Source organism: Paenibacillus prosopidis (assembly GCF_003337375.1).
Classification (GTDB): Bacteria; Bacillota; Bacilli; order Paenibacillales; family Paenibacillaceae; genus Pristimantibacillus; species Pristimantibacillus prosopidis.
Genome location: NZ_QPJD01000008.1, coordinates 1 through 57,671 on the forward strand (window position 1 = coordinate 1; position 57,671 = coordinate 57,671).

Annotated in this window: 48 protein-coding genes and 2 riboswitches (1 of these 50 running past the window's edge); of the genes, 31 read left to right on the forward strand and 17 right to left on the reverse strand. The window is 47.8% G+C overall.

Translation table 11 applies throughout. The features are described 5' to 3' along the window. Positions 1–209: 209 nt before the first annotated feature. Genes DFP97_RS13660 through DFP97_RS13675 form a run of 4 tightly spaced genes read left to right on the forward strand, consistent with a single transcriptional unit; the run spans position 210 to position 6,280 of the window. Complete coding sequence (locus tag DFP97_RS13660) at positions 210–806, forward strand: PadR family transcriptional regulator (RefSeq protein WP_114380655.1); 597 nt, start codon at positions 210–212, stop codon at positions 804–806. Further along, positions 807–2,645: an ABC transporter ATP-binding protein gene (locus DFP97_RS13665; protein ID WP_245976213.1), complete on the forward strand. Its 1,839-nt coding sequence runs from the start codon at positions 807–809 to the stop codon at positions 2,643–2,645. It begins immediately after the preceding gene. Between the two features lie 28 nt (positions 2,646–2,673). After that, complete coding sequence (locus DFP97_RS13670) at positions 2,674–4,437, forward strand: ABC transporter ATP-binding protein (protein WP_114380657.1); 1,764 nt, start codon at positions 2,674–2,676, stop codon at positions 4,435–4,437. Further along, positions 4,412–6,280 carry an ABC transporter ATP-binding protein gene (locus tag DFP97_RS13675; protein ID WP_114380659.1) on the forward strand — a complete coding sequence of 623 codons (1,869 nt, stop codon included), beginning with the start codon at positions 4,412–4,414 and terminating at the stop codon, positions 6,278–6,280. Before DFP97_RS13670 ends, DFP97_RS13675 begins: the two co-directional genes overlap by 26 nt. A gap of 152 nt (positions 6,281–6,432) precedes the next feature. On the opposite strand, the gene DFP97_RS13680 is transcribed toward DFP97_RS13675, so the two are convergent. Further along, the gene (locus tag DFP97_RS13680; RefSeq protein WP_114380661.1) at positions 6,433–6,930 is read right to left on the reverse strand and encodes a DinB family protein; all 498 of its coding nucleotides are present in this window, start codon (positions 6,928–6,930) and stop codon (positions 6,433–6,435) included. Positions 6,931–7,159: 229 nt separating this feature from the next. Between DFP97_RS13680 and DFP97_RS13685 the strand changes: the two genes are divergently transcribed. Both DFP97_RS13685 and DFP97_RS13690 read left to right on the forward strand, forming a co-directional pair. After that, the gene (locus DFP97_RS13685; RefSeq protein ID WP_114380663.1) at positions 7,160–7,999 is read left to right on the forward strand and encodes a dienelactone hydrolase family protein; all 840 of its coding nucleotides are present in this window, start codon (positions 7,160–7,162) and stop codon (positions 7,997–7,999) included. A gap of 426 nt (positions 8,000–8,425) precedes the next feature. Further along, positions 8,426–9,358, forward strand: a complete 933-nt coding sequence (locus DFP97_RS13690) for an AEC family transporter (RefSeq protein ID WP_114380665.1) — start codon at positions 8,426–8,428, stop codon at positions 9,356–9,358. 107 nt (positions 9,359–9,465) lie between these two features. Here the strand turns inward: DFP97_RS13690 and DFP97_RS13695 are convergent, their stop codons facing one another. Beyond that, positions 9,466–10,356, reverse strand: a complete 891-nt coding sequence (locus tag DFP97_RS13695) for an AraC family transcriptional regulator (RefSeq protein WP_114380667.1) — start codon at positions 10,354–10,356, stop codon at positions 9,466–9,468. Between the two features lie 137 nt (positions 10,357–10,493). Between DFP97_RS13695 and DFP97_RS13700 the strand changes: the two genes are divergently transcribed. The 5 genes from DFP97_RS13700 (at position 10,494) to DFP97_RS13720 (ending at position 17,290) form a co-directional block, all read left to right on the forward strand. Then, positions 10,494–11,486, forward strand: coding sequence for an aldo/keto reductase (locus DFP97_RS13700; protein WP_114380669.1), 993 nt, complete (start codon positions 10,494–10,496; stop codon positions 11,484–11,486). A gap of 256 nt (positions 11,487–11,742) precedes the next feature. After that, the gene (locus DFP97_RS13705) at positions 11,743–12,435 is read left to right on the forward strand and encodes an ABC transporter ATP-binding protein (RefSeq protein ID WP_114380671.1); all 693 of its coding nucleotides are present in this window, start codon (positions 11,743–11,745) and stop codon (positions 12,433–12,435) included. Beyond that, on the forward strand, positions 12,419–13,444 hold the full coding sequence (locus tag DFP97_RS13710) for an efflux RND transporter periplasmic adaptor subunit (protein WP_181873512.1): 1,026 nt from the start codon (positions 12,419–12,421) through the stop codon (positions 13,442–13,444). The genes DFP97_RS13705 and DFP97_RS13710 overlap by 17 nt, the downstream gene beginning before the upstream one ends. Before the next feature lie 81 nt (positions 13,445–13,525). Beyond that, positions 13,526–16,408 (forward strand): ABC transporter permease, encoded by a 2,883-nt coding sequence (locus DFP97_RS13715; protein WP_245976215.1) that lies wholly within the window; start codon positions 13,526–13,528, stop codon positions 16,406–16,408. A 3-nt stretch (positions 16,409–16,411) separates the two neighbouring features. Beyond that, positions 16,412–17,290 carry an ABC transporter ATP-binding protein gene (locus tag DFP97_RS13720; protein WP_114380675.1) on the forward strand — a complete coding sequence of 293 codons (879 nt, stop codon included), beginning with the start codon at positions 16,412–16,414 and terminating at the stop codon, positions 17,288–17,290. 377 nt (positions 17,291–17,667) lie between these two features. On the opposite strand, the gene DFP97_RS13725 is transcribed toward DFP97_RS13720, so the two are convergent. After that, the gene (locus DFP97_RS13725) at positions 17,668–18,600 is read right to left on the reverse strand and encodes an ArsR/SmtB family transcription factor (RefSeq protein WP_114380677.1); all 933 of its coding nucleotides are present in this window, start codon (positions 18,598–18,600) and stop codon (positions 17,668–17,670) included. A gap of 291 nt (positions 18,601–18,891) precedes the next feature. Here DFP97_RS13725 and DFP97_RS13730 point away from each other — a divergent pair, with 291 nt between their 5' ends. The 9 genes from DFP97_RS13730 (at position 18,892) to DFP97_RS13770 (ending at position 29,077) form a co-directional block, all read left to right on the forward strand. After that, entirely contained in the window at positions 18,892–19,653 is a 762-nt protein-coding gene (locus DFP97_RS13730; RefSeq protein WP_114380678.1) for an SDR family NAD(P)-dependent oxidoreductase, read from the forward strand. Between the two features lie 16 nt (positions 19,654–19,669). Beyond that, positions 19,670–21,547 carry a sensor histidine kinase gene (locus tag DFP97_RS13735; protein ID WP_245976217.1) on the forward strand — a complete coding sequence of 626 codons (1,878 nt, stop codon included), beginning with the start codon at positions 19,670–19,672 and terminating at the stop codon, positions 21,545–21,547. Further along, positions 21,544–22,833, forward strand: coding sequence for an ABC transporter substrate-binding protein (locus DFP97_RS13740; protein WP_114380679.1), 1,290 nt, complete (start codon positions 21,544–21,546; stop codon positions 22,831–22,833). The genes DFP97_RS13735 and DFP97_RS13740 overlap by 4 nt, the downstream gene beginning before the upstream one ends. 14 nt (positions 22,834–22,847) lie before the next feature. Beyond that, positions 22,848–23,930 (forward strand): LacI family DNA-binding transcriptional regulator, encoded by a 1,083-nt coding sequence (locus DFP97_RS13745; RefSeq protein WP_114380680.1) that lies wholly within the window; start codon positions 22,848–22,850, stop codon positions 23,928–23,930. A gap of 713 nt (positions 23,931–24,643) precedes the next feature. Continuing rightward, positions 24,644–25,117, forward strand: coding sequence for a hypothetical protein (locus DFP97_RS13750; protein ID WP_147275053.1), 474 nt, complete (start codon positions 24,644–24,646; stop codon positions 25,115–25,117). Further along, positions 25,104–26,285 carry a hypothetical protein gene (locus DFP97_RS13755; RefSeq protein WP_114380684.1) on the forward strand — a complete coding sequence of 394 codons (1,182 nt, stop codon included), beginning with the start codon at positions 25,104–25,106 and terminating at the stop codon, positions 26,283–26,285. Before DFP97_RS13750 ends, DFP97_RS13755 begins: the two co-directional genes overlap by 14 nt. Further along, entirely contained in the window at positions 26,282–27,448 is a 1,167-nt protein-coding gene (locus DFP97_RS13760; protein ID WP_114380686.1) for a pre-toxin TG domain-containing protein, read from the forward strand. The genes DFP97_RS13755 and DFP97_RS13760 overlap by 4 nt, the downstream gene beginning before the upstream one ends. Before the next feature lie 10 nt (positions 27,449–27,458). Further along, positions 27,459–27,890, forward strand: a complete 432-nt coding sequence (locus DFP97_RS13765) for a hypothetical protein (protein WP_147275054.1) — start codon at positions 27,459–27,461, stop codon at positions 27,888–27,890. A gap of 205 nt (positions 27,891–28,095) precedes the next feature. After that, positions 28,096–28,176: riboswitch (ZMP/ZTP riboswitch) on the forward strand. Positions 28,177–28,231: 55 nt separating this feature from the next. Next, positions 28,232–29,077: a bifunctional 5,10-methylenetetrahydrofolate dehydrogenase/5,10-methenyltetrahydrofolate cyclohydrolase gene (locus DFP97_RS13770; RefSeq protein WP_114380690.1), complete on the forward strand. Its 846-nt coding sequence runs from the start codon at positions 28,232–28,234 to the stop codon at positions 29,075–29,077. 62 nt (positions 29,078–29,139) lie between these two features. Here DFP97_RS13770 and DFP97_RS13775 read toward each other — a convergent pair whose 3' ends face one another. From DFP97_RS13775 to DFP97_RS13795, 5 genes are read right to left on the reverse strand one after another with little or no spacing between them, the layout of a single operon-like run. Beyond that, positions 29,140–29,391 (reverse strand): hypothetical protein, encoded by a 252-nt coding sequence (locus DFP97_RS13775; RefSeq protein WP_114380692.1) that lies wholly within the window; start codon positions 29,389–29,391, stop codon positions 29,140–29,142. Between the two features lie 17 nt (positions 29,392–29,408). After that, positions 29,409–30,644, reverse strand: coding sequence for a hypothetical protein (locus DFP97_RS13780; RefSeq protein WP_114380694.1), 1,236 nt, complete (start codon positions 30,642–30,644; stop codon positions 29,409–29,411). A gap of 11 nt (positions 30,645–30,655) precedes the next feature. After that, positions 30,656–31,489 (reverse strand): hypothetical protein, encoded by an 834-nt coding sequence (locus tag DFP97_RS13785; protein ID WP_114380696.1) that lies wholly within the window; start codon positions 31,487–31,489, stop codon positions 30,656–30,658. Beyond that, entirely contained in the window at positions 31,486–32,175 is a 690-nt protein-coding gene (locus tag DFP97_RS13790) for an ATP-binding cassette domain-containing protein (RefSeq protein ID WP_114380698.1), read from the reverse strand. The genes DFP97_RS13785 and DFP97_RS13790 overlap by 4 nt, the downstream gene beginning before the upstream one ends. After that, a complete protein-coding gene (locus DFP97_RS13795; protein ID WP_114380700.1) occupies positions 32,168–32,569 on the reverse strand; it encodes a GntR family transcriptional regulator in 402 nt (133 codons plus the stop codon). The genes DFP97_RS13790 and DFP97_RS13795 overlap by 8 nt, the downstream gene beginning before the upstream one ends. 266 nt (positions 32,570–32,835) lie before the next feature. Here DFP97_RS13795 and DFP97_RS13800 point away from each other — a divergent pair, with 266 nt between their 5' ends. Together DFP97_RS13800 and DFP97_RS13810 are read left to right on the forward strand one after the other, a co-directional pair. After that, positions 32,836–34,182, forward strand: coding sequence for a PepSY1/2 domain-containing protein (locus DFP97_RS13800; RefSeq protein ID WP_181873513.1), 1,347 nt, complete (start codon positions 32,836–32,838; stop codon positions 34,180–34,182). 1,250 nt (positions 34,183–35,432) lie between these two features. Continuing rightward, a complete protein-coding gene (locus DFP97_RS13810; RefSeq protein ID WP_181873514.1) occupies positions 35,433–37,523 on the forward strand; it encodes an RICIN domain-containing protein in 2,091 nt (696 codons plus the stop codon). Positions 37,524–37,611: 88 nt separating this feature from the next. On the opposite strand, the gene DFP97_RS13815 is transcribed toward DFP97_RS13810, so the two are convergent. Both DFP97_RS13815 and DFP97_RS31920 read right to left on the reverse strand, forming a co-directional pair. After that, positions 37,612–37,800: a hypothetical protein gene (locus DFP97_RS13815; RefSeq protein ID WP_114380708.1), complete on the reverse strand. Its 189-nt coding sequence runs from the start codon at positions 37,798–37,800 to the stop codon at positions 37,612–37,614. Between the two features lie 49 nt (positions 37,801–37,849). Then, the gene (locus DFP97_RS31920; protein WP_220271159.1) at positions 37,850–38,488 is read right to left on the reverse strand and encodes a cell wall hydrolase; all 639 of its coding nucleotides are present in this window, start codon (positions 38,486–38,488) and stop codon (positions 37,850–37,852) included. 580 nt (positions 38,489–39,068) lie between these two features. Continuing rightward, positions 39,069–39,148: riboswitch (ZMP/ZTP riboswitch) on the forward strand. Between the two features lie 59 nt (positions 39,149–39,207). On the opposite strand from DFP97_RS31920, the gene DFP97_RS13825 reads away from it, so the two are divergent. From DFP97_RS13825 to DFP97_RS13835, 3 genes are all read left to right on the forward strand, one after another. After that, the gene (locus tag DFP97_RS13825) at positions 39,208–39,801 is read left to right on the forward strand and encodes a DJ-1/PfpI family protein (protein WP_114380712.1); all 594 of its coding nucleotides are present in this window, start codon (positions 39,208–39,210) and stop codon (positions 39,799–39,801) included. 476 nt (positions 39,802–40,277) lie between these two features. After that, on the forward strand, positions 40,278–40,607 hold the full coding sequence (locus tag DFP97_RS13830; RefSeq protein WP_114380714.1) for an ArsR/SmtB family transcription factor: 330 nt from the start codon (positions 40,278–40,280) through the stop codon (positions 40,605–40,607). 21 nt (positions 40,608–40,628) lie between these two features. Next, positions 40,629–41,138 carry an SRPBCC domain-containing protein gene (locus DFP97_RS13835; RefSeq protein ID WP_114380715.1) on the forward strand — a complete coding sequence of 170 codons (510 nt, stop codon included), beginning with the start codon at positions 40,629–40,631 and terminating at the stop codon, positions 41,136–41,138. A gap of 53 nt (positions 41,139–41,191) precedes the next feature. Here DFP97_RS13835 and DFP97_RS13840 read toward each other — a convergent pair whose 3' ends face one another. The 3 genes from DFP97_RS13840 to DFP97_RS13850 are packed head-to-tail and all read right to left on the reverse strand — an operon-like array spanning position 41,192 to position 44,555. Beyond that, complete coding sequence (locus DFP97_RS13840; protein WP_181873515.1) at positions 41,192–42,364, reverse strand: glycoside hydrolase family 130 protein; 1,173 nt, start codon at positions 42,362–42,364, stop codon at positions 41,192–41,194. 14 nt (positions 42,365–42,378) lie between these two features. Next, positions 42,379–43,590 (reverse strand): AGE family epimerase/isomerase, encoded by a 1,212-nt coding sequence (locus DFP97_RS13845; RefSeq protein WP_114380717.1) that lies wholly within the window; start codon positions 43,588–43,590, stop codon positions 42,379–42,381. After that, entirely contained in the window at positions 43,587–44,555 is a 969-nt protein-coding gene (locus DFP97_RS13850) for a glycoside hydrolase family 113 (RefSeq protein ID WP_114380719.1), read from the reverse strand. Before DFP97_RS13850 ends, DFP97_RS13845 begins: the two co-directional genes overlap by 4 nt. Positions 44,556–44,806: 251 nt before the next feature. On the opposite strand from DFP97_RS13850, the gene DFP97_RS13855 reads away from it, so the two are divergent. The 5 genes from DFP97_RS13855 to DFP97_RS13875 all read left to right on the forward strand — a co-directional run bounded on the left by DFP97_RS13855 (position 44,807) and on the right by DFP97_RS13875 (position 50,730). After that, positions 44,807–46,129, forward strand: a complete 1,323-nt coding sequence (locus DFP97_RS13855) for an ABC transporter substrate-binding protein (RefSeq protein WP_114380721.1) — start codon at positions 44,807–44,809, stop codon at positions 46,127–46,129. Positions 46,130–46,222: 93 nt separating this feature from the next. Continuing rightward, entirely contained in the window at positions 46,223–47,113 is an 891-nt protein-coding gene (locus tag DFP97_RS13860) for a carbohydrate ABC transporter permease (protein ID WP_114380722.1), read from the forward strand. A 3-nt stretch (positions 47,114–47,116) separates the two neighbouring features. Further along, entirely contained in the window at positions 47,117–47,947 is an 831-nt protein-coding gene (locus tag DFP97_RS13865) for a carbohydrate ABC transporter permease (protein ID WP_114380724.1), read from the forward strand. A gap of 81 nt (positions 47,948–48,028) precedes the next feature. Next, positions 48,029–48,787, forward strand: coding sequence for a response regulator transcription factor (locus tag DFP97_RS13870; protein ID WP_114380726.1), 759 nt, complete (start codon positions 48,029–48,031; stop codon positions 48,785–48,787). A gap of 125 nt (positions 48,788–48,912) precedes the next feature. Further along, positions 48,913–50,730, forward strand: coding sequence for an ABC transporter ATP-binding protein (locus tag DFP97_RS13875; RefSeq protein WP_245976219.1), 1,818 nt, complete (start codon positions 48,913–48,915; stop codon positions 50,728–50,730). Positions 50,731–50,984: 254 nt separating this feature from the next. On the opposite strand, the gene DFP97_RS13880 is transcribed toward DFP97_RS13875, so the two are convergent. Continuing rightward, on the reverse strand, positions 50,985–51,824 hold the full coding sequence (locus DFP97_RS13880; RefSeq protein WP_114380728.1) for a M23 family metallopeptidase: 840 nt from the start codon (positions 51,822–51,824) through the stop codon (positions 50,985–50,987). A 227-nt stretch (positions 51,825–52,051) separates the two neighbouring features. Here DFP97_RS13880 and lacZ point away from each other — a divergent pair, with 227 nt between their 5' ends. Further along, positions 52,052–55,159, forward strand: a complete 3,108-nt coding sequence (gene lacZ, locus DFP97_RS13885; RefSeq protein WP_114380730.1) for a beta-galactosidase, LacZ type — start codon at positions 52,052–52,054, stop codon at positions 55,157–55,159. Between the two features lie 186 nt (positions 55,160–55,345). On the opposite strand, the gene DFP97_RS13890 is transcribed toward lacZ, so the two are convergent. From DFP97_RS13890 to DFP97_RS13900, 3 genes are all read right to left on the reverse strand, one after another. Continuing rightward, positions 55,346–56,512, reverse strand: a complete 1,167-nt coding sequence (locus DFP97_RS13890) for an MFS transporter (protein ID WP_114380732.1) — start codon at positions 56,510–56,512, stop codon at positions 55,346–55,348. Positions 56,513–56,772: 260 nt separating this feature from the next. After that, complete coding sequence (locus tag DFP97_RS13895) at positions 56,773–57,147, reverse strand: winged helix-turn-helix transcriptional regulator (RefSeq protein WP_114380734.1); 375 nt, start codon at positions 57,145–57,147, stop codon at positions 56,773–56,775. Positions 57,148–57,388: 241 nt separating this feature from the next. After that, on the reverse strand, positions 57,389–57,671 hold the 3' end of the coding sequence (locus tag DFP97_RS13900) for an aldose 1-epimerase (protein WP_114380736.1). 716 nt of this gene lie beyond the right edge of the window; only the last 283 of its 999 coding nucleotides appear in the window; its start codon lies beyond the right edge, outside the window — the gene reads right to left on this strand; its stop codon occupies positions 57,389–57,391.

The window sequence follows — 57,671 nt, forward strand, 5'->3', positions numbered from 1 at the left end:
GCCCTATCGTCACCATTTTTTGATTTGAAACATGATTTTCACTACAAGAGTGCTATCTAAGTAATAAGCTTACCTACTTTTGAGACAACCCCTTTTTTTGTGGTAAAAAACTGGCGGATCTACTATTTTTAACGAATGATTGCCAATTAACGATATATCGTATAGAATTTTAATCAATACGATATATCGTTAACGGAGGCGGACATAGAATGAAAGAGGATTGGCAGCTAGAGGAACAATTGTTTTTGAACCATGGAAATGAAAGGGAAACGAACGGCTCAGGAAGACGGTATTTCAGCCGCGGAGGAGTCAAATATGCTTTGTTGGAGCTGCTCGAGCAGGAAAGCATGCATGGCTACCAAATGATGAAGGCGCTGGAGGATCAATCAGGAGGCACCTACAAGCCGAGTGCGGGATCCATTTATCCTACCTTGCAAATGCTGCGGGACCAGGGATTCGTCGAAGCTTCGAAGCTGGATGGAAAGAAGGTATTCCATATTACGGACGCCGGCCGGACTTACCTGCTTGAAGAGAAAAATAACACCGAAAGCACCGACAATGGATACGACCGGCGGGAGCAGGGCGATGCCGAAGAAGAGAATGGTGCTTGCGACCGAACCAGAAGAAATCGAAGGCTGACACCGAAGGGCAAGGAGCTGCTGCATCTGTTGAAAGCGGCTGAGAGAGCAGCGATGAGCAACGGAGTCAAGGCTATTCAGCTGCGAACTATACTGGAAAATCTGCGTTTTTCGCTTCGTCAATTATCAGTGGAACCGGAGAACGGCAGTGAAGAGGGGGAGTCTTGATTGAGCGATAACTACAATTCGGCTCACACCTTCAGACCTGGCGGCGGCATGGGCGGCATGAGAAGGTTCGGAACCGGCGAGAAGGCAAAGCCTGCAAGCATATACAGCATGTTTGTACGGATTTATACGCATGCCCGGCTGGAATGGCCGTCGTTAATTGCTGCGGTCGTTTGCGTTATTGCGGTTTCTTTACTCGAATTTGTTGTTCCTCAATTAACGCGATTCACCATCGATCACCTTATTCCAAATAAACGTTTCGACCGGCTGTTTCTCATCGGTGGAGGAGTTCTTGGTGCGGCGATAGCGCTGGGCGGACTTCGTTTTATAAGCACCTCTCTCATGGCCTCAATCGGACAAAAAGTGCTCTACAACCTTCGCAACGATTTGTACCGTCACATGCAAAGCTTGGATGTCTCCTTCTTTGACCGCAACCGTACCGGCGACCTGATGTCGCGCGTTACCAATGACGTGAGTATTCTCCAGCAAATGATTTCGTCCAGCATGATGCAATTATTTACCGATTTCTTTACGTTTACGGCCATTGCGATTTATATGCTGTGGATTGATTGGAGGCTCACGCTGCTTCTGCTCGCAACCTTCCCATTTATGATATTGACGACGAGGGTGTTCGGCAAAAGAATGCGATCCTCGTTTCGAACGGTGCAGGAGTCGGTTGCGGATGTCAGCGACCATTTGCAAAACTCGTTGACCGGCATCCGGCTGATCAAATCGTTTACTGCCGAGTCCTATGAGTCCGAACGGTTTTCCGAGCGAACCCGGAAGAACATGGATGCCAATATCCAGGTGGTCCGCTTGCGGGCCGCTTATGAGCCTATTATAGATTTTCTAAACTATATCGGTCTGGCTATCGTGCTCGTATTTGGCGCCTGGCTTGCGATGAAGGATCAAATGACCGTGGGCACGATCGTTGCTTTTATTGCCTATTTGCGGCTGCTGCAAAATCCGATTCGTCATTTTAGCCGAATCATTAATACGATCCAGCAATCGGCTGCTGCCTATGAACGAATTATGGAGGTTATAAATACGAAGGCAGAGATTATCGAGAAGAAAGGAGCGATCGCGCTGCCGCCGCTGCGCGGGCATATTGCATTCAGCAGCGTAAGCTTTGCCTATTCCAACGAATCGAAAGTTCTGGATGCGTTCAGCCTGGAGCTGGAAGCGGGAAAGGTTACGGCGCTGGTTGGATCATCCGGTTCAGGAAAAACAACGATTGCGCATCTAATTGCTAGATTTTATGATCCGCAGGACGGAGTAATTACGATAGACGGATATTCGCTGAAGGATGTTACGCTGGATTCCTTACGGGAGCAGATCGGAATTGTATCGCAGGATATTGTATTGTTTAACGGTACGATTGGCGAGAACATCAAATACGGCAAGCATGATTCGACAGAGGCTGAAGTGATTGCGGCAGCCAAAGCGGCCAATGCCAGCGGCTTTATTGAATCGTTTCCGCAAGGTTACGATACGCAAATCGGCGAACGGGGAGTGAAGCTTTCTGGTGGGCAGAAGCAGCGGCTATCCATTGCAAGAGCCATTTTGAAAAATCCGCGGGTCATTATTCTTGATGAAGCCACTTCGTCGCTCGATACCGAATCAGAACAGTATATTCAGGATGCTCTTGCGCAATTGCTGCGAGGACGCACTTGCCTGGTTATTGCGCATCGTCTTTCAACGATTCAGCAGGCGGATCAAATTTATGTTCTGGAGCAGGGCTGCATCGTCGAGAACGGGACGCATGATGAGCTGCTTCGCCGCCAAGGGCGGTATAGCCAGCTGTACGAATTGCAGTTTCCGCAAACGGATGCAGCGCAATAACACTACCGCAATTAGGAGGTGGTCATATTTGAAACCAAAAAGGATACTGGCAGATTTTTTTCGGAAGTCGTGGTATGTGTATCTGATCTCTATATTTCTACATTTGATATCCAACAGCATTAACGTTTTTTTTCCAAAGGTATTGGGCCAGTTTACGGATAAGCTGCAAATCGGGGGATTAACGCGGGATTTGATCGTCGATTACAGCTTGCTGCTGCTGGTCATAGGCGTCGGCCATGTGCTTTTTAACGGCTTAGCTATGTACTTAATTATGTATGTGGGCAGAAGGTTTGAATTTTTCGTCCGGAGAGGCTTATTCAAGCATTTTACGGAAATGAGCGAGCGGTTTTATTCGAGGAACGGTGTCGGCAAGCTGCTCAGCTACTTTATGAACGATGTGACCGCGGTTCGGGAGTCGATCTCCATGGGGATCAACCAGGCAGCGAATGCAACAATGCTGCTTGTTGCCGCCGTTACGATGATGCTGCTCATCGATATTCCTTATTATTTGATTTTGGCTTCCGTATTCCCGCTATTGCTTATTCCCGTCATTGTCGTCTATCTGGGACCGATCATTAGGCGGCGGTCGTTAAAGGTGCAGGAAGCGCTCGGAACGATGACGGAAACGGCTGAAGAGCAGTTCGGCGGCATTCGGGTAACGAAGAAGTTCGCAGTAGAGCCAATAATGAATGAGCGTTTTGGCAAAACGGTCGAGCAAATCCGGCATCATCAATTGCGCTTGGTACGAGTCTCATCTTTCTTTCAAGCTTTGATTCCATTTCTAGGGGCAATCGCTTTGGTCGTCGCGCTTGCCTTCGGCGGCTACTTGACAATTTCGAAGCAAATTACGCTTGGCAATTTCGTTGCTTTAACGCTCTATATAAGGATGCTGATGAATCCGCTTCAACAAATCGGAAATGTTATTAATTCGATCCAGCGCTCCCGCGCTTCTCTCGAACGATTAAATGAGCTGCTGTCGCAAAAGTCGGATATCATGGAGCTGGAAAACGCGAAGGCCGTGGATCTGAGCGATGCGGGCATTCGCATTCAAAACTTATCATTTTCATATGAAAAGACTTCCAATAAGGTGCTTAGAGACATTAACCTCAATATTAGACCAGGCTCGACGCTTGGCATCATCGGTCGAACGGGCAGCGGCAAGACAACGTTGATGAAGCTTTTGCTGCGTACCTATGATCCGCCGCCGGGAACCGTATGGTTCGGCAATACGGATGTGAGAGAGATGACGCTTGAAAGCTTGCGGAGTCAGATAGCCTACGTTCCGCAGGACGGCTTTTTATTCAGTACGACAATAAGAGAAAATATTGCTTTCTATGAGCGCGATACGGAAATGGAATATGTCGAGGCTGCCGCGCGGCATGCCCAAATTTATGACAATATCGTCGATTTGCCAAATCAGTTCGAAACAAGGCTTGGAGAGCGCGGACTTACTTTGTCCGGCGGCCAGCGGCAGCGTACCAGCTTAGCCCGTGGGCTAATCAAGAACGCTCCGGTCATGATTCTCGATGATAGCGTCAGCGCGGTGGATGCCGTGACGGAAAAGGATATTATCGAGTCGATACAAAAAGAAAGAAGCGATAAAACAACCATTATTATCGCTCACCGAATCAGCGCGATTAAGCACGCTGATGAAATCATAGTGCTCGATGACGGCGTGATTGTGCAGCGCGGCACTCACATGGAGCTGCTCGCGATGCAGGGACTCTATGCGACACTTCATGCCATACAGGAGGAGGGGAGCCAACATGCGACCGGCACAAGCCATTCATAATTGGCAGACGGATCAGAAGGCGGATCCCAATCTGCCGGAACAGAAGCCGCAATATGTTTCGGCCTTTCGCGCGCTGTCAGGTTATGTTAGACCGCATATTTGGGCATTTATCGGCGTTTTTTGCTGTACGTTAATTGCCATTTTATCGGATTTGCTGCAGCCTTTTTTGATGAAGATCGCGATTGACGACAATTTGCTGGCGGGCAGGAATGATTATAAAGGTTTGTTGACCATTTGCGCCGTTTATTTGGGATTATCGTTGTCCAGCTTGTTGTTCACGTATTTGCAGAGCAATTTGCTCCAGCATATCGGCCAAAGCATCGTGGCGCGCGTTCGTAAGCAGCTGTTCGGCCATATCATGAAACAATCGATGCGGTATTTCGACCGCATGTCCAGCGGCAGTCTGATCACGCACGTATCCAGCGACACGGAGGCGCTGAACCAGTTTTTTAGTCAGGTGCTGCTGAGCTTGTTCAGAGACGGATTGACGCTGCTATTCATAATCGTCATGATGTTTCAGCTTGATACGACATTAGCTCTCTATTGTTTAATTTTATTGCCGATCATATCGCTCATCGCCATTGCCTTCCGCTCATTCATGAGAACGACCTATCAGCTCGCAAGAACGAGATTATCCCGTCTGGTGGCGTTTGTGGCAGAAAACTTGTCCGGCATGAATCTTGTACAGGTATTTCATCAGCAGAAGGAGCAGGAAAAGCAATTCAACGAGCGTAACGGCTTGTATTTTCAAGCGAATATCCGGGAAATACGGACAAATGTCGTTTTCGGCAGAACCTTTGACATATTGAGTAATTTATCGATTGCATTCGTGACATGGATCGGCGGAAACGCTGTTCTCGGTCAAAATCTTGAATTTGGCGTATTGTATGCCTTCATTACTTATATCAGGCAATTTTTTCAGCCGATCAATACGATTACCCAGCAATGGAATACGCTGCAATCGGCTACCGTCGCCATTACCCGGATTTGGTCGGTATTCGCGAACAAGCCGGACATTACGGATCGCAAGCCTGAACACGCGGAAACGCAATACTCGGAGGATGATTGGGAAGGCCCGCAAGCTAGCCTTAGCATTGATAGGGTAAAGGGCCGTATCGATTTTGATGATATTTCCTTCTCCTACGAAGAGGGCGTACCGATCATCCGCAATTTGGATTTGCATATTAATCCCGGAGAGCTTATAGGCGTGGTTGGAACGACCGGTGCCGGCAAAAGCTCGCTGATCAGCCTATTATGCCGTTTCTATGACGTAAGGGAAGGAAGCATCCAGATTGACGGTACGGATGTGAGAGATATCCCGCAGGCCACCTTGCATCGGTTGGTGGGGCTGGTGCAGCAGGAGCCCTATCTCTATTCGGGCAGCATTATTGATAATGTAAGAATGTTCGACGATACGATTTCCCGTGAGGAGGTTATTCAGGCTTGCGAGTTTGTAGGAGCCAATTCCATCATTCAGAAGCTTAAGGATGGTTATGATACGAAGCTTTCGGAGCGGGGCAGCGGATTGTCCGCCGGCGAGCGCCAGTTGATTTCGTTTGCGAGAATTATTGTGTTCAAGCCGAAGGTTCTTATTTTGGATGAGGCGAGCGCCAATCTGGATTCGCATACCGAGCAATTGATCCAAAACGCTCTACATGTGGTATCTCAAAATCGGACGACGATTGTCATTGCCCACCGGTTGTCGACCATCATGCAGGCTGACCGGATTATTGTCATGAGCCATGGAGAAATCGTGGAGCAGGGGAATCACCAACAGCTGCTGGAGCAAGAGGGACATTACCTTGAACTGTATCAGCACTCGCAGGGTAATATAGCGGTGTAGCGGTTATATAAGGGATGATGATTTTAAGGTTCCATTTATCACCGCTAGCTGCTTGCGGGACTACACGACGACAATAAAAACAGTCGCAGAGTACCGGCGGTCATGTCGGTGCCCTGCGACTGTTTGGCGCGTATCGGATCGAAAAACTTAGTTCATTGGGCTTCCTCGTCGGCCGAGGGACCGTAGATGCCAGGCACCGGAATATCGAGAAGCCGCAAGTATACCCCGAGCTGCGCCCGGTGGTGGATCATGTGGCTTAATCCGAAGGTGCGGAGCGCGATCGCCCGCGGCTCGCGGAGGATGATATGGTCGCCGTGGCGCAGCGTCCATTCCTCGCCGAGCGTTTTCTCGTCGCATTCGGCGAGCAACTTTTCAAACTTACCGACGTTCGCGTCGAACTCCTCCAGAACGTCAGCGGGTTTTTCCAAAGGCTCCCGCCGCAGCGGCACGGTCGAAAGATCGAACTCCGGATACTGAAAAATCGCGATTTGCCAGTTCAGCAGGTTGATCAGGTGTGTGGCCAGCCCGCCGAGCGCCATCGATTTCTCGTGCGGCTTCCATGACATATGCTCCTCGGGCAAGCGTTCCAGAATGCGGCGCGTAGTGGCAAGTTCATGCGCTACGTCGCCGACGATCAGTTGTTTGACCATAAATTCCTCTCCTCCCTTATGGTTTAGCATACTATAAATTCCAGTCGAGTGGAAAGCTCTCTGGTTAACCGAATATGATAACGAACGAACGGCTGCCTTTTCCACGTTAACGGGAAGGATTGTTATAATATTTAGTATAATATAAATGATGGTATCTCTATTAGAGTTGACAACTCTAGAATCAGGAAAGTTAGCGTAAATAGTTACATATCGACAAGGAGGCTGGCCGATGCAGTTATCAACGGAATGGATACGATACGGAGAACAAGGAAAGTACCGCGGTTATGCCGCAAGGCCGGCATTCGTGAGGGAGCCGCTGCCGGCCGTCATCGTTCTTCAGGAAATTTGGGGCGTGGACGAGCATATACAGGACGTGACGCGGCGTATTGCCGAAGCCGGATATGCCGCATTCGCGCCGGATTTGTTTGCCGAAGGCGGCAAAACAGAGGGGCCGCTCGCGCAGGAGAGAATCAGTGAGGCGAAGCAGTTCCTCAATACGATCTCTCCGGCACATTGGCGGGACAAGGAACAGCGGGCATTAGCACTCTCCGGGCTTCCGAAGGAGATGAGGGAAGCAATCGACGAGACGCTCGACCGGTTGTTCGACCTCGGAGGCCGTTTTCCGGCCTTTGTACGGCAGGCGGCAGATACTGCGGCATGGCTTCGCGATAAGTACGAGCATACGACCGGGCAGCATGTCGCATCGGTCGGGTTCTGCCTTGGCGGCGCATTGTCGGCGGTGCTGGCCGCTAATGACCGGAATCTGCAGGGAGCGGTCATTTTTTATGGCAACGCTCCCTCGGAAGATCTTATCCCCGCAATCGGGTGCCCGCTGCTCGGACTATACGGAGAGCTGGATAAACGGATCACTGATCAGGTTCCGGCTTTCGCCAAAGCGTTAAGAGAGGCCGGCAAAACGTTCGAGTACCAGATCTACGACGGCGCTCAGCACGCGTTCTTCAACGATACGAGGCCGTCCTATCACGTCTGTTCGGCTCGGGACGCCTTTGTGCGCACGCTCGATTTCCTTCAGCGCGTTCTGACGCGTGACGTCACCGCCGTCGACTGAACAAAGAAGGGGAGGCACTATCCTAAATATAACAGGTTCATACGACATACATTTCGACGAAGTCAAATTGATCGTGATACAGTCAAAAATCGAGCCGGAAGCGAACTGATTCAAACGAGTGAAGGCTAAGTGATTATAAGGGCTATCTATTCAGCTAACGGGGCACTATAGCTCATGACCTTTAAAAAGGCTACCGCGAAAAACGCGAGAAAAAACTGTTATTCAAGCAGTTTTTTCTCGCGTTTTTAATTTAAGCAAAGTTGTGTCTTGTATTAAAACAGTTTTATGCTGATTTTTTGGTTGGCTGTCTATTACAAAACCGTAAGCTTGATTAATTAGCCTCTTACCTATTAGAATTAGTAAAGCGGTCTAGTAGAGGGACACCGGTGCATTCACAATAGATAATAGAAAGAAGCAGATGCTGCAATGAGTATTTTTATACATATTTTATTGACGAACGTCCTTCCGATGGGCGTTATGATTGCACTTGGCGTTATGATTCACCGGGCGTTCTCGCTCGATATTAAGACGTTATCGAAAATGAACTTTTATTTATTTTCACCGGCTATCATGTTCGATTTGTTGTACAATACAGCCATTTCGATATCATTAATCGGCAAAATCATGTTCTTTTTGGTTTTATTTATGGTCGCACAATATATCATTGTTGAAGTTGTCATACGAATAAGAGGGTATAGTCCCGGCATGAAAAGCGCGATGCGCAACAGTGTGCTGTTCTATAATAGCGCCAATTATGGTATACCTCTAAACCAGCTTGCTTTTGCAGGCAATGAGAAAACGCTGGCGATTCAAGTCATCATCATGATGATGCAATCGCTTGTACCGAATACGTACGGTATTTACAATGTGAATGCGCATAAAGCCGACATGCGTGCCATCAGACGTACGATTCTTTCCATGCCTGTTATTTACGTCATACCGCTTGCGTTATTGTTAAGAAACTTCCATATTGACATTCCGCAGTCGCTATCCACGCCGATCGACTATTTATCGAATGCTTTTATTGGAACGGCTCTTATAACGCTTGGCGTTCAGCTTGGAAGCATGGAGTGGAAAATAAAGCGCTCGCTCCTGATCGATGTAAGCCTGTCAGGTATGCTTAGACTCCTGGTTGGCCCTTTGCTGGCATGGCTTATCGTGTGGATGATGGGAATAGAAAAGCTAACAGCAGCGGCGCTGATCGTATCCTCAGCCGTACCTACTTCGCTCAGCAGCGTTCTGCTTGCGGTGGAGTTCGACAATGAAGCGGAGTTTGCTTCGCAGTCGGTTTTTGTTTCTACTCTATTAAGCATAATAACGGTTACGGCCGTCATTTTCTTTTTGCAGCTCGACGTATAATGCTTCATAGGAACTAGAGCCTTTTTCTCGATATAAAATCGAAAAAGGGCTTTTTTACTGTGTTGGCACAATTTTCAAAAACTTGGGTGCTCCGGCATTGGAGAAGCTTACTCCCTTGTACCTTCATGCGTGTTTCCTTTAAGCAGATCCATCTTGTCATATTCGTTGTTGCGATATTCACTTGGAGACATGCCAAATGTCTTCTTGAACATACGCGAGAACAATAGTTGATCATGATACCCTACAGAATAAGCGACTTCCCTGATGGACAAGGAAGCCTTCTTTAATAGTTCCCTTGCTTTGTTTAAACGGTATTGGAATACATATTGTTGAGGGGAAATTCCAACTGCCTCTTTAAAAAGACTAGACATATATTTTCGAGTTAATCCTAATTCATTGGCCAAATCCTCTATGCGAAGTGACCTCGAGTAATTCGTTTCCGTGTAGGCCAGAATACGAGAAACATAGACATCCTTCCCAGAATCGAATCGCTTGAACTGGACATTTGAACCCACCGAGTCCATGATTACCGCCAAAAAAGAACATAAAGCAGCGGTCAGCCTAAGATCGCGGCTGCTGGCATGGATCAACTGGCTCGCTTCATACATCTGGCGGATACAGCTGCGAATAACATCGTCCTGCTCGCATGTAAAAACAGGTTGTTCCACAGAAAGTATAGCATTTGCTGCACAGTATTCCGCAGAAGCACCCTGAAACGCAACCCATGAATAGGTCCAAGGATCAGCTTCATCTGCGGCATAAGAAGAAATCTGATCCGGGTAGATTAAAAACCCTTGTCCACTGCTTAGCGTGTAAGTTTGATTTATAGTACGAAATATCCCTTTACCGCTATGGATATAGTGAATTTTGTAATGATCCTTGAGCGCCGGCCCCCAAGAATGACCCGGAGGACATTGCTGTGTTCCTGAATAAAACAGCTTTAAGTCTATATTTGAGCTATTGCTATACGTCGATATTTTATAGTCGTTTCCAAGCATCGTCTGCCCTCCTGCATCCTCTACTCCTATGAGAATGGCGACATTATACCATATTATAAAGTCATACAGCTATACCAATTTCTCTCTTGTAAAGGGTACAATGACGAGGATACAATCCATATGGCGAGGTGTTAACGATGACTTACAAGGCGCAAGAAGACCGATATACAGGAATGACCTATAACCGCAGTGGAAACTCCGGATTAAAGCTGCCGGCCATTTCCCTCGGACTGTGGCATAATTTTGGCGGTGTAGACCGTTATGAGAATGGACGAACGATGATTCGCAGAGCCTTCGACTTGGGAATTACCCATTTTGACTTGGCTAATAATTATGGTCCGCCTGCCGGTTCGGCAGAGGAGACTTTCGGAAGGATATTGAAGGAAGATTTGCAAGGCTATCGGGATGAAATCATCGTATCTACAAAGGCTGGCTATTTGATGTGGCCAGGACCTTACGGGGAATGGGGCTCCAAAAAGCAATTAATTTCAAGCCTGGATCAAAGCCTGAAACGGATGCAGCTGAATTATGTCGATATCTTTTATCATCATCGTCCAGATCCAGAAACCCCGCTTGAAGAAACCATGGCAGCTTTAGACTTGATCGTCAGACAAGGTAAAGCGCTCTATGTCGGGCTCTCCAACTACTCTCCCGAACAAACGATAGCAGCAGTACGCATCTTGAATGATTTGGGAACTCCCTGCCTCATTCACCAGGTTAGGTACTCCATGCTGGAACGGCGAATCGAAGAAGGTTTGCTCGATGTGCTGCAGGAGAACAAGATCGGATGTATTGCCTTCTCTCCCCTTGCTAAGGGCATGCTGACCGATAGATACCTTCATGGAATCCCAGCCGATTCCCGCGCAAACAGCAATAGCAACTTTTTAAATCCGGAGGAATTGACAGATGTGGTTCTTGCCAAAGCTGCAAAGCTTCAATCTCTCGCACAGGAGCGCGGACAGAAGCTATCGCAAATGGCGTTATCCTGGGTGCTGCGGGGAGGACGAGTTACCTCTGCTTTAATCGGATCGAGTAAGGTTAGTCAGATTGAAGACGCCGCAGCCGCCGTTCATACTTGTGATTTCACAGAGGAAGAATTGCAGCAGATTGACGCTATTTTGAATGAATAAGTGAACAAAAAAGCATTCCAACCACGAGAAATTCGTAGAAGGGAATGGTGGAGGCTGTTTAGCTCACGAATGGGCTCACGGCCTAGATTGGAACCTGTACTCGTATTCTCATAACTTAAGATAATTAAATAAATTTGCACATAAATCTATTTTTTTACACTTGTACGTACAGGTTGCTAGAGGGTAAAATGGAAAAAGATATAAATGTAAACGGTTTACTGGTAGATATTTGCTAGAGACGGAGGTTTGTCATTTCATGCAATCATCAACGGGCGATATGATCCGTGCAAGCGCTTTAAAACGCACGTTCGGACGTGGCATCGGTGCGGTTACCGTACTCAAGGGTGTCGATTTGTCGATCCCGTCGGGTCGGCTTATTGCTTTTAAAGGAAGATCCGGTTCAGGGAAGACGACGCTGATCAATTTGCTCAGTGCGCTGGATCGTCCGACGGAAGGGCAAATTACATTCGCAGGACGCGACTTGACAGCGATGTCTAACCAAGAGCGTGATCTTGTGCGGCGCAAGGAAATGGGACTTATTTTTCAATCGTTTGCCCTTATTCCGCTTATGTCCGCTTATGAGAATGTAGAGTTTATATTAAGGGTGGCAGGCGTGCCGGCGGGCGGCCGTAAGGAAGCTGCTATTCACGCCCTGGAGCAGGTCGGCCTGAAGTCGCGCATGCATCACCGGCCGTTCGAGCTTTCGGGCGGAGAGCAGCAAAGAACGGCAATCGCAAGAGCAATTGCACACAAACCGAAGCTGCTTTTGGCTGATGAGCCTACGGCAGAGCTGGATAGCCGTACCGGTTTGCAAATTATGAAAGTTTTTCGCGACTTGGTAGAATCAGCAGGCATGACCATCATCATGACCACGCACGATCCTGCCATTATGGAAATTGTTGACCATGTATATGAATTGGAGGATGGACAAATTGTCGCAAAAGCTTAAACCGGTGCTTGGATTTACATTCGCGCTGCTGATCAGCGCTTCACTTACAGGGTGCTCCTTGCTGCCTGCGGAAGAGGATGCTTTGAAGCCGCCGCTCGTCAAGCCGGCAGAAGAAAACTATCGAACCGTTACCGTTGAGAAGGGGACAATCTCGCAAGAAATTAATGGCAGCGGCAGTCTTGAATCAACCCATACGGAAATCGCGCAATTTACCGGCCAGGGAGGACGAATTGCAAAGATGCTCGTCACGTCCGGAAGCCAAGTTAAGAAAGGCGACGTACTCGTTCAGCTTAACGTTGACGGGCTGGATATTCAGCTGAAGGAGCAGGAGCTGTCGCTTGCACGTGCTAAGCTCACACTTAAGCAGGCCAAAGCGGGCGGTGACAATGATGCGATCAACATCGCAAAGCTTCAAATGGATATTGAAACTTTAAAGCTTGAACGATTGCAAGCGACATTCAACAGTAAACAGCTTGTTGCCGGCATGAACGGTCAAGTGACGTTCGTAGAGGAATTGGACGAGGGGGATTTTGTCGAGCCCTATCAGACGCTCGTCATTATTTCCGATCCTTCGAAGCTTCGCGTAGCGCTTCGGGTTGAAACGGGCGCTGAGATTAGCAGCGTCGATGTAGGCTATCCGGCAAAGGTCAAATTCGGCACAGAGGAGATAGATGGCAAAGTAGTACAAACCCCTTCCTCGGCACCGGCTACCATGAACGAACAGCTGCAAGAGCGTTATTCTAAAACATTGTTTATAGAAGTGCCGAAAATTCCGGGCGACGCATCGATCGGAGCGTTTACGGATGTGAAAATCATTTTGCAGCAGCGTGACGATGTATTGAAAATTCCGCGCAGCGGCGTTCGCAGCTTCCTCGGCAGAACATTCGTCAGAACGCTCGAGGACGGCAATAAAATTCGTGAAATCGATGTAGAAACAGGCATTAAGGGCTCTACGGAAATTGAAATTACGAAGGGCTTGGAAGAAGGCGCGGTAGTCGTTTTGCAGTAATCTAAACAATGGCTTTCACTTAAAACATTATTTGCGCCGACTAAGGTTGGCGTCAGTTGTTTACGCTTGGGAGGTTTTCGTGTGGCTTTGTTTGTCATGATTATTCGCAAAATGGTTCAGAACAAGTGGCTGGTCGCCAGCTTGTTTATCGGCTTGGTGATGTCTGTCGCTCTGGTAAGCAGCATGCCAATCTATTCGGAAGCCGTCCTTTCCCGGATGCTGGTCAAAGATTTAGAGACGATGCAGACCAAGAAGAACGTTTATCCGGGCTCGCAATATTCCAAATTGTTTTTCACCAAAGAAACACCGGAGCAGATGAATAAGATTTTCACGAAAGTGGACCGTTATATTCATAATCAAGCATCGGCAAGCTTCCAAATTCCAGTACAGGAGCTCGTAACCGATTTTCAGTCGAAGACATTGAAGATTAGGCTGGAGAACGATACGGAGACGAATAGGAATAAAGCATTAAAGTCGGTATCGCTGCATTCATTCTCCGAGCTTGAGGAGCACATTCAATTGACGGACGGACGGATGCCTGCAGAGCAGCCGGTCGACGGGGTTTATGAGGTGCTTGTTACGGAAAGAGCCCTTATTCAATATAAAACGGTATTAGATGCCGTTTTTGTTATCGATGATACTAAAATTGCCGGGGAAATAAAGTTTAAGCCGGTCGGCGTATTCGGGAAGAAGCAGGATGATGATCCATACTTCAGAGATTCGGACTTAAGCGAGCTAAGCAACAGCTTTGTTATTAGCGATAAGCTGGCTAAGCAGCATCTTTTGCAGGAAAGTCGAATTCCGCTCGCTTCTGTCGGATGGTTCTTCGTGCTTGATTATTCGAAGCTGGAGCTGCGGTACGTGGATGATTTTATCCAGACGACGTATAAGATTCACAATAGCATGCTTAACAACGTAACGACGTATCAAGCGGTCTCGGAAACGCCGGCGCTCGAAACGATCGCGACCTATTTGGAACGTGCGGAGCAGCTCAGGACGTTAATGTGGTCGCTCAACGTACCGGTTCTCATTATGCTCGGGTTCTATATGTTTATGGTTTCTAATCTGATCGCCGACCGACAAAAGAATGAGATCGCCGTACTACGCAGCAGGGGAGCGGCACGATGGCAGGTTATTACCTCCTATGCGGTTGAAGGCATCCTCTTGTGTGGTATCGCTTGCGCCGTAGGACCGCTGCTTGGAGTCGTTTTGACGGAGGTGCTCGGCGCTTCGAACGGATTTCTTGAATTTGTGCAGCGCGTTCGTCTTCCTGTAAGGCTTACGTCGGAATCTTACCGTTACGGTGCGATTGCTGCGGTTGCCTGCTTTGTTATTATGCTCATCCCAATCATCATTGCTACCCGTGTTACGATCGTTGGGCATAAGCAGCAATTGGCAAGACTGCTGAAATCACCGCTGTGGCATAAAATGTTTCTCGATGTCATTGCCCTTGCGCTTGCCATTTACGGGCTGTACACGTTTAGAAAGCGGCTCGCCGATTTGCAAAGCCTGGGACTTAATGCCGATGATCTGAATATTGACCCGCTGCAGTTTGTTGTGCCGGCCTTGTTCATTATGGGGGCGGGATTGCTGCTGCTAAGGCTATACCCTTGGGTGCTTCGAATCGTTTATTGGATCGGAAAAAAATGGTGGCCGCCGTCGGTTTACGCAACATTAATCCAGGTTGGCCGCTCCAGTACGCAATATCAATTTTTAATGATATTTCTTATTATGACGATAGCAACCGGCGTGTTCAGCGCCTCGGCGGCAAGAACGATTAACAATAATACGGAAGACCGTATCCGTTACGGCAACGGCGCGGAGATCGTGCTGAGCTCGCAATGGGTAAACGATGCTCCGCCGCCGCCTCCGCCGGGAGCGCCTGTGCAGGAACAAACGACACCTACACAAACGGTCGTTCATTATCTGGAGCCTGCATTCGAGCCGTTCAAGACTTTGAAGGGCGTCCAGAATGCGGCCAAAGTTTTTACGAAGGAAGAAGCATCCTTCAGCGTTAATGATGGTAACGGAGCAGCTACCCTGATGGGGATTGATACGGATGAGTTTGGAGAAACCACCTGGTTCCGTGACAGCTTGCTGGATTATCCGATCAATGATTATTTGAACCTGCTCGCTTCCGACTCGCAAGCGGTTCTCATATCGAGAACGCTGGCCGACCAGCAGAAGGTTAAACCGGGCGATACGATTTGGGTAGGCTGGAGCGATGTGCCGCAGCAGCCGTTCAAGGTGTATGGTATCATCGATTATTTCCCTACGTTTAATCCAAATCCGGCTATTGGCAGCGTTGATGTGAGTGATGAGGAAACGGCTTCTAATGCGCCAATGCTCATCGTGGCACATTTGCCTCGAGTACAGGTGCAGCTCGCTCTGGAGCCGTATGATGTTTGGATCAAGCTGAAGCCTGAGGCGACGACGGCGGATTTTTATGAAGGAATCAAGGAATCGGAACTGCCGGTAACGAGCATTGTGAATACGAGAGAAGAGCTCGTGCAGGCGAAAAACGATCCGTTCCTAATGGCTTTAAACGGGATTTTGACGCTCGGCTTCGTTCTGTCGATTCTCGTCAGCTTTATCGGGTTTTTATTATACTGGGTGTTGTCGTTACGCGGACGGACGCTGCAAAATGGTATTTTACGCGCAATTGGTCTGTCGCTTAAGCAGCTCATCGGAATGCTTGCCGTGGAGCAGCTGCTTACATCCGGCGTTGCTGTGCTGATTGGTATCTTGGTCGGCAACGTTGCCAGCCTGCTGTATGTGCCTAATTTTCAAATCGCCTTTAATCCGAGCAGTCTTGTCCCGCCGTTTAAAGTCATGTTTGATTCCGGGGATTTGATGCGTATTTATGTATTGGTCGGATTCATGCTGACTTTCGGTCTTGGGATACTGGCCTATATGCTGTCGCGTCTGCGCATTCATCAAGCGATTAAGCTAGGGGAGGATTGACGGATGATTCATTGCGAAGGGCTTGTCAAAATTTACAAAACGGCCGATCTCGAAGTATTCGCCCTGCAGGGCCTCGATCTCCATATCGAAAGCGGCGAGCTTATGGCCATTATCGGTAACAGCGGAAGCGGAAAGTCGACGCTGCTCAATATGCTGGGCGGCTTGGACCGCCCGACAGCCGGCAAGCTGACGGTCGACGGCAAAGATATGCTGAAATTTAGCGAACGTGATTTTGTCCGCTATAAGCGGGAAAGCGTCGGCTTCGTCTGGCAAAACAATGCGCGAAATCTGATTCCGTATTTGACTGCGCTAGAGAATGTTGAGCTGCCTATATTGCTGACAGGCAGCCGCAAGCGCTGGCGGGCGAAGGAGCTGCTCGATGCAGTCGGACTTAGCCACCGGGCTTCGAACAAGCTGTACCAATTGTCCGGCGGTGAGCAGCAGCGGGTAGCTATCGCCATTGCTCTCGCGAATCATCCAAAGCTGCTGCTCGCGGACGAGCCGACAGGCTCCGTAGATTCTCGGATGGCCAATCAAATTTTGGATTTGTTTCGCGAGCTGAACCGGACAATCGGCATCACAGTCGTTATCGTTACGCATGATCCGGAGCTGGCGAAGAAGGTTGACCGCGTAGCGGCGATACGCGACGGCAAAATTTCGTCGGAAATGCTGCGTAGGCGTTCCTATGCCGAAGAGTTGGCGGAGCTTGAGGAAGCAGAGGAGGAAGGAACGCATGTTGAGTATGCGGTACTCGACAAAGCGGGCCGCCTGCAGGTTCCGTCCAATTATTTGGAATCCATTGGGGTAAAAAACTCGAACAAGCTGCGCGTTGAGCTTGGAGAGGGTAGAATCGTTCTTCTTCCTCCGGAGGAGAAAGAGTAGTTTTTTGGGGTGGGTTGGGGCTGTCCTGTTTGCTCGGTTGAGCATAAGGACAGCCTTTAATTTTTTTGCAGATCGAAAGATTGGCGTACCACTAGTGGTATAAGTAAGGATAACGGTAATTAGTGGCGCTATGTCCACTGATTCTGCTTTACCGAGAGAAATAGAGGAAAAATTTGGCGTTATTCTGCGGTTTTAGGTGAGAAATAGGTCATTTCAGGAGAGTAAGACCAAAAAATTCCCCTATTGTTCGTTTACTTCCACCAACTAGATGAATAAGACCAAAAATTTCCGCTATACTCGTATACTCACCTTGCGCTAAAACTAAAAAAAGAGGAGCCCGAATTTCGGGCTCCTCTTTATCGTAACCGTTAATATATCTATATTTGCGCCCGTTCCTCTTGAGCTAGCTTCGTATAATAGAGCTTAAAGATAAGATCTTGATTATAATTGCCAAAGCCGGAGCCGAATAACGTTACGCCGCCAATATGCTCGGCATCCTCTAGGATCGCGATGCGGAACGTCCAGTTGCTGTTGAGGATATCGATTTGATCCAGGCTTACATCGGAAAGCTTGAGGCCGTCCATATAAGTGCCTTCCTTCTTTATAATAAGCCGCTTCAGCAATCCGAATTGGTTGACATCATCAAACCACCAGGAGGGATTCAGCTTGCCCTTTCCTCCATAGTCGGCCGGACTCGTCCAGCTGCCAACATTTACGCCGTTAAAAAAGAATGTAAGATCAGACGGCCAGTTCATGTTGGTCAGCGGTGCTTCCGAAGAAATTTCCATCGAAATTTCGAGCTCCTCCGGGTTTTCGCTGCTTAATAGGAAGTTAGGAATTTTATATTCGATGTAGCCTTGTGAGAACCATAATATTTTGGCATTAACCCGGTCAGGGTCGAGGAAATATCTCGGGTCATCGAATATGCCGATTACTTTCTCAGTTGTACAAATGCCGCATGTCGGCACAATGTTTAGATCGGTATAGTGACCGATCGATACCTCGGTTCTCCGCGACTCACGATGGATAACGTCCTTGCGCGGGAAAGCGATCTCTAGTCCGTCCATTTGGAGCGAGCATACCTTCTGTGCAGCCCCGCCTTTGCCGGGCGTCATTTCGGAGCGGATGATTCCAGACTTTTCCAGCTTTTTTACGTGCATGGTCATGATGGCGCTGCTTAGACCTAATGCTTCAGCCAGCTCACGAATATTCATCGATTTTTTGGAGAGTAAATGAATGATTTGGATACGTACATTGCTCGATATGGCCTCAAATACAGGCAGGCTTTGCTCTGACAGCTCGATTTTCAATGGATAACCCCCGGATGAGACTTAATGTTAATACATATGTGAATGATTAGTATAGGTGTATAGTCTGTAATATACATGAAAATAGTCGAAATCACAAGGAATATTGCTGGAATAAGCAATCTATTAAGCCGAAAATGGTAACTAAATTATAAATTAATTCGTTCTGTCGTTTATATATTGGGCGTGTCGGTTTTTTTATAGTACCATTTATAAAACAGTTGACTTTTTGGTAGCATAATTAATAATAAAACATATAACAAATTCGTTCTTTCTAGAAAGGTGACCTATCAAATGAAAATTGACCTGTCGAATAAAACCGCGCTAATAACGGGAGCTACCGGCGATTTAGGGCGCGTCATGGCTCGTACGCTTGCAAGCTGCGGCGCTAACATCGTGCTTCATTACAATAATAACGAGACGAAGGCGAAAGAGCTTCAGCAGGAAATAACGGCTATGGGCAGACGGGCGATCATCGTGCAGGCTGATGTGACGAACGAGCAGCAAATATATGATATGAAGGACAAAGCCGTGCAAGAGCTTGGACATGTCGATATCGTTGTGGCAAATGCCGTTATACAATACCAGTGGACGAGCATTTTGGAGCAGCCTGTATCCGATTACGTAAGCCAGTTTGAATCATGCGTTATGCAAAGCGTATACTTGGCAAAAGCGTTCGTGCCGGCGATGATCGAACGTAATGGCGGAAGAATAATTGGGATTAATACGGAATGCTCCATGCAGAATTTTGCAGGCCAATCGGCGTATACGGCAGGTAAGCGAGGTATGGACGGCGTTTATCGCGTACTGGCCAAAGAAGCGGGCGGGCATCAAATTACCGTTAACCAGGTAGCGCCCGGATGGACAATCAGCGACCGCGACCGTGCGAAGCATACAGAGGAAAACAGCGGCTACTCACAAAACGTACCGCTTAAAAGAAGAGGCACGGATCAGGAAATTGCCAATACGGTTGCTTTTTTGGCATCGGATTTGGCCAGCTTCATTACGGGGGCCTATATTCCTGTAAACGGCGGAAACGTGATGCCGGCGATCTAGATGGGAGCGTAAGTAGATGAGTATGAGTCTAAAAAAACGATTGTGGCGTATATGGTCGGCTTTTGGCGGGATGAGAATGGAAAGAAAGCTGTTTGTCGTCTTCCTGCTTCTTATTACGGTGCCTTTATCGTTTATCGGCTACATCTCATATAACAATTACTCCCGATCTATTGAAGAAAAGACGATTGTTTACTCGACAAAAATGCTTGAAAACATGATGGTGCGGGTAGATGACTACATCGAGGATATGGTTCGTATTTCTTCGATTCCCGCTTATCAGGACGATATTAAACAAAACTTGATCCGTTCTAACAGCTATTATGAGCAGCGTCAATTAACCTCCGGCGACGGCAGCAATCCGCTGCCCGACGATTTTGATTTGCTGCTGTCCATTCAACGCGGTATCGAGGGCAATATTTCGTTCATCAATACGATAAAACGCGGTGCGAATTCGGTTTATATTTTCGATCAATATGGTAACGGTTACTATACGACAGCGGGCGGCGGCATTCGGCTCAATGTGAAGGAAAGCTATGAAAATTGGCTGGAGCGCGTCAAAACGTCCGGCGGGGAAGCGATGCTGTTCAGCACGCAGAAGTATACGAGCAATTTGCAGAGCGTGCGCTATGCATTTACGGTTGTCCGTAAAGTGATCGACAAATCATTAAAGCCTATCGGGATGATAGCGGTGGATGCGAATATTAGCGTTATCGAGGATCAGATGAGCGAGCTGGATAAAGTGACGAATGGCAAATCGGTTATTATTGACGAGCTTGGCAACGTTATTTACGACAGCGACAAGGAACGGATGGCGACGAATATTAAGGATGATCCCGTTGTTGTCCAGGCAGCAGGCGCCAAGGGCAGCTTCTATTTCGAGCGTGACGGTTTAAATCGGCTCTATATTTATACGACATCGCCAAATACCGATTGGAAGGTCATGACGTCTATTCCGGTCAGTGAGCTTACGAAGGATGCGGTCGTCATTCGTAATGTGACCTGGATTGCGACCCTTATTACGATATTAGTTGCTTTGCTTATTTCGACAGTCCTCTCCTTTGCCCTGACGAATCCGCTCCGTAAAATGATGCGCTTGATGAAAAGCGTTCAGGAGGGCGATTTTAACGTTCAGTTTCCGGTGAAATACCGCGATGAGGTTGGCCAGCTTGGCAACCAGTTTAATCGCATGATTGTGAGAATCGATCACCTTATCCGCGATATTTATGTGATGGAAACAAAAAAGAAGGAAGCGGAGCTGCATGCGCTGCAGAGCCAAATAAACCCTCATTTCATGTACAATACGCTGGAATCGATCCGGATGGCGGCAGAGCTGAATGACGATCAAATTGCTGCCGATATGATTGCGATTTTGGGCAAGCTGCTGCGCTACAGCATTAGTGATCTGCATGAGGAAGTGACGCTGGCGGATGAAGCAGGGCATATGCGAAACTACGTGGAAATGCTTAATTACCGCTACCCGAACCGGTTCCGGCTGGACAGTCAAATAGCAGATGGGCTGGGTAATTATCCGATTATTAAGCTCGTGCTGCAGCCGATTGTTGAAAATGCGATCTATCACGGCATGGACGATTCAAAGCCATCGATGCAAATTAAAATGAGCGGCGAGCGGACGCCGCAGGCCGTTCTGCTGCGCATTAAGGATGATGGACTAGGAATGGACGAAGAGACGCTGGATCGATTAAACCGTTCGCTTGCAGGTACAGAGGAAGCAGGCGCGAAGCGGAAATCAGGCGGAATCGGCTTGAAAAATGTGAATGAGCGCATTAAGCTCCATTACGGGAATAGCTACGGCTTGAAGGTATATAGTGAACGGGGAAAAGGAACCGAAGTTGTTTTACACCTTCCAATTGAAGCAGGGAGAGAAGCAGAATGAATAAAAACACTCTCGTGCTGGTGCTTGTTATTCTATTGTGCGGCATGACCGTGGCCGGCTGCAAACAGGAGCCATCCGGAAATGCAGTGGAAACCGCGCCTTCGGGCAAGGACGGGGAGGTCGCTCAGCAAGTAAAGCTTCATGTACTGACGAATCGTCTTGATCTGATTGAGAACGGTGTCTTTCAAAAGTATGCCGATCAGTTCGCACAGCTAAATCCCGGTGTTTCTGTCCAGTTTGAGGGTATACAGAACTACGCAAGCGATATTATGGTCCGTTTATCGACACGAAGTTTGGGCGATGTGCTGCTGCTGCCGAACAACATTAAAAACGAGGCTTTGCCTGATTATTTTGAGCCGCTGGCTGACAGCATGTTCGAAAATATACATTTTGCCGATTTTAAGGCGTATTCGGGCAGGCGGTATGGAATTGCCACGGGCGCCTCTACGACGGGCATTGTATATAATAAGGAAGCATTTAGGAAGGCTGGCATTACAGATATACCAACGACGTTGGATCAGTTTTATGCCGCTTGTGAGAAGCTAAAGCAGGCAGGCATCGTACCTGTCTACTTGAATTACGGCGCACAGTGGCCGCTTATGACGTGGGGAGAGGATTTAGTCAGCTATATGACTGGCGATCCCGGCTATCTGAACGAAATGGTGAATACGGACGAGCCGTGGACCATCGACAATCCATGGGGGCAAGCGATTACGATTGTCAAAACGTTGATTGCTCGCGGATATGTGGAGAAGCAGATGGTTTCCAATCAATGGGAAGTATCGAAGACGGAACTCGCACAAGGCCGAGCCGGTATGTATTTAATGGGGAACTGGGTCATCAATCAAATTATCGCAGCAGGCGCAAAGTCTGAGGATATCGGATTTTTTCCATATCCTTATGATAACAGCGAGAAGCGATATGCGCCCTTAAGCCCGGACTGGTTTGTCGGAGTAAGCAAGTTTAGCGAGAATAAGCCGCTGGCGGAAGCCTGGGTGAAGTTTTTCGTTAATGATTCCGGTTATGTGGATGATTCGGGATTTCTGCCTGTTGATCATAAGAAGCAGCCGTCTTTGCCGCAGATCCAACAGTTTTTATCCTTTAACAGCATTTTTTTGGAGAAGAGCGTTCCAAGCGATTTACTTCTGGAAATAGCGGGCACCGCGCAGATCGCATTCTGGTCGGGCGACTACATTCAAGAATGGATTGCCGCGCCTGACCTGCAGGAAGTGTTTAATCAATACAATCAGCGCTGGAAAGAGGCGCGTACTATTACCGAAAGTTAAGGTGAAATACTCCAATGTCAAAGAAGGTCACGATGCAGCAAATCGCCGACTATTTGGGCGTTTCCAAGTTTGTCGTCTCGAAGGCGCTCTCCGGTAAGGGAGGCGTCAGCGAGGCGACGCAGGAGCGGGTCATTCAAGCGGCGTCGCAGCTCGGTTATTTTTCGCAAAAAAACGCTTATGTGAAAACGATGAAGCTGGAGCAGCTGCCGAAGGTACCCGCCGGAAACAAGCAATCCGTACTCGTGCTTATGCCCAATATTCGTTTTCAGACAAAGGAATCGCTTTATTGGGGAAGGATTTTGGACGGCATTGCAGCCAGATTGGAAGAGGACGGCTATGGCATGGTTATCGTATCCGAACAAAGCGTCGACCATTTCATGCATTTTCTGAATCCGAACGGCATTTTGGGACTCATTGGCGTAGGAGAAATTTCGACTCCGCTTCTGCTGGAGGTGCATCGAATCGGCTTGCCGATGGTGCTCGTCGATCATGAGGACATGCTTATTCCAAGTGATACGGTGTTTACGAACAATTATGAATGCATGTACCGTCTGACGAAGCATTTGATCGGGATTGGGCATACGCAGCTTTGCTTTGTCGGGGATACCGCCTATTCCAGAAGCTTTAAGGACCGTTTTCTCGGCTTTCGCAGCGCGTTGGAAGAGCAGGAGGGGACAGAGCTAGGCAGCGGCATCAAGGAGAATGGCATGCTGGCGGTAGAGGGCTTCGAGCATGAGCAATTCAAAGAGCCGATCAAACAGTGGGCAATAAAGCGGATGAAGGCGAAAGCACTGCCTACGGCACTCCTCTGCGCAAATGATATGATCGCGATCGGAGCGGTTCACGCTTTGCAAGAGCTGGGAGTGGCGGTGCCGGGAGACGTATCCGTCACCGGTTTTGACAATATTGAGGACTCTTATCGGATGTCGCCTGCCTTAACGACGGTACATGTACCGAAGGAGGCGCTTGGCAAGCGCGCGGTTGAACGGCTGCTCAGCCGCATTGCGGGCAAGCAGGAGCCGATGGAGAAGCTGCTGCTGGCGGGTGAACTGCTGTATCGGGAGTCGACCGCGCAGGCGAAGAGCTTTACCAAGTAACCTCTGCACACAAAAAGGGGGCTGTCCCAGAAGGTTGTATATCTTCAGGAACAGTCCCTTGTTTTTTTACATTGGATTCGGTACAGGATAGGAGCAGAAGATTGTTGGCATGCTGAGCTATCTTGGATTTCGTACAGTAAAATCAGCTAAATGGGGGAGTTACCGAGGGAAATAGGCTTACTATGGATATTCTACATGGGATATTTCCATTATAGAGCAAACGAAAAGGTCGATAAGCCCAGAATTACTGTATTTATCCATTATAGCTGTGTCCGCATTCAACTCCCGCCGAAGCTTACTCTCTAATTCATTAGGCCGCTCAATACCGCTATATTCGAAGCTCAAGCTACCCGTAGAGCTAAATTTTTAGCTCTATTTTCCCAAGCCGCCCTTGTATGCCCGCATAACGAGTTACCAGCCCGAATAGCCGATGTACCTATTTTTTTGCTTCTTTTGACAGTGTTGACACTTTTTACAATCCATATTAAGGTAACATAAAAATAAATTGTGCATCCGATTCGTTACGCTCTTGGATGAACCCGACAGGAGGGAAATGAAGCATAAAGATAAAATCATCGTTTATTTTTGCTGCCCTATTTTTATCGACTGGGGCATCCTTACTGGTTTTTATTTTTTCGGGTATTTCCATGCTGTACACTTTGATAGGAATTCTGATACTGGCATTTATTATTGGCACATTGATTTGGAGAAGAGTGTCTTCCGAAAAACGCGCAGAATTAAAGCGGTTAATCGGTTACGGGACAATAGCCGGCTTCCTGGCTACATGCCTTTACGATCTTTCCCGATTCCTATTAATTAAAGTGACGGGCATTCAGTTTTGGCCGTTCGATATTTTCGGAATTTTTGGCAAAGCGCTCGTAGGCGAGCTAGCCACCGGTCTTTGGGTCAGCATACTCGGGGCATTGTTCCATATCGCTAACGGAACTACATTCGGAATTGCTTATACCGTTGCATTCGGACGCAGAGGCATCTGGAGCGGCTTGGCGTGGGCAATGATCCTTGAACTTGCGATGGTTACCGTATATCCGGGGTGGCTTAACGTGAAAGCGCTTGACGAGCTCATTTCGGTTTCAATGGTCGGCCACATCGTATATGGGGTCGTACTGGGATATACGGCCAGGAAACTAATATTGAGAAAGGAGTCCGCGCTCCATGTCTCAGTCTAAGCCTGTTCTAGAGCGGTTCGTTCGATTTTGGTGGGTTCAGCTCCCTTTTCGGGCAAGCCGGTTTTCCAAAAAGCTTCCGTATACGTTCTTGGACGGCCTCTACTTGGCCGCATGGCCGGCTGTTGCCGCTTGGTTCCCTTTGCTGGCGCTGTCAGCCGGTCTGATGATTGGGTGGTGGCATCCGGGATTTGAAAGCGTCTTCAGCGAATCGCTGGTAGTCATAATGATTGCAGCGATTGTGGGAACGAGCAGCGCGAATCTCGGCCTGCTGTTTATCGCCGGCTTTATCTTCGGCGATTTTTTTCTCCAGCACACAAGCTGGACGCAGGTCGGATGGCGGCGTGACGAGGGTTTCTTGGAGCATGTGATTAAGGTTAGGATTCCACTTTTGATCGAGTACGGTCTATTATATATTTTGATGGTAAAAATCCCGATGATAACCAAGGCGCTAACCGCTCAGCTCAGAGTCCCCTTCCTGCCTTTGAAAGCCAGTTTCAGCGTTGCGGCCGTACTATATGTACTGCTTACCGGGGTGCTTGTTTATTTCTGGACGCAAACCGTGCCGGTACTCGTCCGACCGGTATTTACATGGGTTTCATCACGTCCTCCGGCAGAGGCTACCGTCCCTTTGCAGCAATACGAGTGGGTCATCATCTTTGTAGCGATCGTGATTGCCGCCATTCGAATGCTGCTGCAGGGGATGACGGCGTTTCGCAGCGAAGTTGGAATGCCGCTGGATCAGCTGGAGCGGGAGTTAAGGGAGCTTCCCCCTGTCAAATCGCTCGGAGACCGGGTAAATCCTTGGTTTTTGGCGGCGGCGGCAGCATTGTGGTCGGTTCTGATGATTGCGGGAGTATACAAATCGTGGATTGATCCTTTGTTTATCGGTGCGTTGATTTTTGTCCTGCTGGCGGCTCGCCAACAGTTAATTCCCGTTCCTCTCGGAGTCTGGCCTAAGCTGATGGATAAAATTCCGCTGCTGATCCGTTTGGTTTTCGGGTTTATACTTATTAAAATCATCTCATCTGCGATTTTGGAAAATGCGATGCACTCCACGGATACTTTCCGGCCGCTGCTTCTGATGACCGCACTTTCGATGTTGATTATTTTCCTGCTGACACCCCAGCTTCCGGACGTCCAACAGAAGGAAGGTGAGCCGTTAAAATGAAACGGTATTACCCTTTATGGGCTCTGATCGGATTGTTTTTGTATTTTGCGTTTCCGGACGTGGCGCTGGCTGACAATTGCGGTAGCTTAAGCGATTGTTTCAATACGCAAAGAGCCGCTGTCGCCGCGACCGTCGGTTTGGGGATATTCGCCACATTGCTCAGCATCGGGCTTAATTTTGTCCCTGTCGTCGGACAAGTGAAGGGCATTATCGAAGCGATCACGGGCAAAGACTTGATCACCGGCGATAAGCTCGAAACTTGGGAAAGGGCGATGAATCTCGTTCCGTTCGGCGCTATTGGGAAATTGGGCAAACTCGGCGATATTTTGGATGTCGGCGGGGATCTTGGCAAAGGCCTGCGCCATACCGACGATGTCGAGGGATTGGTTGACGCCGGTAGAACGGGGGGGCGGGCAGATCCTCCTTCGGGCGGTCTACGCGACGGTGACGACATCGGCACGTCAGGCTCCGGTCACCCGCGCGGGGACGGCGAGCCTGACGTTGACGCTGGCGGTGGGCCAAGGCGTTCGCAAGATGATGCGCCAGAGCGCCCTCCTGCCGAAAATGATCCCGCCGGCTCCGGCGCTGGCGGCGGCTCCAAACCTCCGCACGATAACGGCAACGGTCACGGAAACCGCGGCGATGATGGAGACGGGCCCGATAAGCCGGGAGACGAAGGCGGCTCCGGCAACCGTGACGGTGATGGGGATAGTGATGGTGCCGGAGATGCCGATAAATCCAAAGATAGCAAGAAAGATGAAGCAGGGGATGAAGCGGCGCAAAGTGAAAGGGAAAGTCTGAAACAGGAGATGAGAGAAAGTCCAAGCGGCGACAGATGGGGCACGCTTGATGACGGAACCAATCAAGGGGTCAAACATTTTGCCGATTATTGGGAAAGGTATCCTGAACGGATTCCCTCACTGGCCACGCGGCTTGGCGTAGACCCTGCAGATTTTGAAAATTCGGTTCAAGGGTTTAAAAATTTTACTGCCCAGGCCGAAAGAGTTGCAGCCAGCGATATGGTAAGGGAAGTAAACGGCAAAACCATTCATTATTTGGAGGGAGCCGCAAATCCCAAAAAAGGAATTGTTGTCATCATAAAAGACGGTAAATTGCAATCCATGATGCCAAGCGACCCTAAGTCTTTTGGCAAATTACAATAAAGGGTGTGTCATGAAAATGGAGCTTATGGAGATCAAAACATTAATCGCCGAGGGGTACGAGAGAACAGCTAAGGTCTTCATTCCCGGTAAAAACAAATCTTTATGGTGCCATTTCATTCAGCATGATGAATATATAGAAGCCGGAAAAGAATCGGCCAAACTGAAAAAAGGAGATCGAATCGGAGGCAAATTCAGCATTCAGCTTGTAACCATTTTTACCCTCTTGGACAATGCCGAGACCCCCGGCTTTACCCAACCGATAAACGAGTCTCCCCACATCGTTGCTGCAGGCGAGGTCAAAGAAATAATCGACGAATATTCATGCCTATGTGATTTCGGTTGGCTGGGAGAAGCGGTTCCAGTGGAATTTGAGGACTCGGTCACGATCAAGCCGGGAACGAAAATCAAAGTTCGCGGAAGCCTGGAGCTGGAATTAGACTAATTGAAATAGAAACTCCTCAAGGAGGAGATGACTTTATGAACAATCGGATTGGAATAATCGGGAGCGGTACCGCTGGATTGCAGCTTGCCTATTCATTAAAAATGAATTCGATGTCACTTTACTTCTTCCATCAACAATTACCGACAGCTTAACTCAATAAAAAACTTGTTTATATTTGGTTTTTCGGACTATAATAAAGTAAATTCTTGGTATGTGTGACTGGCGTAAACGTGGGGAACCACGAGGGAGCACATATTTTATACAGCCGTACGCCTGGGCAGAGGTAAGGGGATACCCCCTTACCTCTTTATGTTTTAAGCAGATTAGAAAGGGCTGATAAGATGAAAGCGGAAAAATTAATTCTAGACGGTAATCGAGTTGCTGCTAACATGAAGGAAAAATTAGCGGGTCAAATCAATCGCCTCTCCGAGAAAGGGATTGTCCCATGTTTAGCAACCATTTTAGTCGGCGACGACCCATCATCGGCTACTTATGTACGGATGAAAGGAAATGCTTGCAAAAGACTCGGTATACACTCTGTACGCGTTGATCTTCCTTCGAATACTACGACGTATGAATTAATTGCTGCAATTAACAAACTTAACGATGACCCTAATATTCATGGAATATTGCTACAGCATCCCGTTCCTCATCCTATTGACGAAAGGGCCGCATTCGAAGCCATCCGTATTGATAAAGATGTAGATGGTGTAACAACTCAAGGATTTGCTCAAAACGCTTTTGGTTTTGCCGATTATCCTTCTTGTACACCGGCCGCAATCATTGGTATATTGGAGTACTATAATATTCCCATCGAAGGAAAACACGCTGTTGTGATTGGAAGAAGCCCAATCCTTGGAAAGCCTGTATCCGCAATGCTTTTAAACAAAAATGCAACTGTGACTACATGTCATTCTAAAACCGCCAATTTAGATAATATTGTTCGATTAGGCGATATTGTCGTTGCAGCGGTTGGTAAACCCAAATTTGTTCAAGGTGATTGGATAAAACCAGGTGCTATTGTCGTTGATGCTGGTTACAATAAAGGTAACTTTGGGGACGTTGACTATGATGCTTGTTTAAAGAATGCCTATGCAATTACCCCTGTTCCAGCAGGTGTCGGACCAGTAACAATAGCTACATTGCTTAAACATACAGTTGAAGCCGCTGAAAAATTTGGTTATTAAGCTAAAGGTCAGCTAAAAAAATGATCATACGCGGATGCGATATGATCATTTTTGTTTGTTTCTTATTGGATGCTAGAAGCCGATCTTGCAATTGTAATCGAAGCGCTGATCGTTATTCTTTTAGTCCGGATGCGAAGCTCTTCCGCCGAGCCTTCTAATTGTTTATCAGCCTTGCTTATTTCCAGCAATGCTGCCTTTGCTGCCTCTGCTGCGAGAACCTCGTCCTGCAAGATAAAATGGGCAACCTGATAGGCGTAATGCTCAAGCCCTCTTAGACGTTGAAGCATATGTTCCAGTTGAGTTGTTGCTCTCATAACGATTCCTCGTCCAATCAGTCTTTAATCTTTTCGACGATTTCCAAATTTAACAAATGGAGATTTTCCTTCATCTCCTGCTCCGTTTCCTGTTCATCACCAATTTCAGCCGTACGTCCGGTAAACAGTACTTCCCCATTTGTAAGATCAAGCACAGCAGCTCCGGGAACGCCTGCTTGATTGAAGAGAAGGTACACCCGGTTGGAACTGATCTGTACGGATTTAATTTCGTCCACACCCAGCTGCTCGGCGGATATCGACGCATATGCGCGCTCCTGCTCTTTAGTCTTTAGGCCATAGCGCGATAAGGTGATATGATCGAGACCGTATTCCGCAAAATAGAAATAATCGTGTTGCAGGCTTATCACTCTGCCACCGTCATCAGCCGATTGCCAACCCATATCGGACAATTCGGTCAACAAACTCGTACGGTAGGAATAGGAATAATATTTCTCTCCGATCCTTTGAGCATTTCCTGTATTTTTGTTGATTTTCATTTCGCTTACGTTAAAAAGGAACGTTTCGGTTGGAGCGCTAGGTCTATCGGTCAATATTGTGCTGACTTGCATTTCAATGTCTTTTGCGGGGCTGCTCCAATTCTCAAGCTTCACATTTCGCAGCTGCTTCCCGCTGGAGAGGTCCAATACAACGATGTTATATTCGACATCGATCGGTTTATAGACATTATAAATTTTTTTGACAAGTATAAAAATTTCATCGTCAATACGCTGAACATCTTCAACAAAAATGTGGCTGGGCTCTTTAGGCAGCTCGTAGGTCTGTTGAAATGTAGAAACCTTGTCAGTCGCTTCATGAAGAAGAGTGAGCTTCAATGCGGCTAATGGCGTATCTGATCTTTTATTTTTTATAGATACATCGGAATAGATGACCCATTCCTCATCACGGTAAAAGCCGTTCATATTCCCTTTTCCCCGCATAAAGGACTTATGATCCTTTATCAGCTGATGGATGTCAGGCTGTCTGTAAATCCATGGGACTCCAGTCAATCTTGTGCGGAAGTTAGTATTCAAGCCGCCATATTCACTCCCGGCAGTATTTACCTCTAACGGTTCGGAGCGCATGTCTCCATAATAAGAGCCTATCAGCGTGACATCTTCACCCTCCTTAGGATCCCCTTGTATGGTTTCGAGCTTGTATTCAGGTAAATAGTTCTGTCTGGCGAACGCGTAATAGGACCCTATTCCGCTTACAGCGAGCACAGCTATAATGATGGATAACCAATAACGCCTCATATACATTCTCCTTACACCGTAATCTTTTTGGCAAGCAGCCTTATGCCAAGCCACACCGATATGCAAAGCACGAAAACAAACATGATTAGCTCGGCGGCATATAGTTCATTTGGATATAAATAAGGGTGCCGTGAATCAAAAAGTAAGGAAGGGGACATAACGGCTAACACGCACCCAGACAAATACAGCACGCCATATAAAATCCCCAAACGGCGATAGCTTCTTTCCAACAAAATAGCAGTGAATATGGCTAAAACTGCAATCGTACCCATTCCGTAATAGTACAGAAACTGTTCAAATTGCCGCGGGATAAGCTCCACAAGCGCCAGATTGCGGCTTATAGCGTCAACGATATGCGAGTCTGCCCGCTGGTCCGCAGGAACAATGAGCTTAAAGATAACATTAAGGATGGGCATTAGTACCAGTTGAAATGAAACAAATCCGAAGACGAACAGGAGAAACGCAGATATTTTGGCCAAATAGAGGTTGCGTCTTGCGGTTGGCAGCACCAGTAATCGATAAATAAAGGTATGACGCCCAATCCAATCACGGTACCAGATGAAAAAGATGTATAAAGCAAGCACGCTTATACAAATGAGGATGGGCAAAATAAACAACAGCTGATTATTAGCCATCGCCCACTCGAATGTAAGCTGTTCCGGAGCGGAAACTTGAAATGTGTTTCCTATGTCTTGCGGAACCGGTTCTCTCCGGCGATACAATTCTTTTGTAAGTGTCCAAATTAGAGCGCTAATCTGGCAGGCCGCTGTGATTCCCATTAATATGGCGAGCATCCATCGAAAGCGATGAACCTCCATATGGAAGAGCTTTAAATAACGGTTCATGCCCGGTACACCTCTCTCATAACATCAATGACAGATTTTCCTTCCTCGTAACGCATTTCCTCGCAGTTGAACGCCCGGCTTACCTTACCGTCCTGCAATAAAACGGCCTTATCGATGAGATGCTCCAACTCTCCGATTTCGTGCGTCGTGAGCAGTACGCCCCGGCCCTCGATTAAATCGCTGGTAAACACATTCGCAATCGCTTCCCGGCTGAACAAGTCGATGCCGGAAAACGGCTCGTCCATTAATAAATAGTCTGAATCTTGGCCAAGACCCAGCAAAAGGTTGAATTTTGCAGCGGTGCCTTTCGACAAGCTCCCGATTTTATCCGAATAATTGAGCCGAAAAAATTGCATAAGCTCCCTGGCGCGTGCATTGTTCCAGCTATCATAGAAATCTGCCATAAACTTGATTGCTTCGGATAGCTTCATACCGGAAGGCATCGTTAAATGATCAGGGACGAAGGCGATCTTTTCATATAGTTGTGGTCTTAGAGATTGTTCATCAATATGGATAGAGCCTCCCGATATAGGGGTCAGACCCATGATCGCCTTCAAGATCGTCGACTTACCGGCTCCATTTACACCGATGAGACAAGTAATTTCTCCTTTAGCGGCAGTGAAGGATACGCCGTTCAGCACGTCGCGGCGGCGATAGCGCTTGCGGATATCTTTTACCTCAATCATGCTCCGGGCCTCCTTCCTGATATTTACTTCTGACCAACTGCAGCAGCTCTTCGATCGGAACATCGATTTTTCGTACGGACGCCACAAAGGCACTGACCGCTTCGCCAAGCAATTCCGACCTTATTTGGTTGAGCAGCTCCGTATCATTCGTGATCCTGCTGGGTGAGTTTCCTTCCGTAATTATCAATTGCTGCTCCTCCATTTCCTTATAAGCTTTCTGTACCGTGTTCGGGTTGATCTTCATTAGGGCGCCTAGTTCCCTTCGGGAGGGGATGACCTGGCCAGCTGAAAGCTGGCCCGTTGCAATCCGTTCTTTAAAATGCCGGACTACCTGCAAATAGACGGGATCCCTATTATTGAACGTAACTTCCGTCGACCCTTCGCTGGTGTTCATAGCGATACCTCACATTCATTACAAGTGTGTGTACTATATGGTTCATACACTTTATGTATGTATTATGCATGTAATACACCTGCGAGTCAATAGTTCCTAAATGCTGCACCATTAGGATTAGGACTTGGGTACTCAATGAAGAGTATTTCTTTTGTTTTTCTTGGTCTGCATTTCCACATCATACCGCTTGATCATAATATCCCGTTTGTTAAAATGGATGAGCATGCTTAATGAATCAACTCGCTAGAAGGATAGGAGAACATTTGATGACACCGTTAAAGATTAAACTTTTGGCAGGGGTTGCTGCGCTCGTTTTGCTGATCGGGAGTAACTGGGGGTACCGGACTTACCAAGAAGTTGGCAGGCTTAAACAGCAGCTTTATCATGATATGAATATTTGGATCCATATGCAGTGGTTCGCGTTCGGCCAGTTTGATTACTCGCTCGCCGGAGCCCTCTCCACTTCTTCCGTTGCCAAACGGCAAGACTTTCTTGAGGATGCCTATCAACAGGCCTTCTATTTGGCCCAATATACTTCGTATGGGTCTTCAGCAGTCCCTTCTTTACATTCGTTATCAGGTATATCTTATTTTTGGGGAGAGAGCAGCAGGTATTTAGAATATGCAGGCAATGAAGAGATATCGGCGCTAAAACCGTCTCAGTTGGACACTTTACAGCTCATAAGCCAATACACGAGCAAGATGCGTCCATACATGATGGAATTGAATGATATTACTAATAAGGCGCAGTATCAATCGGACAGCAATGAGCAGGTAGAGCAAATCGTAAGCAAACTCGCTCAAGAGATCGGCAATCTTCCGGCAATCGGGAGAAACGACAAAGGGTTCAATGATTTCTGGTATAGTAAATACCCGTACAGAATAAGAAAAGCCGGCATTGTATTCGAAGGCGAAAAAAAGTTTAATGGAGCGGAACTGGCACGGCGTGCCAAGTCGTTTATGGGGGATTACTGGCCTAAGACAAACGGGCAAACCATTCGTTCCAACGGAGGCGGAGGCGACAACCTACTCGGTCAGTCCCTCTCATTCGGAGCTTATGATGACAAAAAGGCTATGAGCAGCCCCTATATCGTTGATGTTACGAAAACAGGAGGCCATATTCTTCGGGTGTACTTTGAGATGCCGAACGGTGAGAAACACGACGAATCATTGGGGGAGCTGGATAAGGACAAAGCGATCTCATTGGCAAAAGAATGGATCGACAGATGGGGCGAGGAACCCCTCGAGCTGTATGAAACCAAAGACGAATACACGAATCTCCGCCTGACGTTCATTCCCATCAGGGAAAACATACCGATGGTGCAGCAGAAAGTAGACATCGTGATAGACCGCAAGAAAGGCAGGCTGTTAGAACTCGATGCCACGAATTATTTTATGTATTATAAACTCGACGTTCCATTAAAACCGAAGCTGTCTCCCGAAGAGGCAGCTGCAAAAGTAAATGACTTATTGGAAATATCCGGCCCTCTGGCTCTTCAGGTAAGAGACGGGGACCTCGTGTACGTCATTCCTGTTAAAGGAATCGAACGCGTCACGCATCTCTACATTAACGCAATCTACGGCAATGAAGAAGGATTTGAGTTTGCCAGTTAAAATTTCCTTCTTATTTAGATTAGAAAGAACAATTAATAACGGAGATGATTACTCAGTCGAGGAGCTAGCCACGCGGCAGCTCCTTTTTCTATTTATGAAGTAAAGCGGTCGTAATACTAAAGTCTTAAAAGTTGCTACTGTATAGTACTGAATTCTTGTGGGGTGCGAGGACGATCTTTTAGGATTATCCGACCTCATTCGTTCATTTGAAAAAACAATTCCAGGACGATCATGGATTGGTTTTACGGCTTCTGAAGTAAAAAGATTGGAAATAACAGAAGCAGATTGCTTTCCTAGAATTGAGAACTCTAATGACCTTTCGTATTTTGTGCAGGAGCAATTATCGGATTTCCCAATTATATATCGGGCGGAATCGCACCATGACTTGATTGGTCATATGCTTACTTTTTCTCATGCATTGAACATTTTATTTGACCTAGGCCACGTTTCATTTTTCAAAAGAGGGTTGTCACCCCTTCTCAAACTGATAAAAGTTCTTAGAAGTAGTCGCCACGTAAAGCCGTTAGATCCAATAAAGTTGATTTCACCAGTTGATCATTTGCCGTTACAAAAGTCAGAACGAGCGGAATTTCTGCCAACCGAGTCCAAGTTTTGGGAAAAGTACTATAGCCTGAATAATTGGGATTTTGGGCACATCTTTAAATTTTCTTTTAGTTTTTATGACCATCTACGGCGAGTGGAACAAGGGAACATTTCATACATCGAAAATTTTCGTTATATAATCAGTCATTAGTTAATTGAGGGACGGATATGATAGCGGTTAACGGTTGCTTCGGCAGCTGTTTTTTTTGTTCCTCCGCTAACAGGCATCAATTTTCTGGAAAAGAGAAGTTAGAGAAAATTGTGAGATTTGAAAGAAATCTGATAAAATTGAATGGTTTTGCAATAGATGAAACCTGTATGGTTTGCTATTGTAAACTGTGGGGAACGAGAAATGTGAGGAAAAAGGGTTATCTCAAAACTAGATGAAAGCGCTTTAACAAACACAGACAACCTTAAAGAAAACATAGTCGAAAGCCCCCAATCGCCACATAGCTTGAGGGAGGTGGTGCTACCCGAAAATCAGTAATCGAAATGAAAAATGAAACCGTTTTCAGGATGTAGAGCCACATTGTTCTAAGGGAAATATGTATGAATTGTATCACTTCTTATTTCAATAGGAGGTTTTGGTGAAAAAAGTGTAGTCTCCATATTGTTTTGTAATCAAAATTTAAAGGAGATGATTTGTGATGAAGAAGATGTTAGCGCTTTCAATTATTTTAAGTCTTCTGATGAGCATGGGAGTGTATGTTAATGAAGAGCAAAGGGCGCAAGCAGCTACAATTCCCTTTGCACATCCTGGCATACTACATACACAGGCAGATTTCGATCGTATGACGCAGATGGTAAATGCAGGCACGCAGCCCTATCTGGACGGATATAATCAACTGGTCAATAGTGCGTATTCATCGTCCAATTGGACCCCGCGCGCTACGGCTACGATCATACGCGGCGGCGATGGCGACAATGTATCCTTGTTGTACATTGATGTTGCCCGCGCTTATCAGAATGCCTTGCTTTGGAAGATCACAGGCAACACGGCTAACGGCGACACGGCGCGCAACATTCTGAACGCCTGGTCGTCCACCCTTACGACGATCTCCGGCAATGCCGACCGCTATTTGGCTGCCGGACTTTTCGGATATCAGCTGGCTAACGTGTCAGAGATTATGCGCGGCTATTCCGGTTTCAACGTGACCCAGATGCAAGACATGCTGCTCAATGTATTTTATAAGCCTCTTAACGAGCGCTTCCTTATTGGTAATGAATTCGGTGGGGATCACAACGACGCACACATTCAGAATTACCGTGCGAACTGGGATCTGTGCAATATGGCGGCGACGGTTGCGATTGGCATTTTTACTGACCGCCTGGATATCTACAACATCGGAATCGAATATTTTAAACACGGCGCTGGAAACGGTTCCATCTATAATGCGATTCCGTTCCTGCACCCGGGCGGGCTCGCACAGTGGGAGGAGTCCGGGCGCGACCAGGCGCACACGCAAATGGGCATCGGATTAATGGCTTCAACGGCTGAAATGGCTTGGAATCAGGGCGACGATTTGTACGGGTGGGCAAATAACCGCTTCATGCGCGCCGCCGAATACGTCGCCAAATATAACAACGGAGATGATAACGTACCGTATGCGACCTACGAAAGGGGTACAGGCACAAACGGCGCCGTTCAAACAGAAACGGTAATATCCAGCGAAAGCCGTAATGAACCGCGTCCGGTTTGGGAAATGATTTATAACCATTACGCTAACCGCAAGGGGCTGTCGGTGCCCAATATTGCCGCACGCGCCCAGCTATTGAGACCGGAAGGCGGTCCGAACTCAGGCACTTCACACGCTTCGACGTATGACCAACCCGGATTCGGTACACTTCTCTATACCCGGCCCTCCGGCAGCGGTGGAACGGCAACTCTTCCTGGCGGAAATATTCCCGACGGCACGTATCGTCTCATTGTGCGCCATACCGGTAAGGCTCTTGATGCAGCCGGAACAGCAAATGGTTCAAGTGTACAACAATGGACACCTAATGGGGGAACGAATCAGCAGTGGACGGTAACCCATCTTGGCGGCGGCCAATACAGCGTTAAGGATGTAAGGAGCGGAAAGTTTTTGGATATAGCAAGTGCGTCTCTGGATCATGGCGCCAAATTCCAGTTGTGGAGCAGTAATGGCGGCGACAATCAGAAATTTGCCTTTCTCCCTGTAGGCAGCGGTTATCACCGCCTCACTCCTGTGCATAGCAACAAATCGGCTGACGTGGATGGAATCTCCACAGCAGACGGAGCCCTTATCCAGCAGTGGCGATATGTACTTGGCAATAACCAGCAGTGGAGGCTCGAACCGATATCCGTAAACGTTCGCTTGCAATCGTATAATAATTCGAATCGTTACGTGCGGCACTCTAACTATCGTGGTCGGATAGATGCCAATGTTTCTCCGGTTCAAGACTCACAGTTCAAGATGGTTGCCGGATTGACCGATTCGAGCGGAGTTTCGTTCGAGTCCATCAACTTCCCTGGGCGCTTCCTGCGTATCCGGTCCAATGGGGAAGTTTGGCTGGATTCGAACGATAGCACGACAACTTTCAAAAATGAGGCAACCTTCCGTCGCGTAGCCGGATTGGCGGATCCTCAAAAATCGTCCTACCAGATGTGGACGGATTCGACCAAATATTTGCGCCACTCCAATTATCTTTTGTATGCCCAGAGCGGGTCAGGATCGACATTTAACGGCGATGCGACTTTTACTGAAGTCGCTCCATAAAGCTAAGTAAAGTTCAAAAGTTAGAAATGGCTCTATATCAACAGATATAGAGCCATTTCCTCTCCTATAATACTCTGCGAGCCGGCAATTAAAGGATTTCATCAACGGATCTGGTTTTAATGATATCCATAACGAAGGTTCCCAAATCTTCATAACTCATTGAGTTTAGTTTAGCTTTGAAAGCTTCCGGAATGGTCTCTTTTTCAGAAATATCTTTGATAATATCAATTACCACTTCAACTCTAGCCTTATGTCGGTCTTTGGTGTCAATCCTCATTCATTCGTTCTCCTGTACTAGATATTTATTCTTTCTCCCTTGGCGTTACTTATAGTGCAAATAGATGATTGCCGATTTTCTTGGTGGCTGAGCGCGTCTTGAACCAACCCGATTTGGAGACATCCGGATTATAGTAGAACAACGCATTGCCGGTCGGGTCCATGCCTTTTACCGCAGCTTTGGCCGCCTTGAACGCCGTTTGATTCGGTATAAGCCAGTACTGTCCGTCCGTTACGGCTGAGAAAGCATTCGGCTCCATAATGACTTCTTTCACTGTATTCGGAAACTTTGGAGACTGCAGGCGATTCATTACGACCGCGCCGACAGCCACTTGGCCTTTATAGTCTTCTCCTCTTGCCTCGGCATAGATGACACGCGCAAGCATGGAAAGTTCTTTTTTGTTAACCGATAATTTTTTGAGCTTCGCCCATGTTTTAGGGCCTACAATGCCGTCACTCCGAAGTCCGTTATTTTTTTGGAAACGTTGAACCGCGCTGCGGGTGACCTTTCCGAAATTTTTATCTATGGGTAATTTGTAATAACCGAGTGTCTGAAGCCGGAACTGCAGATCCGAAATTGCCTGTCCCTCGCTGCCGACTTTCAAAACAGGGGAAGCGTCTATCTTGTGATTAGCGGCGGTTGCGATTACTAGCACGAGTAGAGTGAATAGAGTCAGAAATCTGTACATGATGTTTGAAACCCTCCGAATGCAAATAATAGAATGTCTTAGTTCGTTATTCTAGCACAGCTTGAATATTATAATCTTGTTAAAATTTTCTCATGTTTCTGTTAGATAGTCTTACCACTATTAGTAAAGTGAGTTAATAAAAGGGGTTGTTATCTTCAATTTCCAGTGATTAAGAACGTGTTTGGACCTACAAGCTTCGGCTGTAAAAAGAGGACCGAAACGTATCCAATGTACATGGCTAGGCGTATGCGGACTTTGAATCCGTTATTTTTCCGTTTTGCCCCTTTTTTGAGGTACTTGCGGACACTGCATCCGTTATTTGCCGTAAAACAGCTATTTTAAGTGTATTTTAAGGCGTATAGCAGATCCTATGTCCGCACAGTATGCATTTTAGGTCTCTTTTATACAAATAGCGAATCGTATGTCCGCATCCGCATCCACATAAACTTGCTGAATCCTGGTCTATGGAAAGCGGTGACGCCTCCTTTCAAGCCTTATTTTCACTTACCAAAAGAAAACTTAATAAGACATTTTTTGTTGAAATATTCCAAAATTTCTGATATAAAAGTTGTAGGAATTATTTGGTATGTGCGACTGGCGTAAACGTGGAGGACCACAAGGGAGCACATATTTCATATGCCGTACGCCTGGGCAAAGTATTTGATCTAATGATCAAGTGCTTTTTTTGTTTTCAAATTTGCAAGAGGCGGATGTAGAAGATGAAAATGGCTTATATTATGTTTGATCAAATGACTACTATGGACTTTGCCGGCTTTTACGAAGTTGTCGCTTGGATGGGCGTGTTAGGGAAAAAGGAGAATCTTTCTTGGGACTTTTGTTCAAACAAGGAGGAAATCACCGATGATCGGGGTATGAAAATTAAGATACAGTATGTTTACCCGGATTTATCGAGCTATGATCTTGTTTTTATTCCTGGCGGCATGTCTACAAGAAAACTTAGGTTCGATTCTGAGTTTATTTCATGGATTCAAACTTCACGTGATGTTGAATACAAAGTGTCTGTTTGTACGGGGTCTTTATTGCTGGGTGCAGCAGGATTTTTGACAGGAAGAAAGGCTACGACGAATCCATCCGCCTATCATCTTTTAAGTCCTTATTGCTCAGAAGTAATTAAGAGGCGTATTGTAAGGGATGGTAACATTTTTATGGGGGGAGGTGCTGGGGCTTCGATAGATACAGGTCTTTTCTTCGTTGAATCAGTCACCGACGAAAGTTTTGTTAAACAAGTACAAGAAAAAATAGATTATCCATTCTATCGTGAAGGTAATCTTTCAAGTTTTTATGAAAAGTAAATAAGGCGGTGGTTGCGATGCTTGGAATTAAATATGAAAAATCATATAGAAAATTCCCTGGGCTGGCTAAAGTGAAAAATCTATGTGAAAAATCATATATAATTTTTCTTTTTGAATGAATCCCGCCAATTATGTTCGAAAAATCGTATATATCAACGGAAAGTTAAATGGATGTGCTTCTTACTCTCCCACGAAAGACTAGCTACACTTTAAGGTGGGGGTTATTTGACGCTTATCGCGGAACTTTTTCCCTATAGATTCAAAAAGTATAATCCAAGCGGTTGTGCTTTTTTTCGTTTAAGCCCATTTTTTTATAATATTCATTGACAGGAATATTCCTTAAGTAGTATATTTTAAATGTGAGTACGGTCACTAGTAAACGAAACGAGGTGGCTTTGAAATGAATGAAATGGTAAGAAAAGTCCACGCCGTACCCCATGTAAAAGCTGATTCATTCATTAAGGAACATTCGGATCATGGAAATTACGACATTTAGCGCACTGGCCGAACCCAACCGCTTGCGTATTGTAGAGCTCTTGCAGGGAGGTCCCTTGACTGTAGGGGAAATAGCCGATCGGCTTGGGCTCCGCCAGCCTCAAGCCTCGAAGCATCTGCGCGTCCTGTTGGAGGCTGGGATCGTCGAGGTAAAGGCTGCCGCCAACCGCCGGAATTACAATCTCCGGTCGGAGCCGTTCCAAGCACTGGACGCTTGGCTTGAAACCTACCGCCGTGTTTGGGATGAACGACTTGACAATCTGGAGGCTTACCTGCAGAAGCTGCAATCTAAAGAAAACAAACAAAACTAAAAAATTCAGGAGGAATGTAAAATGTCGAACAAAATGATTTCCAAGGTAGAGGGCCATGAGCTTATTCTGGAGCGTGTTTTTGATGCGCCGCGCGAGCTTGTATTCAAAGTGTTCTCGGAGGCTGAGCATCTGAAGCACTGGTGGGGACCTCGCGGCTGGACGCTTACGGTTTGCAACGTCGATTTTCGGCCGGGCGGCATCTGGCATTACTGCATGAAGTGCATGGATGAGAACCAAGGGGATTTTTACGGATTTGAATCTTGGGGCAAAGGGATCTACCAGGAAATCGTAGAGGCGGAAAAGATCGTCTACATCGACTATTTCTCGGATGCCGAAGGAAATGAAGCGGAAGGAATGCCCTCAACTCTTGTTACGATGACTTTTGAAGAGCACGAAGGAAAGACGAAGCTTGTTAGCCGGGCTCAATACGATTCCGCCGAAGCGCTCAAAACCGTGATGGAAATGGGGATGGAGCAAGGAATTACTGAAACTTGGGATCGTCTCTCCGAGCATTTACAATCGATACAATAACCCAAAGAGCCCTCCAAAACGAAATCAATTCGTTTGGAGGGCTCTTCTGCTGTCTATTTTAGCTGCAGATTACGATCGATCAGAGCGATGCGCTGCTCTACGCACGCATAGGAGCGAAGCGGATCTTCAGGTGTGTTGATGCAGTAGTCCAGCAATTGATCAATAGTTGTAACGGCAACGTGACAGCGCGTATCGGATGAAGCGTAGTAAATGTAGACATCGCCGTTATCCTTTGCGATAACGCCGTTACAGAATGCCACGTTGGATACGTCGCCTACGCGCTCGATGCCTTCCGGAGCGAGCAGGTGTCCGCCTGGGCGATGCGTTACTTTGTTCGGCTCGTTCAAGTCAGATAGGAAAGCGTAAAGCACGTATCGCAAGCCTGCCGCCGTATTGCGTACGCCGTGTGCGATATGGATCCAGCCTTTTTCTGTTTTGATCGGCGCAGGACCTTGTCCGTTCTTCACTTCTTTGATGGTATGATAATGGCGCTCGTCAATAATCGTTTCGCTCTCGACAACGGCGTTTTCGATCGAATCGGAAAGTCCCCAGCCGATGCCGCCGCCTGAACCCGTATCGATAAAGCCGTCCTGCGGACGTGTATAGAACGCATACTTGCCGTCTATAAATTCGGGATGCAGCACAACGTTGCGCTGCTGGTTGGAGGCTGTTTTCAAATCGGCAAGGCGCTCCCACTGCTTCAGATCCTTCGTTCTTACAATTCCGCACTGCGCGATTGCGCTGGAGAGATCGCCCTTCGGAGCGGACGGATCTTTTCTCTCTGTACAGAACAAGCCGTAAATCCAGCCGTCCTCGTGCTGAACAAGACGCATATCGTATACGTTAACGTCCGGGTAGCCCGTTTCAGGCAGCAGGACGGGACGATCCCAGAAACGGAAGCCATCTACGCCGCTATCGCTCTCTGCAATCGCAAAAAACGATTTGCGGTCATTGCCTTCAACACGGGCAACCAGATAAAATTTGCCGTTCAACGAGATAGCGCCTGGATTGAACACGCAATGAACGCCAAGGCGCTCCATGAAATAAGGATTTGTTTCCGGATCAAAATCATATTTCCAATGCAGCGGAGCATGCTCCGCTGTTAGGACAGGGTGCACATAACGGTCGAATACGCCGTTACCGATTCCTGCAGGTTCGTTTTTACGTCCAATTAGAGCTTCGTAACGTTCAGTCAGCAGTTGTTTGCGTTCATAGAATTTACTCATGATTTCGACCTCCATTAGTGTGATGCTGATGCGCCAGTAAGACGCTCAATCATTTCGAAGCATGCCCGCCCGTTATGGTAGGGACATTTCCAAGGACTAACCTTCTCCAGATTATCGCTGGGAGAACCGTCACGCGTCACGCTCCAGTGCCATTCGCCGTGCTCTTTATCAATGATGCGGCTCTCGATAAAGTCCCATGATTTCAAAGCGGCATCGCGGAATTTCGTGTCGCCGGTCATTTGATACGCATTGTAAAAACCGACGACCGCCTCTGCCTGCGGCCACCAATCCTTATCCGTATCGGTCAGTCCCTTCGAATCGGCTTCATTAAATAATCCGCCGTCCTCGTCCACGCCTTCGTTATACGTAGCTTCCGCCATGCGGATTGCGATCGCCTTTGCTTCTGCAAGCAGCGCATCGTCGCCAAGCACCTCAGCAGCTTCTACCAGAAGCCAGCTGCCTTCAATGTCATGGCCATAGGAGATATGCTCCGATTTGCTGTTCCACTGCTCATCGAAGAAGAGGAGGAAATGCGCGTTTTCCGCATTTATGATGTGCTTCATCGTTATTTCAATAAGCTCCTTCAGCTTCGAGCGCAACACATCCGATTTCCATACGCGGTACAAATTCGTATAGGCCTCCATAACGTGAAGATGCGTGTTCATCGACTTCTTCGTATTCAAATCCTTTTCGCTCAAGCTGTTGTCATCCGTCTCCTGCCACTCGCGGGTCAGTGCTTCGAAGTAGCCTTTGTACTCCGTATCGTAGCTGTAGCGCTCAAGGGTATGGAACAGCTCGATCGCCTGCTCAAGAGCAGCATCGTTGCCGGTTGCGCGGTAATATTCCGAGAACGCATAGATGGCGAATGCCTGGCCGTATACTTGCTTCTTCGTTTCGGCCGGATTGCCGGCTGCATCAACCATCCAATACAAGCCTCCGAATTCGCGATCTGTAAAATGCTCATTTACATAACGATAGGCTCTTTCGGCGATATTTAAATATTGCTCATTTCCAAACATCCGGTAAGCAGCAGCGAATGTCCATAAAATACGCGTGTTAAGCACGAGGCTTTTGTCAGCCTCAAGGTTAACGGTCAGGTCTCTGCTAATAAAACCGTAGAAGCCGCCATTTTGCTCATCGGGCGTGTGTTTCATCCAGAAGCCGAGTATGTTCGATTCCAGCTCCTGCTCGATGCGAGGCAGCCATTGTTGATTGAGATCGCTCATTTGGCGGAAGTCTCCTTTACATGTATTTTTCGCGAATAGTAGTCGCGGACGGTTTGCTCTGCTTGTTTGCCATACATGCAGTAATCGTCATTAGCTGCCGCTTCGCTTTCTTCATACAATCGAGCTGGCCAATCCCACAGCATGAAGCCGCCGACCCAGTCGCGCTTGTCGCAGGAAGCAAACATCGCTTCATAAAATTGGCGCTGCACTTTCTCGCTTGGCGCGCCCGGCAGTCCCCAATCGTTCGGCAAATGCTGCGAGCCTTCGCGGCTTGGGCAGCCTGCTTCCATGAAGAAGAACGGCTTGTTGTGCTTCGCAACAACCTTCTCGATCCGGTTAAGCTGGGCCTCCCAAGCATCGATAGGGTAGTAGCCGCTGGAGGAGATGACATCGACAGCATCCCACCATTTGACTTGATCCTCTTGGTATTTGTCGCAATTATACGTAACGATGCCGGAGTATACTTTGCGGACATCCTCTATCAATTGGCGCCATTCCTTCTCGCGGCGGTCCGTCTGCACCATTTCGCAGCCTACGCAAAACATTTCGCAGCCCGTTTCTTCTGCCATACGGGCATAGTGAAGGATGAATGCGGTATAGGAAGCGAACCAGTCAGACCATTTTGGCTCACATGGAACATCGGCATCGAAGAAGTTGATGTGCGCGCGCCATGTGCCGTTTGCGCAATTGACGACCGGCTTCAAGCATACGTTAAGCTTGAGTTCCTTCGCTTTGCGAATAGCGGAACGAACCTCTTCATCCGTCACGGTAGGCTCCTCCCTGAATTTGATTTCAGTTGCTTGCGCATGATCCTGAAGGGCGCCGAATGCGATTGCTGTCCAGTTGACGCTTAAACGCTCCGTCATTAGCTCCATTGAACGATCTGCTTGTGCTCCTGTCCACGTGCCGCGCACGCCGGTCCATCCCCATGTCATTCCGCCGATATAGGCTGTCTGCTCCGTCATTTGAGTCGCCTCACTTTAAGTTGGTAGTTTTGTTATTGCTAATTGGATGTTTTGTTATATAACAAGTAAACATGATGCGAGGGGTTTTTGGCAATAGCTTTCTACAAAATGAGCTGTTAGTGTGAAATGCAGCGTTTTCATCCCATGTCATTTGAAGACTATAAATCATATTTTAAACCATTTTAGTGCCCCTTTTTATGGAGTATGATCGAAATGTAAGCGGAATCAAAACGAACTGAGGGGGAAAAAGAATGAAAAAAATGTTTTCGTTAGCTCTGGTTTCAGTTGTTATGCTAACAACGTTAGCAGCATGTGGCGGCAACAATGCGGGTAATGAAACAAACAATGCAGCAAAAACGAACAATACCGCAACGAACGCAGCTGACAACAAAACGGACAACGGCGGTACAGAAGAGGGTTCCAAAATTACCGGGGATGTCATTTTCTTAACGAACCGGACAGACATGATCGATAAGCAATATGTGGATTACGAAAAACGTTTTGAAGAGAAATACCCCGGCGTAGATCTTAAATTCGAGGCTGTTACTGACTATGATAAAACGTTGAAAATCCGTATCGCTTCCGGCGAGTTCCCTGATGTCGTATTCACCCCTACGATTCCTAATGCAGAGCTGCCGAACTATTTCGCGCCGCTCGATGACATTCAACTTTCGGGAGACATTCACTTTAAGGATTTGAAGTCGCATGAAGGTAAAATGTACGGCATTTCCTCCGGCGGCTCGACAGTAGGCATCGTGTACAACAAGAAAGCTTTCGAGAAAGCGGGCATTACGGCTGTACCGAAAACCTATGATGAATTCCTTGCGGCATCGCAAAAGCTGAAAGACGCCGGCATCGTTCCGCTCGCTTCGAACTTCAAGGACAAATGGCCGCTCGATGTATGGGTGTATGATATTCCATCGCTTATCGGCGGAGCATCCGATCATCAAAACAAACGCGCAGAAACCGATACGCCATACACGCTTGACAATGCATACGGCAAATCATGGGGCATCGTGCGTGAATTGCATCAAAAAGGCTTCCTGGAGCAGGACGTCAACTCGACGAACTGGGAGCAATCGAAAAAAGACGTGGCATCCGGCAAGTTCGGAATGTACCTGCTCGGCAACTGGGTCATTAACCAAGTTATCGAGAACGGCGCCGCAAGCGAGGACATTGGTTTCTTCCCGTTCCCTGCCGACAATTCCGGCGAAGCAAAAGCTCCTCTTAACCCGGACTTCTTCTATGCGGTTAACAAATCAGGCAACGTAGAAGCGGCTAAAGCATTCGTTCAATGGATGATTGAGGAATCCGGCTACGATGATTTCGCAGGCTTCATTCCAACCTTGAAGGCCAAAGAGCCTAAGCTTCCGCAGCTGGCTGAGTTCAACAGCTTCAGCCCTAAGTTCTTCGAGCCGGCAGCACCGGTTGATGCCGCGACGCAAATTCAAAACAAAGCGCAGCTGGATCAAGCGGCGACGGTTCAAGAGTTCGTATTGTCCAAAGATCCGCAAAAGGTGTTGGACAAAGTAAACGCGGCTTGGGCGAAAGCAAAAAAAGATCTGGGTCTGTAACCAAAAGCCCGCAGGATGGATTATCCGAAAGACGATAGTCCATCCTGTTCTTTCAAATAAGATAGACGCAATAAGAGAGGAAGGGGTTGTCCTATGTTTAGTAGACTTCCTTTTAACACACAAAAGAAGTTCGTTATATTCGGATTCGTTTCGCTGCCGCTGCTGCTGCTGCTGACGTTTTCCTATTACCCGGCGCTTGAGCTCATTCGGTTAAGCTTCACGAGCTGGGATGGATTAAGTCCTAATAAAGAATGGATCGGCTGGTCAAATTACAAAGAAGTATTTGCAAACCCGGCAATCTTCGGCGTATTCAAACATAACTTTGCCTATTTCGTTGTCGGAATCGTACAAAACATCGCTGCCATTTATTTCGCGGTGGTGCTTAACAGCAAGCTGAAAGGAAAAAACTTTTTCCGGCTGCTGCTGTTTTTACCGTACATTCTGAACGGCGTTGCGGTTGCATACCTATTCGGCTACGTATTTGATACGACAAACGGGTCGTTAAACTATTTGCTCGGACAGCTGGGATTTGATGCGCTATCGCAGACGAGCTGGCTCGGCAATGAGTCTTTTGTAAACTACACGCTGGCTTCTATCGGCTTTTGGCGCTTTATGGGCTTTAACATGGTTATTTATTTGGCGGCGCTTCAGTCGATTCCAAGCGATATTTATGAAGCTGCATCGATTGACGGGGCAAACGGTTGGGAAAAGTTCATTCATATTACCCTACCGAACATATACAAAATTATCGAGCTTAATTTGTTCCTGACCGTTACGGGCGCCTTGGAGGTATTTGATCTCCCATTCGTGCTCACGAAGGGCGGACCGGCAGGGGCCAGCGAAACATTCGTGATGAAAATTATCGAGACGGCTTTCCAGTTCAACAACTATGGCTTGGCATCGGCGATGAGCGTAGTCTTGTTACTCTTTGTCGTTATCGTATTATCGATTCAACGCTTCCTGTTGAACAAAAAGGGGGACTAACAGATGAAGCGATCAAGTAAAGCCTGGGATACCATTAAGTATGCAACGCTGGCGCTCGCCGCATTTGCGATTTTGTTCCCGCCATATATTATTGTGGTGAATGCGTTCAAGACAAAGGATGAATTCCACAGCAAATCGCCGATAGCGTTGCCTGACAGCTTTCTATATCTGAAAAACTTTGCGCAGGCGTTCAAGCAGGCCGACATGACGTCGGCTTTCGGCAATACGCTGCTCATCATCGCGGTGACGCTCGTGCTGAACATATTGATTGGATCGGCGTTCTGTTATGCGGTTGGCCGCTTTGATTTCAAATTCAAAGGGCCGCTCGTCGGATTGTTCCTGTTCGCTACGATCATTCCGTCGATTACAACCCAGGTCGTCAACTATAAAACGGTCCAAATGCTTGATTTGACGAACAATTTGATGGGGCCTGTGCTCATCTATGTCGGTGCCGACATCTTGCAAATTTATATTTTTCTGCAATTCATTAGAAGCATTCCGTATGAACTGGACGAAAGCGCCATGCTGGAGGGAGCCTCGCTCATCCGGATTTTCCGCTCCATTATCTTCCCGCTGCTCGCGCCGGCAACGGCAACAATTATTATTTTGAAGACGATCAGCATCTATAATGATATGTTTATCCCGTTCTTGTATTTGCCAAGGGCCGAGCATGTCGTCGTATCTACATCGCTGATGCGCTTCTTTGGCGTCAATAGCGGCGATTGGCAAATGATCTCATCGGCCATCCTCATTATTATGATCCCAACGGCAGTTTTGTATATGTTCCTTCAAAAATACATTTTCGCGGGTGTGACAAGCGGTGCGGTGAAATAAGCCGCCCGCTTTTTTTACATTGCAGAGGCAGCGATTTTAACGCAAACTAGTAGTGGGGACGCCAAAGGAGATGAAAACCAGGTGAATATCATCATCGTTGATGACGAGGAGTTTATACGTCTGGGCCTTGAAAAAATATTAACGAAAATGGATTTGGACATTTCGGTTATTGGCTCATACAGCAACGGCATGGATGCTTGGACGCATATTTCTAAGCTTGGTCCGGGCGAGCTGGACGTACTCATAACCGATATCAAAATGCCGATGATGGACGGTTTAAAGCTCATTGAGCATTTGCGCGACAAGTCGATTGCGACGATTGTGCTAAGCGGCTTCAGCGAATTCGAATATGCACGGAAAGCGCTGCGCTACGGCGTGAGGGACTATTTGCTGAAGCCGGTCGACAAGACCAATTTGTACGAGCTGCTCGTGAAAGTGAAGCAAGAGCGGAGCGGGGCGGACACGGGCATTGAGACGACGGCTTCTATTGGGCAAGAAGCTTCTTCGAAGGAGAAGGAGCATCATGTCATCGAGCAGATGAAGGCCATTTTGGAGCAGGAGTACGACAAAAATTTCGAAATGGAACGGATCGCCGAAACCGTCGGGATGAGCGCTAATTATTTGAGCCGTCTGTTTAAGCAGGAGACCGGCATGACGATAACCGATTATTTGATCGATATTCGAATTGAAAAAGCAAAGCTTTTTTTAACCGATCACCCGAACTTAAAAAATTATGAAATTTCGCAGCTGGTCGGATACAGCGATCCGGTTTACTTTAACAAGCTGTTTAAAAAAATGGTCGGCGCGACGCCGAAGGACTATAAAGGCAAGAACCGTTAACCGCTAGAGCCAAAAAGAATATATTTTATGCAAATTCACACATTTACAGGCGTCACGAATGAGCGTAACATGGGTTCAGCAGCAAGCGCCCTTAACAGGTTGGCGGCATCAAGAGCTGCAGAGGGATGGAGAAGGATATGGCAGAGAAAGCCGCAAACTTACAGTTTGGCGGATCAAAGGGGTTAGCAAGCACGTTCGAGAACGCGGCATTGGAGCAAGAGGCCAGTCCGTTAAAGTTTTTGCTCTCGTTGTACAGAGGAAATTTTGCGAATTTGTTTGTATCGCTTTTGTTTCTACTAATTAAGAGCGCACCGGTCTACGTGCTTCCGATCGTTACAGCTAATATCATTAATATTGCTACGAACCCGGCAGAGCATTCGATACGGGGCATATGGATTAATTTTATTGTGATTCTAATCGTCATTCTTCAAAATATACCGACGCATGCCGCTTATATTTCCTTTTTAAGCCGTGCGGTCAGGCATGTCGAAGCAGGGCTTCGCAGCGCGTTAGTCCGAAAGCTGCAGCAGCTGTCGATTAACTCGCACCGCGAGCTGCCGGCCGGCAAGCTGCAGTCGAAGGTGCTGCGGGACGTAGAAGCGGTCGAGATGATGTCGAAGCAGTTTATGATCGCATTAGCGCCGGCAGTCGTCAACATTATCGTCTCGTTTATTATAACGCTTAACAGCAGCTGGATTGTTTCGCTGTTTTTTGTGCTGACAATTCCGATGTCGATTGCAATCGTAACGATATTCCGCCGCAAAATCCGCCGTTCGAACAAGGAGTTCCGCAAGGAGATTGAGCAGATGTCCTCGCGCGTATCGGAGATGGTCGAGATGATTCCAATTACTCGGGCGCATGGGCTGGAGAAGGTGGAGATTGCCCGCATCGATTCGACGCTGCGCAACATTCAAGGCAAAGGCTACCGGCTTGATTTGGTAGAGGCATATTTTGGTGCAACGAACTGGGTGACCTTTCAAATTTTCCAGGTGCTGTGCTTAATATTCACGGCGTACCTTGCTTATCAGGGTCAGATTCAAGTCGGCGACGTGGTCATGTATCAAGGATTTTTCTCGATGATTTTGGCCTCGGTCACAGGACTCATCAACATTTATCCGCAAATTGCTAAGGGTCTGGAATCCATCTATTCGATCAAAGAAATATTAGTATCGCAGGATATTGAAAACAATAGCGGCAAAAGAAAGCTGTCGGAGGTTCGGGGCGAGTTTTCGTTCGAAGGCGTTGAGCTTTCTTATCCGGGCAGCGAGCATCATGTGCTGGAGGATGTGACGCTGAACGTGAAGGCGGGTGAATGTATCGCGTTCGTCGGCGCTTCCGGTGCGGGCAAATCGACTGTACTGAATTTAGTAATCGGCTTCCTTCAGCCTACCGGCGGAAAAGTACTGATGGATGGCATCGATCTGGCGGATATCGATCTGAGAAGCTATCGCAAGCATTTGGCGGTTGTTCCGCAGACGAACATATTGTTCTCGGGAACGATCAGAGATAATATTACCTATGGCCTTCGAGAATTTAGCGAAGAGCATGTGAAACGCGTCGTAGAAATGGCGAACCTGTCCGAGTTTATCGATCAGCTGCCTGACGGGCTTGATACGATGGTTGGCGAGCACGGCGGCAAGCTGTCGGGCGGACAGCGGCAGCGGATCGCGATTGCGAGAGCGCTTATCCGCGATCCGAAAATCATTATTTTGGATGAAGCGACCTCCGCTTTGGATAATGAATCGGAGTTCCACGTGCAAAAAGCGATGCAGGAGCTAATTAAGAATAGAACGACGTTCATCGTCGCTCACCGCCTGTCGACGATCCGCGACGCCGATCGTATCGTTGTCATGAAGCGGGGGCATATCGTCGAGGTCGGTACGTTTGATGAGCTTATGGCGAGCAAAGGCGAGTTTTATAACCTGAAGCAGCTTCAGCTATAGCTGCGATCACGGCAGATTACCGTTGCACTGAGTAGGCGTCCTGCACTGTATGAAGTCAATGCGCAGGTGCCTGACAGGTTCCCAGTCGCCGATTTAAAAACGGACGTGTATTAGTGAAATTTACTTCATTAAATAGTGAGTTACCTCATTTGGTGAGCTAGGTTGTATAAAGTGTGACGGCGGGTAAAGGATTAAATGAAGAAGAGGAGTAGCCAAATGGGGTTGCTCCTTCTTCATTTTTTGCTGTTGTGCATCTACAGCGACCACCATTTTAAATAAAGGTATGGATCGACTGCATGATAGGCAGGTGTACGTTTGTAAATGCCGAAATGAAGATGGGAGATGAATTTCCCTTCGGTTCCTACGGGACCGTAACCGGTATTGCCGACGTAGCCAATGAGCTGTCCTGCGCTAACTTTGACGCCCTGCTTGATCCCAGCCGCATACTTGGATAAATGCGCATAATAAAATTCGGTCGAGTCATCGACTCTAATCGTAAGCCTCCAACCGCCGTATTCGTTCCATCCGGCTTTAACGATTGTGCCTGCTAGCGCGCTGTATACGGCCGTTCCCTTATTAGCGAAGATGTCGACGCCTTCATGGGCGCGAACCCCCGTGCCGTCCGACGACCAGGTGCGAGAATCGGCATAGGTGTTCGTGAAGGGCGTATAGGAGCCTTTTGCCAGCGGGAATACGCCGTTTAGGTAGGCAGCAGGCTTTTTTGGAATACGGATTTCAAGTCCTGTCCAGATGTTGTTTGGATTTGGGAGTTGGGGGTTGGCAGCAATGAGCTTGGTAAGCGGGACGTTGTAGCGCTGAGCGATTATCCACATCGTGTCGTTCGGCTGGACGGTGGTCACCGTAAACTCAGGCGGGTTAGGTACTTGCAGCGTTTGTCCAATATACAGTGAATTTGAGGTGAGGCTGTTGATCTTCTTCAAGTGATCCGCCGAGGTGCTGAACTTCGTGCCGATCAACCATAGGGTATCGTTCTTCTGCACCGTGTAGGTTGCAGCGGCACCGGTGTCAGGCGATACGGTTAGGAAAGCTAGAATGGCAGTGCTGCAAACGAGCTGTTTCATTCTCTTATTCAAACTACTCAACCTCTCTATGTAAAAATAACCTTCTCTACCATTTTAATAGTGTAAGCGCTTTAAGATAGCGGTAAATATTGGAAACGGGCATCCGCAGCAGAAGCTTTATGTAGAATACGGTGTTTCATATTTTTATATAAAATATGAAAATTGTATCATTTAATAAGGAAACGAATGCATTATAATGTGAATATAGTCTGATTATTAATGAAGAGGTGCCATAACCTATGCGAAAAAAACTTATGTATACGCCGCCGGTAAACGGTTATCCGGAGTGGAACAACAATCCCGAAATCTATCAGCTCAATCGAATGGAAGCGCATGCTTCGCTAATGCCTTTCGATACGGTCGAAGAAGCCTGGGAAGGCAGCCATAGCAAGTCGACCAACTATCATTTATTAAACGGTCAATGGAAGTTTGCGTTCGCTCCGAATGCAGACTCGCGCATTGTCAACTTTTACGAAACGGATTACGATCATAGCCAGTGGGATGAAATAACGGTACCCGCTCATTGGCAACTGCAAGGCTACGATTATCCGCAGTATACGAATGTTAGGTATCCGTGGGACGGCAACGAGGACATTAAGCCGCCATTTGCACCGACCGCCTATAATCCCGTTGGCTCGTACGTGCGCACTTTCACCGTTCCTCAAAGCTGGGAAGGGAAACCGGTTTTCATCAGCTTCCAAGGAGTTGAATCGGCTTTTTATGTTTGGCTTAACGGAGAACTCGTCGGCTACAGCGAGGACACGTTTACGCCTGCTGAGTTTGATCTTACTCCTTATCTGGTTGAGGGTGAGAACAAGCTGGCTGTTGAGGTGTATCGCTGGTGTGACGCAAGCTGGCTGGAGGATCAAGATTTTTGGCGGATGAGCGGAATTTTCCGCGATGTGTACTTATATACGACGCCTGAGGCGCATATTTACGACTTTTTCGTAAAAACAGAGCTTGATGAGCAATACCGCGACGCGGAGCTCGTTATCGATGCCAAGCTCATTAATTACTTTGCTAAGCAGCTTGGGAACATAACGCTGGAAGCCTCCTTGTATGATGCGGATCGCAATGTGGTATTTAAGCAGCCGCTTACGATCAGGACAACCATAGAGGGTGAAGAGATATCACCGGTCCAACTGCGTGCCGACGTTCAGAACCCGTTAAAATGGAGCGCGGAGCAGCCGAATTTGTACACGTTGATTTTATGCTTGAAGAATGAGGACGGCACTCTGCTGGAAGCGGTCAGCTGCAAGGTTGGGTTCCGTAAGTTTGAGATTAAAGACGGGCTTATGCAAATTAACGGCAGACGGATTATGTTTAAAGGCGTGAACCGTCATGAGTTCTCTTGTGACACTGGACGGGCGATCAGCGAGGCGGACATGCGTAAGGACGCCCAGCTGATGAAGCTATATAACATAAATTCCGTTCGTACGTCGCACTATCCGAACAACCCGCTTTGGTATAAGCTTTGCGACGAATATGGTTTGTACGTTATTGATGAAACGAATTTGGAGACGCATGGCTCCTGGTCCTACGGACAAAAGGAGGAGTTGGAAACGGTTCCGGGCAGCAAGCCGGAATGGACGGGCGCGGTGCTCGACCGCTGCAACTCGATGCTGCAGCGCGACAAAAACCATGCCTCCATCGTCATATGGTCGCTTGGCAACGAAGCATTCGGCGGCGACAACTTCATTAAGATGCATGATTTCTTGAGAGAAGCGGATCCTTCACGCGTTGTTCATTATGAAGGGGTCTTCCACTGGCGTGCTTCCGAGGCGGCTTCGGATATTGAAAGCCACATGTATACGAACCCGCAGGGCGTTGAGCAGTATGCGCGAAGCAATCCGCAAAAACCGTTTATCTTATGCGAATACAGCCATGCAATGGGGAATTCATGCGGCGGCTTGCATGTGTACTGGGAAGTATTCGAGAAATATCCAATTCTGCAGGGCGGCTTTATATGGGATTGGATCGATCAGTCGATTCGTGTTACGGACGAGAATGGCGTGGTGAAGATGATGTACGGCGGAGACTTCGGCGAGTCGCCGCATGATGGCAACTTCTGCGGCAACGGCATTATTTTCGCGGATCGTACCGTTTCGCCAAAGCTTCAGGAGGTTAAGAAGGTTTACCAGAACGCGAAGTTCGAGGCGGTCGATTTGCACAGCGGCTTAGTAAAGGTGACCAACCGTCATCTGTTCGAATCGCTGGACAGCTTTACACTTGCGTGGCAGATTGCGGTTGATGGCACAACGGTTCAAGAGGGTACGGTCCATGCGGCAGCAGCGCCGGAAACGGAAGAAACAATAACGGTTCCTTACGCGCTGCCTAAGCTGTCCAACGTGTCTGAAGAGGCCGTGTTGACGCTGCAGCTGCTGCTCAAGGAGCAGACGTTATGGGCAGAAGCAGGTCATGAGATTGCATTTGAGCAGTTTGTATTACCTGCGCCTGTTGAACTAATCATAGGAGGTTCAGAGGCGAAGCCCGCGGTTCGAGTCGAGGAAACTTCTACTGCGCTTTTAGTAAGCGGAGAGCGCTTCACGGTGCAGTTCGACAAAGCGAACGGCAGCCTTGTTTCCTATACATGGAATGGAACGCAGCGGTTATCGGAAGCGCTGGAGCCGAACTTCTGGCGCGCATATACAGACAATGATCGCGGCAACCAGCAGCATGAGCGCTCGGCCACTTGGCGTGAAGCAGGTGCCCGGCGCGAGCTTCGCGGCATGGTGTGGGAAATTGGAACAAGCGATGTGACGGTCCGCGTAGAGTATAGCTTGCCAACTACTGCCGTATCCATGCTTTCGCTCGTATACACCGTTAACGGAAATGGTGAAGTTAACGTATATGAGGAGCTGCTCCCGGGCTCTGGATTGCCGGAAATTCCTGAAGTAGGCATCATGTTCCAAATGCCGGCTCAATTCGATCAAGTAAGCTGGTACGGCAAAGGCCCGGATGAAACATATTGGGACCGTCAGACAGGCGGCAAGCTTGGACGTTACGCAGGTAAAGTAAAGGATCAACTGGTTCCATATATTCGTCCGCAGGAATGCGGCAATAAAATGGACGTCCGTCACGCAGCGGTGACGAATGCGCAGGGTGAAGGCATCGTGCTGAAGGGTCTGCCGAATTTTGAGTTGAATGTACTGCCGTATACGCCGTTTGAGCTGGAAGCGCATGATCATGTCTATAAGCTGCCGGTCAGCAATAAAACGGTCGTTAGAGTGAATCATAAGCAAATGGGTGTAGGCGGGCACGATAGCTGGGGACAGCGTCCGGAGAAGGAATACACGTTATATGCAAACCGCGTGTATTCGCACCGGTTTACGTTCCAAGGGGTTTAATAAAGGGAGAGGCTTGTCTTTCGTCTACTGACGAAAGCAAGCCTCTTTTTTATTTAATGTTTACGCCGCCGAACGGCAGCACCTCACAAAGAATACGCACGCTTGATGAAGACCAAAACCATGAGAGCCCTCTGCTTTTTACTTCCGTATCGATTCATATACGAATTTTTAATGGTTGCATTCTTTTTACGCCGTAACGGCCTGCGTCCTTCTGCTCTTCCGGAAGGAGACAATTGCCGCGCTGAAAGCTATTAGCAATGCAAGGCTCGCGACCCATGGATTATATAAAACCGTCGCATTCAAAGTGACAGCCATGCCTCCTACGCCTGCGCCGGCCGCAAGACCCACCTGCGTCACGGAAATGTTCAGGCTGATGATGAGATTGGACGATTGCGGCGCCTTCTCGATGAAGTAGGTCTGCGTAGCCGGCCCCATAATGAACAAGGATATGATCCACAGCGATAAGAGCGCTATGGCAAGCGGGAATGAATGGATAGCCAGCGGAAGCAGGGCGAGCGTTACGACATGAACGATCATGCTGATGACCATCATCCGAACGCTTCCCCATTTGTCGACAGCGGAGCCGCCAATCCGGGAGCCGATTGCGCCGGCAATTCCGAATGCGAGCATAATGAACCCGATGCCGGAAGCGCTCCGGTGCAGAATCGTGTCTAGAAAAGTAGTTAAATACGTGAACATGACGGAGTTACCGGCTTCTCTAAACAGGACGAGCAGCAATGCGGACAGAATAACCGGATCCGCTAATACGGTGATTTGCCGGCTGAACGGAACGGGAGCGTCTCCTTCGATCTCCGGCAGCATGAGCGCCATGCCGAACAGGATGATGAGGCTTCCTGCGGCCAGGAAGAGGAAGATCATTTGCCAGCTGAACATATCAGTCAGCGCAATTCCGATCGGAACTCCAAGAATCATGGCGCTGCTGAAGCCGAGAATGATTGTGCCGATTGTGCTGCCGATTTTCTCAGGCGGGACCATCTTGGCTGCGGCGCTGAAAGCAGCTACCAGCAGGACGCCGGAGCTTACGCCAAGTATGATTCGGGATGCGACCAGCAGGGTGAAGCTGGAGCTGACGAACGAGACGAAATTTCCGATGATGAAGACAAGCATGGCGAGGAGCAGCAGCTTCTTCCGCCCCATTCGCGCCGTCAGCGACACGACGACCGGAGTTCCAATCGCGAACGCGAGGGAATAGACGGTAATGAGCTGCCCGGCAAGAGCGACGGAGACATGCATCTGGTCGGCTAACACATTCAGTATGCCGGCTACGACTAATTCAGAAGTAGCGGTGAAGAATACGGCTATCGTTAGAATATAAATGACAATTCGGTTCATAGGTAACATCCCTTTCTCTCGTGTATTCCGGCTTCAAAGCTAGCCCTTGAAGCCGTTATGATTTTTTTAGCCTCATGGCCGCGTCCGGCGGATTGCTTAATTGGATTATAACCCTAGTTACTATCTTAAAGTAAGAACGCAAAGTATTTGGACATCATCCATCTATTTGGATTAACTAACTTAAAGTAAGTTAAGTCATAACAAAAAAACCGCTAAGTGATTCATTCACCTAGCGGTTGAAGTTATGCTGCACTGTGCGATTATAAGGTTTTGCCGGCTGATTCGATGGCTTGCACCGGATTGCCCCACTTCTGAACCCATTTGTCCATTTCCTTCAAAGCTGCTTGAAAATCGCTGCCCTTCTCCGTTAGTGAGTATTCAACCGTTACGGGCACAGTTGGAAAGACCTTGCGGAGCACAAGACCGTTTTTCTCCAGGTGGCGGAGCGTATCGGTGAGGGATTGGGTCTTGACGATGGATATGTTCCGCTGAAGCTGATTGAACCGCTGCGGTCCGTTAAGGAGTTCTTCAAGCACGAGGAAAGCCCACTTGGCGCCTAGGATCTGCAGTACTTCGCAAATGCTTGAGCCGGCTTTTTCCTTGCAGTTGTTGTTATCGCTGGCTAGCTCATCCATCGGGATATTCCTCCTTAAAAAGTTAGTTAGACAATAATGTTCAATAATTTCCAATTATCATTTTATGCATCCATTATGATCCTGCTCTTTTGCTCATGTCAATCCAAGAATGATCTCTTGCAAACATTTCAGGCATACTGGTTGAAAAATAGCTTTTAAGCAGATGCTAAGGGAGGGGAACGATGGTGTCTGTTCGTATAAAAAAAAGGAATAACAGCGCTAAGCCGTTATTCCTCTTGCATTATTTTCTTACATACAAGCGGCTCGTTTCTTCCCAAATGCCGCCCGGCTCAAGCGCGACAAGACCGATTTGCTCAGCCGGCAAATTCACGTTTGGCGCATTAACCAAATTAAGCTGCGGCTCTGGACAGAAAAAGCCAGGCGTTGCATTGTTGTTCCAGATCATCCACTGCTTGTAGGCCGTACCAACGTCATAGACAAGCGTTACGTCGTTGCGTGTATCCGTCAGCACCATGGCGTTGCGGCCATTTTGCGGCTCAGTCGTATAATGGTTGTCCATGGCG

Coding starts and splice junctions, on each gene's coding strand:
- DFP97_RS13675 (WP_114380659.1), top strand. CDS start 4,412: ATGCGACCGGCACAAGCCATTCATAATTGGCAGACGGATCAGAAGGCG.
- DFP97_RS13800 (WP_181873513.1), top strand. CDS start 32,836: ATGACACCGTTAAAGATTAAACTTTTGGCAGGGGTTGCTGCGCTCGTT.
- DFP97_RS13760 (WP_114380686.1), top strand. CDS start 26,282: ATGAAACGGTATTACCCTTTATGGGCTCTGATCGGATTGTTTTTGTAT.
- DFP97_RS13830 (WP_114380714.1), top strand. CDS start 40,278: ATGGAAATTACGACATTTAGCGCACTGGCCGAACCCAACCGCTTGCGT.
- DFP97_RS13685 (WP_114380663.1), top strand. CDS start 7,160: ATGCAGTTATCAACGGAATGGATACGATACGGAGAACAAGGAAAGTAC.
- DFP97_RS13695 (WP_114380667.1), bottom strand. CDS start 10,356: ATGCTTGGAAACGACTATAAAATATCGACGTATAGCAATAGCTCAAAT.
- DFP97_RS13810 (WP_181873514.1), top strand. CDS start 35,433: ATGAAGAAGATGTTAGCGCTTTCAATTATTTTAAGTCTTCTGATGAGC.
- DFP97_RS13730 (WP_114380678.1), top strand. CDS start 18,892: ATGAAAATTGACCTGTCGAATAAAACCGCGCTAATAACGGGAGCTACC.
- DFP97_RS13855 (WP_114380721.1), top strand. CDS start 44,807: ATGAAAAAAATGTTTTCGTTAGCTCTGGTTTCAGTTGTTATGCTAACA.
- DFP97_RS13660 (WP_114380655.1), top strand. CDS start 210: ATGAAAGAGGATTGGCAGCTAGAGGAACAATTGTTTTTGAACCATGGA.
- DFP97_RS13865 (WP_114380724.1), top strand. CDS start 47,117: ATGAAGCGATCAAGTAAAGCCTGGGATACCATTAAGTATGCAACGCTG.
- DFP97_RS13745 (WP_114380680.1), top strand. CDS start 22,848: ATGTCAAAGAAGGTCACGATGCAGCAAATCGCCGACTATTTGGGCGTT.
- DFP97_RS13825 (WP_114380712.1), top strand. CDS start 39,208: ATGAAAATGGCTTATATTATGTTTGATCAAATGACTACTATGGACTTT.
- DFP97_RS13840 (WP_181873515.1), bottom strand. CDS start 42,364: ATGAGTAAATTCTATGAACGCAAACAACTGCTGACTGAACGTTACGAA.
- DFP97_RS13755 (WP_114380684.1), top strand. CDS start 25,104: ATGTCTCAGTCTAAGCCTGTTCTAGAGCGGTTCGTTCGATTTTGGTGG.
- DFP97_RS31920 (WP_220271159.1), bottom strand. CDS start 38,488: ATGTACAGATTTCTGACTCTATTCACTCTACTCGTGCTAGTAATCGCA.
- DFP97_RS13835 (WP_114380715.1), top strand. CDS start 40,629: ATGTCGAACAAAATGATTTCCAAGGTAGAGGGCCATGAGCTTATTCTG.
- DFP97_RS13765 (WP_147275054.1), top strand. CDS start 27,459: ATGAAAATGGAGCTTATGGAGATCAAAACATTAATCGCCGAGGGGTAC.
- DFP97_RS13705 (WP_114380671.1), top strand. CDS start 11,743: ATGCAATCATCAACGGGCGATATGATCCGTGCAAGCGCTTTAAAACGC.
- DFP97_RS13875 (WP_245976219.1), top strand. CDS start 48,913: ATGGAGAAGGATATGGCAGAGAAAGCCGCAAACTTACAGTTTGGCGGA.
- DFP97_RS13890 (WP_114380732.1), bottom strand. CDS start 56,512: ATGAACCGAATTGTCATTTATATTCTAACGATAGCCGTATTCTTCACC.
- DFP97_RS13845 (WP_114380717.1), bottom strand. CDS start 43,590: ATGAGCGATCTCAATCAACAATGGCTGCCTCGCATCGAGCAGGAGCTG.
- lacZ (WP_114380730.1), top strand. CDS start 52,052: ATGCGAAAAAAACTTATGTATACGCCGCCGGTAAACGGTTATCCGGAG.
- DFP97_RS13895 (WP_114380734.1), bottom strand. CDS start 57,147: ATGGATGAGCTAGCCAGCGATAACAACAACTGCAAGGAAAAAGCCGGC.
- DFP97_RS13790 (WP_114380698.1), bottom strand. CDS start 32,175: ATGATTGAGGTAAAAGATATCCGCAAGCGCTATCGCCGCCGCGACGTG.
- DFP97_RS13690 (WP_114380665.1), top strand. CDS start 8,426: ATGAGTATTTTTATACATATTTTATTGACGAACGTCCTTCCGATGGGC.
- DFP97_RS13795 (WP_114380700.1), bottom strand. CDS start 32,569: ATGAACACCAGCGAAGGGTCGACGGAAGTTACGTTCAATAATAGGGAT.
- DFP97_RS13740 (WP_114380679.1), top strand. CDS start 21,544: ATGAATAAAAACACTCTCGTGCTGGTGCTTGTTATTCTATTGTGCGGC.
- DFP97_RS13680 (WP_114380661.1), bottom strand. CDS start 6,930: ATGGTCAAACAACTGATCGTCGGCGACGTAGCGCATGAACTTGCCACT.
- DFP97_RS13720 (WP_114380675.1), top strand. CDS start 16,412: ATGATTCATTGCGAAGGGCTTGTCAAAATTTACAAAACGGCCGATCTC.
- DFP97_RS13775 (WP_114380692.1), bottom strand. CDS start 29,391: ATGAGAGCAACAACTCAACTGGAACATATGCTTCAACGTCTAAGAGGG.
- DFP97_RS13700 (WP_114380669.1), top strand. CDS start 10,494: ATGACTTACAAGGCGCAAGAAGACCGATATACAGGAATGACCTATAAC.
- DFP97_RS13850 (WP_114380719.1), bottom strand. CDS start 44,555: ATGACGGAGCAGACAGCCTATATCGGCGGAATGACATGGGGATGGACC.
- DFP97_RS13785 (WP_114380696.1), bottom strand. CDS start 31,489: ATGAACCGTTATTTAAAGCTCTTCCATATGGAGGTTCATCGCTTTCGA.
- DFP97_RS13770 (WP_114380690.1), top strand. CDS start 28,232: ATGAAAGCGGAAAAATTAATTCTAGACGGTAATCGAGTTGCTGCTAAC.
- DFP97_RS13780 (WP_114380694.1), bottom strand. CDS start 30,644: ATGAGGCGTTATTGGTTATCCATCATTATAGCTGTGCTCGCTGTAAGC.
- DFP97_RS13735 (WP_245976217.1), top strand. CDS start 19,670: ATGAGTATGAGTCTAAAAAAACGATTGTGGCGTATATGGTCGGCTTTT.
- DFP97_RS13860 (WP_114380722.1), top strand. CDS start 46,223: ATGTTTAGTAGACTTCCTTTTAACACACAAAAGAAGTTCGTTATATTC.
- DFP97_RS13815 (WP_114380708.1), bottom strand. CDS start 37,800: ATGAGGATTGACACCAAAGACCGACATAAGGCTAGAGTTGAAGTGGTA.